The 57,671-nt window shown below is 36.3% G+C and carries 56 protein-coding genes and 3 tRNA genes (2 of these 59 only partly in view); 26 read left to right on the forward strand and 33 right to left on the reverse strand.

Translation table 11 applies throughout. The features are described 5' to 3' along the window. The 12 genes in view from ftsA to mraZ are tightly spaced (at most 46 nt apart) and all read right to left on the reverse strand, a layout consistent with a single transcriptional unit that may run on beyond the window. On the reverse strand, nt 1-1,299 hold the 5' portion of the coding sequence (gene ftsA, locus LC814_RS09170; protein WP_226063634.1) for a cell division protein FtsA. It extends 75 nt beyond the left edge of the window; only the first 1,299 of its 1,374 coding nucleotides appear in the window; its start codon is at nt 1,297-1,299; its stop codon lies off the left edge, out of view. Between the two features lie 46 nt (nt 1,300-1,345). Continuing rightward, entirely contained in the window at nt 1,346-2,368 is a 1,023-nt protein-coding gene (locus tag LC814_RS09175; protein ID WP_226063635.1) for a cell division protein FtsQ/DivIB, read from the reverse strand. Further along, the gene (murC, locus tag LC814_RS09180; RefSeq protein WP_226063636.1) at nt 2,368-3,726 is read right to left on the reverse strand and encodes a UDP-N-acetylmuramate--L-alanine ligase; all 1,359 of its coding nucleotides are present in this window, start codon (nt 3,724-3,726) and stop codon (nt 2,368-2,370) included. The genes LC814_RS09175 and murC overlap by 1 nt, the downstream gene beginning before the upstream one ends. Nucleotide 3,727: 1 nt before the next feature. Beyond that, nucleotides 3,728-4,843 (reverse strand): undecaprenyldiphospho-muramoylpentapeptide beta-N-acetylglucosaminyltransferase, encoded by a 1,116-nt coding sequence (murG, locus tag LC814_RS09185; protein WP_226063637.1) that lies wholly within the window; start codon nt 4,841-4,843, stop codon nt 3,728-3,730. 3 nt (nt 4,844-4,846) lie between these two features. After that, nucleotides 4,847-6,070: an FtsW/RodA/SpoVE family cell cycle protein gene (locus tag LC814_RS09190; protein WP_226063638.1), complete on the reverse strand. Its 1,224-nt coding sequence runs from the start codon at nt 6,068-6,070 to the stop codon at nt 4,847-4,849. A gap of 2 nt (nt 6,071-6,072) precedes the next feature. Continuing rightward, nucleotides 6,073-7,419 carry a UDP-N-acetylmuramoyl-L-alanine--D-glutamate ligase gene (gene murD, locus LC814_RS09195; RefSeq protein ID WP_226063639.1) on the reverse strand — a complete coding sequence of 449 codons (1,347 nt, stop codon included), beginning with the start codon at nt 7,417-7,419 and terminating at the stop codon, nt 6,073-6,075. Nucleotides 7,420-7,424: 5 nt separating this feature from the next. Further along, nucleotides 7,425-8,666: a phospho-N-acetylmuramoyl-pentapeptide-transferase gene (gene mraY, locus LC814_RS09200; protein ID WP_226063640.1), complete on the reverse strand. Its 1,242-nt coding sequence runs from the start codon at nt 8,664-8,666 to the stop codon at nt 7,425-7,427. A 25-nt stretch (nt 8,667-8,691) separates the two neighbouring features. Next, nucleotides 8,692-10,152, reverse strand: coding sequence for a UDP-N-acetylmuramoyl-L-alanyl-D-glutamate--2,6-diaminopimelate ligase (locus tag LC814_RS09205; RefSeq protein ID WP_226063641.1), 1,461 nt, complete (start codon nt 10,150-10,152; stop codon nt 8,692-8,694). 12 nt (nt 10,153-10,164) lie between these two features. Further along, the gene (locus tag LC814_RS09210; RefSeq protein WP_226063642.1) at nt 10,165-12,156 is read right to left on the reverse strand and encodes a penicillin-binding transpeptidase domain-containing protein; all 1,992 of its coding nucleotides are present in this window, start codon (nt 12,154-12,156) and stop codon (nt 10,165-10,167) included. Beyond that, on the reverse strand, nt 12,140-12,505 hold the full coding sequence (locus LC814_RS09215; RefSeq protein WP_226063643.1) for an FtsL-like putative cell division protein: 366 nt from the start codon (nt 12,503-12,505) through the stop codon (nt 12,140-12,142). The genes LC814_RS09210 and LC814_RS09215 overlap by 17 nt, the downstream gene beginning before the upstream one ends. A 24-nt stretch (nt 12,506-12,529) precedes the next feature. Next, nucleotides 12,530-13,423, reverse strand: coding sequence for a 16S rRNA (cytosine(1402)-N(4))-methyltransferase RsmH (rsmH, locus tag LC814_RS09220; protein WP_226063644.1), 894 nt, complete (start codon nt 13,421-13,423; stop codon nt 12,530-12,532). A gap of 38 nt (nt 13,424-13,461) precedes the next feature. Continuing rightward, on the reverse strand, nt 13,462-13,932 hold the full coding sequence (gene mraZ, locus LC814_RS09225; RefSeq protein ID WP_226063645.1) for a division/cell wall cluster transcriptional repressor MraZ: 471 nt from the start codon (nt 13,930-13,932) through the stop codon (nt 13,462-13,464). Between the two features lie 246 nt (nt 13,933-14,178). Here mraZ and LC814_RS09230 point away from each other — a divergent pair, with 246 nt between their 5' ends. From LC814_RS09230 to LC814_RS09245, 4 genes are all read left to right on the forward strand, one after another. Next, entirely contained in the window at nt 14,179-14,943 is a 765-nt protein-coding gene (locus LC814_RS09230) for an alpha/beta fold hydrolase (RefSeq protein WP_226063646.1), read from the forward strand. A gap of 54 nt (nt 14,944-14,997) precedes the next feature. After that, a complete protein-coding gene (yihA, locus tag LC814_RS09235; protein ID WP_226063647.1) occupies nt 14,998-15,621 on the forward strand; it encodes a ribosome biogenesis GTP-binding protein YihA/YsxC in 624 nt (207 codons plus the stop codon). 13 nt (nt 15,622-15,634) lie between these two features. Further along, entirely contained in the window at nt 15,635-16,090 is a 456-nt protein-coding gene (locus tag LC814_RS09240; RefSeq protein WP_226063648.1) for a GNAT family N-acetyltransferase, read from the forward strand. 138 nt (nt 16,091-16,228) lie between these two features. Beyond that, the gene (locus LC814_RS09245) at nt 16,229-18,367 is read left to right on the forward strand and encodes a S46 family peptidase (RefSeq protein ID WP_226063649.1); all 2,139 of its coding nucleotides are present in this window, start codon (nt 16,229-16,231) and stop codon (nt 18,365-18,367) included. Nucleotides 18,368-18,532: 165 nt separating this feature from the next. Here the strand turns inward: LC814_RS09245 and msrA are convergent, their stop codons facing one another. Both msrA and LC814_RS09255 read right to left on the reverse strand, forming a co-directional pair. Further along, the gene (gene msrA, locus LC814_RS09250; RefSeq protein WP_226063650.1) at nt 18,533-19,087 is read right to left on the reverse strand and encodes a peptide-methionine (S)-S-oxide reductase MsrA; all 555 of its coding nucleotides are present in this window, start codon (nt 19,085-19,087) and stop codon (nt 18,533-18,535) included. A 155-nt stretch (nt 19,088-19,242) separates the two neighbouring features. Further along, the gene (locus LC814_RS09255; RefSeq protein WP_226063651.1) at nt 19,243-20,211 is read right to left on the reverse strand and encodes an ROK family protein; all 969 of its coding nucleotides are present in this window, start codon (nt 20,209-20,211) and stop codon (nt 19,243-19,245) included. Between the two features lie 207 nt (nt 20,212-20,418). Between LC814_RS09255 and LC814_RS09260 the strand changes: the two genes are divergently transcribed. Continuing rightward, nucleotides 20,419-21,282, forward strand: coding sequence for an alpha/beta hydrolase (locus LC814_RS09260; protein ID WP_226063652.1), 864 nt, complete (start codon nt 20,419-20,421; stop codon nt 21,280-21,282). A gap of 105 nt (nt 21,283-21,387) precedes the next feature. Here the strand turns inward: LC814_RS09260 and secA are convergent, their stop codons facing one another. From secA to LC814_RS09275, 3 genes are all read right to left on the reverse strand, one after another. Further along, nucleotides 21,388-24,459 carry a preprotein translocase subunit SecA gene (secA, locus tag LC814_RS09265; protein WP_226063653.1) on the reverse strand — a complete coding sequence of 1,024 codons (3,072 nt, stop codon included), beginning with the start codon at nt 24,457-24,459 and terminating at the stop codon, nt 21,388-21,390. A gap of 114 nt (nt 24,460-24,573) precedes the next feature. Further along, complete coding sequence (locus tag LC814_RS09270) at nt 24,574-24,795, reverse strand: DUF2795 domain-containing protein (RefSeq protein WP_015807225.1); 222 nt, start codon at nt 24,793-24,795, stop codon at nt 24,574-24,576. A 97-nt stretch (nt 24,796-24,892) separates the two neighbouring features. After that, nucleotides 24,893-25,921 (reverse strand): GDP-mannose 4,6-dehydratase, encoded by a 1,029-nt coding sequence (locus LC814_RS09275; RefSeq protein WP_226063654.1) that lies wholly within the window; start codon nt 25,919-25,921, stop codon nt 24,893-24,895. Nucleotides 25,922-25,989: 68 nt separating this feature from the next. Between LC814_RS09275 and LC814_RS09280 the strand changes: the two genes are divergently transcribed. From LC814_RS09280 to LC814_RS09290, 3 genes are all read left to right on the forward strand, one after another. Then, nucleotides 25,990-26,253: a hypothetical protein gene (locus tag LC814_RS09280; protein WP_226063655.1), complete on the forward strand. Its 264-nt coding sequence runs from the start codon at nt 25,990-25,992 to the stop codon at nt 26,251-26,253. A gap of 72 nt (nt 26,254-26,325) precedes the next feature. After that, nucleotides 26,326-27,117, forward strand: coding sequence for a DUF2797 domain-containing protein (locus tag LC814_RS09285; RefSeq protein ID WP_226063656.1), 792 nt, complete (start codon nt 26,326-26,328; stop codon nt 27,115-27,117). Nucleotides 27,118-27,177: 60 nt separating this feature from the next. Further along, nucleotides 27,178-29,847 (forward strand): AsmA family protein, encoded by a 2,670-nt coding sequence (locus LC814_RS09290; protein ID WP_226063657.1) that lies wholly within the window; start codon nt 27,178-27,180, stop codon nt 29,845-29,847. A gap of 15 nt (nt 29,848-29,862) precedes the next feature. Here LC814_RS09290 and LC814_RS09295 read toward each other — a convergent pair whose 3' ends face one another. The 4 genes from LC814_RS09295 to LC814_RS09310 form a co-directional block, all read right to left on the reverse strand. Continuing rightward, nucleotides 29,863-30,204, reverse strand: a complete 342-nt coding sequence (locus tag LC814_RS09295; protein WP_226063658.1) for a hypothetical protein — start codon at nt 30,202-30,204, stop codon at nt 29,863-29,865. Between the two features lie 603 nt (nt 30,205-30,807). Continuing rightward, nucleotides 30,808-30,891, reverse strand: a tRNA-Leu gene (locus tag LC814_RS09300). A gap of 6 nt (nt 30,892-30,897) precedes the next feature. Then, nucleotides 30,898-30,973: transfer RNA gene (locus LC814_RS09305), tRNA-Gly, on the reverse strand. Nucleotides 30,974-31,011: 38 nt separating this feature from the next. Then, nucleotides 31,012-31,093: transfer RNA gene (locus LC814_RS09310), tRNA-Leu, on the reverse strand. Between the two features lie 160 nt (nt 31,094-31,253). Between LC814_RS09310 and LC814_RS09315 the strand changes: the two genes are divergently transcribed. The 8 genes from LC814_RS09315 to LC814_RS09350 all read left to right on the forward strand — a co-directional run bounded on the left by LC814_RS09315 (nt 31,254) and on the right by LC814_RS09350 (nt 37,541). Next, entirely contained in the window at nt 31,254-31,625 is a 372-nt protein-coding gene (locus LC814_RS09315) for a DUF3127 domain-containing protein (RefSeq protein WP_226063659.1), read from the forward strand. 54 nt (nt 31,626-31,679) lie between these two features. Beyond that, nucleotides 31,680-32,333 carry a leucyl/phenylalanyl-tRNA--protein transferase gene (gene aat / locus LC814_RS09320; RefSeq protein ID WP_226065808.1) on the forward strand — a complete coding sequence of 218 codons (654 nt, stop codon included), beginning with the start codon at nt 31,680-31,682 and terminating at the stop codon, nt 32,331-32,333. Further along, on the forward strand, nt 32,323-33,237 hold the full coding sequence (locus tag LC814_RS09325; RefSeq protein WP_226063660.1) for a DMT family transporter: 915 nt from the start codon (nt 32,323-32,325) through the stop codon (nt 33,235-33,237). Before aat ends, LC814_RS09325 begins: the two co-directional genes overlap by 11 nt. Before the next feature lie 136 nt (nt 33,238-33,373). Further along, nucleotides 33,374-34,027: a CBS domain-containing protein gene (locus LC814_RS09330; RefSeq protein ID WP_226063661.1), complete on the forward strand. Its 654-nt coding sequence runs from the start codon at nt 33,374-33,376 to the stop codon at nt 34,025-34,027. Nucleotides 34,028-34,032: 5 nt separating this feature from the next. Next, nucleotides 34,033-34,899: an NAD kinase gene (locus LC814_RS09335; protein WP_226063662.1), complete on the forward strand. Its 867-nt coding sequence runs from the start codon at nt 34,033-34,035 to the stop codon at nt 34,897-34,899. Nucleotides 34,900-34,970: 71 nt separating this feature from the next. Further along, complete coding sequence (gene fbaA / locus LC814_RS09340; protein ID WP_226063663.1) at nt 34,971-36,038, forward strand: class II fructose-bisphosphate aldolase; 1,068 nt, start codon at nt 34,971-34,973, stop codon at nt 36,036-36,038. 87 nt (nt 36,039-36,125) lie between these two features. Beyond that, complete coding sequence (gene accD, locus LC814_RS09345; protein WP_226063664.1) at nt 36,126-36,977, forward strand: acetyl-CoA carboxylase, carboxyltransferase subunit beta; 852 nt, start codon at nt 36,126-36,128, stop codon at nt 36,975-36,977. A gap of 54 nt (nt 36,978-37,031) precedes the next feature. Continuing rightward, the gene (locus LC814_RS09350; protein WP_226063665.1) at nt 37,032-37,541 is read left to right on the forward strand and encodes a DUF6973 domain-containing protein; all 510 of its coding nucleotides are present in this window, start codon (nt 37,032-37,034) and stop codon (nt 37,539-37,541) included. A 53-nt stretch (nt 37,542-37,594) separates the two neighbouring features. On the opposite strand, the gene LC814_RS09355 is transcribed toward LC814_RS09350, so the two are convergent. The 3 genes from LC814_RS09355 to LC814_RS09365 form a co-directional block, all read right to left on the reverse strand. Beyond that, the gene (locus LC814_RS09355) at nt 37,595-38,107 is read right to left on the reverse strand and encodes a DUF6646 family protein (RefSeq protein ID WP_226063666.1); all 513 of its coding nucleotides are present in this window, start codon (nt 38,105-38,107) and stop codon (nt 37,595-37,597) included. A 52-nt stretch (nt 38,108-38,159) separates the two neighbouring features. After that, a complete protein-coding gene (locus LC814_RS09360; protein ID WP_226063667.1) occupies nt 38,160-39,401 on the reverse strand; it encodes a PQQ-dependent sugar dehydrogenase in 1,242 nt (413 codons plus the stop codon). A 67-nt stretch (nt 39,402-39,468) separates the two neighbouring features. Next, nucleotides 39,469-39,861, reverse strand: a complete 393-nt coding sequence (locus LC814_RS09365; protein WP_226063668.1) for a hypothetical protein — start codon at nt 39,859-39,861, stop codon at nt 39,469-39,471. A gap of 34 nt (nt 39,862-39,895) precedes the next feature. Between LC814_RS09365 and LC814_RS09370 the strand changes: the two genes are divergently transcribed. The 7 genes from LC814_RS09370 to LC814_RS09400 all read left to right on the forward strand — a co-directional run bounded on the left by LC814_RS09370 (nt 39,896) and on the right by LC814_RS09400 (nt 47,760). After that, on the forward strand, nt 39,896-41,407 hold the full coding sequence (locus tag LC814_RS09370) for a GFO_1087 family putative carboxy terminal peptidase (RefSeq protein ID WP_226063669.1): 1,512 nt from the start codon (nt 39,896-39,898) through the stop codon (nt 41,405-41,407). Nucleotides 41,408-41,637: 230 nt separating this feature from the next. Beyond that, entirely contained in the window at nt 41,638-42,006 is a 369-nt protein-coding gene (locus LC814_RS09375) for a BlaI/MecI/CopY family transcriptional regulator (protein WP_226063670.1), read from the forward strand. Nucleotides 42,007-42,008: 2 nt separating this feature from the next. Beyond that, nucleotides 42,009-43,403: a M56 family metallopeptidase gene (locus tag LC814_RS09380; protein ID WP_226063671.1), complete on the forward strand. Its 1,395-nt coding sequence runs from the start codon at nt 42,009-42,011 to the stop codon at nt 43,401-43,403. 18 nt (nt 43,404-43,421) lie between these two features. Beyond that, nucleotides 43,422-44,240, forward strand: coding sequence for a GLPGLI family protein (locus LC814_RS09385; protein ID WP_226063672.1), 819 nt, complete (start codon nt 43,422-43,424; stop codon nt 44,238-44,240). Further along, nucleotides 44,237-44,665 (forward strand): hypothetical protein, encoded by a 429-nt coding sequence (locus tag LC814_RS09390; protein WP_226063673.1) that lies wholly within the window; start codon nt 44,237-44,239, stop codon nt 44,663-44,665. The genes LC814_RS09385 and LC814_RS09390 overlap by 4 nt, the downstream gene beginning before the upstream one ends. Before the next feature lie 18 nt (nt 44,666-44,683). Further along, complete coding sequence (gene uvrB, locus LC814_RS09395; protein ID WP_226063674.1) at nt 44,684-46,678, forward strand: excinuclease ABC subunit UvrB; 1,995 nt, start codon at nt 44,684-44,686, stop codon at nt 46,676-46,678. Between the two features lie 290 nt (nt 46,679-46,968). After that, complete coding sequence (locus tag LC814_RS09400) at nt 46,969-47,760, forward strand: GLPGLI family protein (protein ID WP_226063675.1); 792 nt, start codon at nt 46,969-46,971, stop codon at nt 47,758-47,760. 95 nt (nt 47,761-47,855) lie between these two features. On the opposite strand, the gene LC814_RS09405 is transcribed toward LC814_RS09400, so the two are convergent. From LC814_RS09405 to LC814_RS09440, 8 genes are all read right to left on the reverse strand, one after another. Beyond that, complete coding sequence (locus tag LC814_RS09405; protein ID WP_226063676.1) at nt 47,856-48,569, reverse strand: hypothetical protein; 714 nt, start codon at nt 48,567-48,569, stop codon at nt 47,856-47,858. 268 nt (nt 48,570-48,837) lie between these two features. Beyond that, a complete protein-coding gene (locus LC814_RS09410) occupies nt 48,838-49,263 on the reverse strand; it encodes a hypothetical protein (protein ID WP_226063677.1) in 426 nt (141 codons plus the stop codon). Next, complete coding sequence (locus tag LC814_RS09415) at nt 49,260-49,979, reverse strand: hypothetical protein (protein ID WP_226063678.1); 720 nt, start codon at nt 49,977-49,979, stop codon at nt 49,260-49,262. Before LC814_RS09415 ends, LC814_RS09410 begins: the two co-directional genes overlap by 4 nt. Beyond that, on the reverse strand, nt 49,976-50,302 hold the full coding sequence (locus tag LC814_RS09420) for a PadR family transcriptional regulator (protein WP_226063679.1): 327 nt from the start codon (nt 50,300-50,302) through the stop codon (nt 49,976-49,978). The genes LC814_RS09415 and LC814_RS09420 overlap by 4 nt, the downstream gene beginning before the upstream one ends. Nucleotides 50,303-50,402: 100 nt before the next feature. Beyond that, nucleotides 50,403-50,666 carry a DUF3820 family protein gene (locus LC814_RS09425; RefSeq protein WP_226063680.1) on the reverse strand — a complete coding sequence of 88 codons (264 nt, stop codon included), beginning with the start codon at nt 50,664-50,666 and terminating at the stop codon, nt 50,403-50,405. An 11-nt stretch (nt 50,667-50,677) separates the two neighbouring features. After that, nucleotides 50,678-51,760, reverse strand: coding sequence for an AI-2E family transporter (locus LC814_RS09430; protein WP_226063681.1), 1,083 nt, complete (start codon nt 51,758-51,760; stop codon nt 50,678-50,680). Nucleotides 51,761-51,839: 79 nt separating this feature from the next. Further along, entirely contained in the window at nt 51,840-52,571 is a 732-nt protein-coding gene (locus tag LC814_RS09435) for a beta-carotene 15,15'-monooxygenase (RefSeq protein ID WP_226063682.1), read from the reverse strand. Nucleotides 52,572-52,619: 48 nt separating this feature from the next. Further along, nucleotides 52,620-53,363, reverse strand: coding sequence for a hypothetical protein (locus LC814_RS09440; RefSeq protein ID WP_226063683.1), 744 nt, complete (start codon nt 53,361-53,363; stop codon nt 52,620-52,622). A gap of 88 nt (nt 53,364-53,451) precedes the next feature. Here LC814_RS09440 and LC814_RS09445 point away from each other — a divergent pair, with 88 nt between their 5' ends. Then, nucleotides 53,452-54,396, forward strand: coding sequence for an aminodeoxychorismate synthase component I (locus LC814_RS09445; RefSeq protein ID WP_226063684.1), 945 nt, complete (start codon nt 53,452-53,454; stop codon nt 54,394-54,396). Then, a complete protein-coding gene (locus LC814_RS09450; protein WP_226063685.1) occupies nt 54,380-55,006 on the forward strand; it encodes an aminotransferase class IV in 627 nt (208 codons plus the stop codon). The genes LC814_RS09445 and LC814_RS09450 overlap by 17 nt, the downstream gene beginning before the upstream one ends. Nucleotides 55,007-55,009: 3 nt before the next feature. Here the strand turns inward: LC814_RS09450 and menD are convergent, their stop codons facing one another. Then, nucleotides 55,010-56,674 (reverse strand): 2-succinyl-5-enolpyruvyl-6-hydroxy-3-cyclohexene-1-carboxylic-acid synthase, encoded by a 1,665-nt coding sequence (gene menD, locus LC814_RS09455; protein WP_226063686.1) that lies wholly within the window; start codon nt 56,672-56,674, stop codon nt 55,010-55,012. A gap of 224 nt (nt 56,675-56,898) precedes the next feature. On the opposite strand from menD, the gene LC814_RS09460 reads away from it, so the two are divergent. Further along, on the forward strand, nt 56,899-57,671 hold the start of the coding sequence (locus LC814_RS09460) for an elongation factor G (protein ID WP_226063687.1). It continues 1,351 nt past the right edge of the window; 773 of the gene's 2,124 nt are visible here — the first part of the coding sequence; it begins with the start codon at nt 56,899-56,901; its stop codon lies off the right edge, out of view.

The raw sequence follows: 57,671 nt of genomic DNA on the forward strand, positions 1-57,671 counted from the left end.
TTCTGCACTCTTGGCGATGTGTTCTTCACGCGTCATTATGGCAGGCTGTTCGATATGTTCGGAGGACGGAATTTCTTCATTTCGTGGGGCAGCTTCCATAATATCTTCTTCGATTCTTTCTGGCGCACTTTTTTTGTCACGAATTTTCAGACTTTCCATCAATAAACCAATGGATGTCGCGAACTCAGGACCTTTTAAATGTTGGCTTTTGTCATTGGTTACGTATTCATTAGCAAAACCAATTCTGCTGTCGAAACCTGTGGTATAATTTGCCAACTGACGAAGATGACGAAGATTTGAGCCGCCACCCGTCAAAACAATTCCAGCTATTAATTTTTTCTTCTGCTCAAAAGCGCCATAGGCTTTCAATTCTGTATTTACCATTTCCAGAATTTCTTCTACTCTCGCATTTACAATTTGAGCTAAAGTTTTTAAAGAAATTTCTTTGTCCGGACGACCATGCAATCCTGGGATAGTAACGAAAGTACTGTCTTTCTCCAGCTCTGGAACCGCGGATCCGAAATTGACTTTCAGCTTTTCTGCATGTTTTTCGATAATGGAACAGCCTTCTTTAATATCATCGGTAATAATTCCGCCACCGTAAGGAATTACGCAGGTGTGACGAATGATGTTGTCTTTGAATATGGCGATGTCCGTTGTTCCGCCGCCAATATCAACGATCGCAACTCCGGCTTCTTTTTCTTCTTTTGTTAGAACTGCTTCGGAAGATGCTAATGGCTCAAGAGTTAAAGCTTCCATTTCTAAACCAGCTTCACGAACGCATCTTGCAATGTTTCTAATGCTTCCCATTTGCCCTACAACAACGTGAAAATTAGCTTCCAAACGGGTTCCGTGCATTCCAACAGGTTCTTGAATTTCGCCTTGAGAATCAACCTTATATTCTTGCGGCAGTACGTGAATGATTTCTTCACCCGGCAGCATAACCAGTTGCTTTACCTGATCTTTTAATTTTTCGATATCATCATCCGTAATATATTGATCCGGATTTTCGCGCATGATATAATCTGAATGCTGGAGCGATCTGATATGTTTGCCTGCGATTCCCACCGTTACTTTGTGAATGGCAACTCCGGCGCTTGACTGTGCCTGTGCGACCGCCGATTTAATAGATTGAATGGTTTGTGAAATATTATTCACAATACCTTTGTGTACGCCTAAACTTTTTGCGGTGCCCACGCCGAGGACTTCAATTTTTCCGTGGGCGTTTCGTCGGCCGACAATGGCCACAATTTTGGTGGTACCGATGTCGAGGCCTACTGAATACTCGTGATTTTCCATTTTATGTCGATTTGATTTTTTAATTTTTTCTAAGGTTTTCCTTACTTTATTCTACTTTAACTCTTGCTTTTGGTTTCACTTCGGCTTTTTTCGTCGTTGTGGTTTCCTTTTTCGCAGTTGGTTTTGGTTTCGGTACTTCTTTCTTAACAGCGGGTTTTGAAGGTTCTTTTTTCGTCACAGCTTTCTTGGGTTGTACGGTAGATGGTGGTTTTTTCACTACTTTTTTTGCGGCCGTAGCAGAAGAAGGTTTCCCTGCCTTTTTTTCTGCTTTTTCTTTTTTCTCTGCGATTATCGGCAATTTTGCAAGCTCTTTTTTCCCGACCGAAATAATACTATCGTTTTCCTCAAAATTGGGATTCAGCGTCGTAACAATTTGGTTATCATACTTTACCGATACTTTGGTGTATTTCTCTGGCGATTGATAAATGAGGTATTTTTCTACAAAAGCTTTGAAACCCTTTACCTTCAGATCAATATTATCTAAATCACCGATTTCTACTTTAAAATTGCCGGCGCTTGTCAACAGATTGTAATCATCTTTCGATTTAGAAATTCCGATAAAATACTTTTTGCTAAAATCATCATTGTTTATTTTTTCAATAAGCTCTGCCAACTTTAAATATTCAGCTTTTTTCACATTTCCCGTTACGAGCATGCAAGGAAAAGAGTAATTGTTTGAAATAGGAAATTCAGTTCCTTTATCATCTACATAGAAATCACGGTCATTTTTATTCAAGCGAAAAGCAGGAACACGCTGTTTAATATCTAAATTCAGATTTCCGTTTAAATTTAAATAAACGTTCGCGCTGTCTACCGCCGGCAGCTGATTTAATTTTTTCTCTAATTCAGGAATATTAATATCGCCGACTTTCTTTGTAGTATTTGATTTCTTGACGAGTTCTTTTACCACTTTTTCATCGATGAAATAAACTGGTTGTTTCGTTTTGGTCATTTTCACCGAAACTTTTTCCATCGGTTTACCATTAAATCTTTTCAATGAAAAACTCAGCAGAAAACCAAAGATGATTACTGTAACTAAAATTTTTAATATTCTGAATTTGTTTTTCATTACTTATTTGAAAGCCATTCTACAATTCCGTCATATAAAGTATCAATATTTCCCGCACCCACAGTGAGCAAAACGTCGAAGTCTTTTTCTTTTATCTTGTCAAAAGATTCTTCCAAAGTGGAAACTTCCTTTTGATCTAATCTCACTTTTTCTAATAACCATTCTGAAGTAATTCCCTCGAAATTTTCCTGTAATTCGCGCGCTGGATAAATATCAAGAAGAATTAATTCATCTGCTTTATCTAAACTTTCTGCAAATCCATCTGCAAAATCTTTAGTTCTGCTGAAAAGATGTGGCTGAAAAACCACGAGCAATTTCTTGTTTGGGTAAAAAGTTTCTATAGACCCAATTACCGCGTTCAGTTCTGTGGGATGATGCGCATAATCATCGATATAAATTTTGCCAGTTTCGAAATTATGTTTCGTGTAACGTCTTTTAATTCCTTTAAAATTGGCAAGTCCTTTTTTTAATGTTTCGAAATCGACACCAAAGTTATTTAGCAAAGCAATCGCGGCTGTTGCATTTTCAACATTGTGAATTCCCGGAATTTCCCAGACAAAATCATCAATTTCTGTTTCCGCTGAATGAAAATTAAAATATATTTGATCACCAATTTCTCTGATGTTATCTGAGTAATAATCGGCTTCTTCGTTCACAGCGTAGGTTTTCGTTTCGCGTCCAATGTCTATTCCTTTTCTCACAAATAGTTGTTGACCTTCTGGAACCAAATCCGCAAAATCCTGAAATCCTTTTTGAATTGTGGCATTGTCACCGTAAATGTCTAAATGGTCGGCATCCGTTGATGTAATCACGGCCCAATCGGGAGAAAGTGTGAGGAAACTTCTGTCGTATTCATCAGCTTCGACTACGGAAATGTCATTTCCATTAAAGTGGAAATTTGATTTAAAGTTTTCTGCAATACCGCCTAAAAAACAAGAGAACGGGAGATTTGCTTCTTTGCATAAATGCGCCACCAATGAAGACGTAGTTGTTTTGCCGTGTGTTCCTGCAATGGCGATACTTTCTGTATTTTCGGTAATCATGCCGAGAACCTTTGCTCGCTTTAAAACATCAAAGTGATGTTCATTAAAATAATTAAGAATTTCCAGTTTTTTAATCGCTGGTGTATAAATCACCAAAGTATTTTCCGGTGTTAAAATTTTAATTTTATCAGTAATGGTATCTTCAAATTCAATATCAATTCCTTCGTCAGCCAAGGCTTTTGTAAGCTTTGTGTGCATTTTGTCATAACCTAAAACCGTTTTTCCCGACGCATTGAAATATCTCGCCAAGGCACTCATGCCAATGCCGCCGATGCCTACGAAGTAAAAGTTTTGATATGTTGTTAAAGCTTTCATCTTATGCTTTGAGGTTTAATGATGATATGATTTCATCGACAATTTCTTCTGTTGCCGACGGTTTTGCGAAGAATTTTAAATTTTCGCTCATTTCAATTCGTAGATTTTCATTTTCGCAGATTTCCATTAAAGTTTTCCAGAATTTTTCAGGCATTTCCGAATCTTTTACCATTTTAGCCGCGTTTTTATCGACCAGAGTCATCGCATTTTTAGTTTGATGATCTTCTGCGGCAAAAGGAAATGGAACCAAAAGCACGGGTTTCTGCGCCATCGCCAGTTCTGAAATTGCAATTGCGCCCGCACGGGACACAATTACATCTGCCGCCGAATAAGCCAAAGCCATATCTGCGATAAATTCTTTCACCTGAATTTGAGTAGAATTTTTTGTGATATTTGAATCTTCGCTCAAACTCTTATAATCCAACTTTCCGGTTTGCCAAATCAACTGGAAGTCTTTTGCTACTAATTTTTCTATATTTTCTTTCCAGCCATTATTTAAAGTTCTGGAACCTAAAGAACCACCAACGGAGAGAATGGTTAATTTACTTTGATCTAAACCCAATTTTTCTTTTGCCAAATCCTTTTCCATCAAATCAGTAATGATATTTTTTCGAATTGGATTTCCTAAGAAAAATGTTTTAGTTTTCGGAAAGAAATGACTCATATTCGGATAGGCAGTGAATACAGCTTTCGCTTTTCGAGACAAAAAAGTGTTGGTTTTCCCGGGCAGGGAATTTTGTTCTTGAACGAAAATAGGCACACCTAAAGTTGCCGCCATATAAAGCGCCGGACCACTTGCAAAACCTCCAGTTCCTATGGCGAAATCAGGTTTAAATTCCTTAATGGTTGTTCGGGCTTTGGCTAGACTTGAAATTAATTTTAAAGGCAACGTGAGATTTTTCAATAGGTTTCCACGGTCAAACCCTGCGATATTTAAACCGATAATTTTGAAGCCGGCTTGTGGAACTTTTTCCATTTCCATTTTGCCTTCTGCACCGATGAACAAAAATTCTGAAGCTGGAAATCTTTTCTGGATTTCCTGCGCAATGGCAATCGCCGGGAAGATGTGTCCTCCGGTTCCGCCGCCGCTCATTAGAATTTTTAATGTTTTACTCATCTTCTATGCGATATCATTTATTTCTTCAATACTTTGTTTTTTGCCCATTCCTTCTTCATCATAAACCTGAATTCTGGAACTTACATTTAAGATAATTCCTAACTGGATATAAGTCACCAACATTGAGGTTCCTCCGTAACTTATTAAGGGTAATGGTTGTCCGGTAACTGGAATCAGATTGATGGCGACGGCAATATTCACGGCGAGCTGCACAAAAATCATGGTCCCGAGACTCAGCACGAGAAGACTGCCAAAGAAGGCCGGCATTTTACTCGCAATCATGACGATTCTAATGATCATAATTAAATACAATGCAATTAAAATTGTTGCACCGATAAATCCGTATTCTTCGACGATAATGGCAAAAATAAAATCTGAAGCAGATTGCGGAAGCATTTGTTTCAAGGCGCTTTTTCCCGGACCCATTCCAGCAATTCCACCATGAACAATTGCTGCTTTTGCCTGCATAATCTGATAGTTTTTCGCTTTATCAGCTTCGTCGTCAATTTGACTTTCTTTTTTGGTGAATGTTTCTACACGGCTCATCCAAGTATGAACACGGTTGCTTCCTATTAAATCGGTTTTTAAAGCAAGAAACATAAAGATTCCGATCATCACAGAAGACAGACCTACAAATCCGAATATGTACTTTTTATCAAGTTGGCCCACAACCATTACGATTAAGGAAACCATTAAAATCATTAAAGCGGTAGATCCATTGTCTTTCGCCACCAAACCGAAAACCAGGAGTACAGGTCCGAAAATGTAAAATATATTTTCAATGGGAAGCCGTTGCCTTTTTATTCTCTTGGTTAAGTACCGACAGAGATAAATAATCAGCATTAAGTAAGCAAAAGAAGACGGTTGGAATGAAATAGGCGTGCCCGGAATCTTTAGCCACCGCGATGCAGATGCGCCGTCAATTGTTTGTCCGGAAACCATTGTTAACAGAAGCAAAACAACCATAAATGCCAGAAGAATGCTGCTGAGTTTTCCAATATGTTCGTATTTGAAAAACCCGACAGCACGCATGATCGCCAAGCCAAGCACTACGAAAAAGGTGTGCTTGATAAGATGGGAAGTGGTGGTTCCGCTGTTTACAATATATTCCAAATTTGAACTCGCCGAATAGACTGGGAATACCGAAAAGAACGAAATCAGTAAGATGACGCTCCACAGCACTTTGTCGCCTTTCAGCAGTTCGAATTTGTTATCGTTGTCCTGCATTTTTAATTGAGGATTTTTTCATTATTTTTTAACACTTCAGTTTTAAACTGGTTTCCGCGATCTTCATAATTTTCGAAAAGATCGAAGCTTGCGCAACATGGTGAAAGTAAAACTGTGTTTCCGCTTTCTGCTATTGATTTCGAAATCGTAATCGCTTCCTGCATACTCGAAGTACTGTAAATCAAATCTTTTTTGTCTTTAAAAAAGTCGATAATTTTCTGATTATCAAGGCCCAAGCAGACAATTGCTTTTACCTTTCTTTTAACCAAATCTTCTATTTCTGTATAATCATTTCCTTTGTCAACACCACCCACAATCCATACTGTTGGTTGATTCATGCTTTCTAGTGCGAAATAAGAAGCGTTCACATTGGTCGCTTTACTGTCATTAATAAAAGTAACACCGTTGATTTGCGCTACTTGCTCTAAACGGTGTTCTACCGCCTGAAAAGTCATCAGTGAATTCCGGATGCTTTCATTACTGATATGCAATATTTTACTGGCGATGGACGCTGCTAAACTATTGGCGATATTATGATTTCCAACTAAAGAGAGTTCCGCGATTTTCATGGAAAATTCTTCTTCGACTTTTACGATAATTTTATCGTTGTTTATAAATCCACCTTCCTGTAATTTTTCTGACGTTGAAAAAGGAATTTTTTTAGCATTAATTGCTAATTTCTCCAAAAGATTCATACTCATTTCATCATCTTTATTGTAGATGAAAAAATTGTCGTTTTCTTGATTTTCTACAATTCTGAACTTCGCCATAGCGTACTCTTCATAATTATAATTGTACTGATCGAGGTGATCTTTACTTAAATTCAACAAGAGAGAAATAAACGGTCGAAAATTCTGAATATCATCGAGTTGGAAAGAACTGACCTCTAAAACGTAATAATCGAAATTTTCATCCGCAACCTGGCGCGCGAAACTTTTTCCAATGTTTCCTGCCAAACCAACTTTCAAATCGTCATTTTTCAGAATATGATAAATAAGTGAAGTCGTGGTTGTTTTTCCATTGCTTCCTGTAATTGCTATAATTTTAGCAGAAGTAAATTCTGCAGCAAATTCAATCTCGGAGGATAAACGAATACCTTTTTGATTGATTTTGAAGATAATATCAGCTTTTTTCGGAATTCCCGGAGATTTTATAACCCAATCTGCGCTTAAAATTCTTTCCTCGTCATGTTTTCCCTCTTCGAACTCAATATCAGCATCGATCAACTGTTTTCTATAGTCGTCTTTAATCACAGATTTGTCTGAAAGAAAAACATTCAAGCCTTTCTTCTTCGCCAAATATGCTGCACCTACGCCGCTTTCGCCGCCACCTAAAACAACTATTTTCATATTTTTTATCTGACTTTTAGCGTAATTAAACAAATAATGGCAAACATCACCCCGATGATGACCATGCGGTTTACGATTTTACTTTCGTGATAGCCTTCTTTCTGATAATGGTGATGAAGAGGCGACATTTTAAACAACCTGTTGTTCTGCGCGTATTCTAAACCGTACTTTCTTTTTCTGTATTTAAAGGTTCCTACCTGAAGCATTACGGAAAGGTTTTCTATGAGGAAGATTCCACATAATACCGGGATCAAGAGTTCTTTTCTTAAAATGATAGCGAGTACTGCAATCACACCACCCAACATTAAACTTCCCGTATCACCCATGAAAACCTGTGCTGGATAAGTATTGTACCAAAAAAAACCAATCACTGCACCGACCAGTGCAAGCGTAAAGATTGTAGTTTCCCCCATGTCGGGCAGGAACATAATATTCAGATAATCCGCAAAAATAATGTTACCCGATAAATAGGCAAAAAACGCCAGTGTAAGTAAAATGACGACGCTCGTTCCTGCGGCGAGACCATCAATTCCATCGGTGATGTTGGCGCCATTAGAAACTGCAGTCACAATAAAAATTACGATCGGGATAAAAACGATCCACGCCCATTCATGAGCGTCTTCCGGAGACATCCAGAATAAAATACCACTGTAATCGAATTCATTATTTTTAACAAAAGGAACCGTAGAAACTGTGGATTTTTCCGTTTTCATAAAATTCGCTTCTACGTTATTTCTGTTGATCTCCTTTGCATCGGCGTATTTTCTTTTAACTGTAATATCGGGATGAAAATACATGGTCACGCCTACGATTAATCCCAATCCAACTTGGCCGATAACTTTAAATTTACCGCTTAAACCGTCTTTATTTTTCTTGATCTTTTTTAAATAATCATCAATAAAACCGATGGCTCCCATCCATAATACGGAAACAATAAGAAGGATGATGTAAATATTTAAAATTTTTGTGAAAAGTAAAACAGGAATCAGCGTGGCAAAAATAATGATCAAACCGCCCATTGTTGGCGTTCCTTCTTTTTGCTTTTGACCATCTAAACCTAAATCACGTACCAGTTCACCCATCTGTTTATTTCGCAGATAGTTGATGATTTTTTTACCAAAGACCAAGGCGATAATCAGCGATAATAAAACTGACATACCGGCGCGGAAAGAGATAAATTTAAACATACCCATTCCCGGAACGTGAATCCCGTGACTGGTAAAATATTCGAATAGGTAATATAGCATGCTTGGTTATTTAATCTTCATTTAGTTATTTCGACATCAGTCTGGCCAACTCTAAAATTGTTTCCTGATCATCAAAGTGATGTTTTACCCCATTTATTTCTTGGTAGGTTTCGTGTCCTTTGCCCGCGACAACGATAATATCGTTCGGTTCGGCAAATTTTATGGCCATTTTTATGGCTTCTCTCCGGTCGGGGATTGCGGTGTATTTGCTGAAATATTGCGGTTCTACACCGTTCTCGATCTCCTTAATAATTTCACCCTGGTTTTCTGTTCTGGGATTATCTGAAGTAATGATGGCTAATGTAGATTTACGCGTTGCAATTTTCCCCATTTCAGGTCTTTTTGCGGAATCCCGATCGCCTCCGCAGCCAAATACGGTGATTAATCTTTCATTTTTTGTACGGATCTCATTGATTGAATCCAAAATATTTTCTAAAGCATCAGGAGTATGCGCATAATCTACCACGAAGAAAATTCCGCCCTCGGACCTGAACGTTTCGAAACGTCCTTTTACTCTTTTGAGCTGTGAAATAGCCGGTAAAATATCATCTTCATGAAAACCACATTCAATTGCTACCGCGTATGCGAGGAGTAAATTATAAGCGTTAAATTTTCCTGTTAAAGTGGTCCAGAATTCTTTCCCATTAAAATTGAGAAGCATTCCATTAAAATCAACTTCCGTAATTCTACCGTGGAAATCTGCCATGGTTTTCAAGGCATACGTTTTCTTCGCTGCTTTGGTATTCTGCAACATCACATTACCATTTTTATCATCAGCATTAGTAATGGCGACAGCATCTGAACTCAGTTCATCAAAAAACCTTTTTTTAGTTTTTAGGTATTCCTCAAATGTTTTATGATAATCTAAATGGTCATGTGAAATATTTGTAAAACCGGCAATTTTAAATTCTAAACCTTCAGTTCTGTGCTGGTGAATTCCGTGGGAAGAAACTTCCATAAAAGCATATTCACATCCGGTATTTACAGCTTTTGCCAACATTTGGTTCAAACGAATAACATCTGGAGTGGTATGTGTGGAAGGAATTATTTCATCATCAATTCTATATTCAACGGTAGAAATAAGGGCAGATTTAAAACCTAAAATTTTAAAAATATCAAACAAAAGGGTAGTTGTTGATGTTTTCCCATTTGTTCCCGTAATACCGATGAGGTTTAGTTTGGCGGAAGGATTGCCGTAAAAATTAGATGCTAAATGACCCAGCGTTTTTGCAGAATCTTTAACTTTAATAAAAGTAATTCCCTCGTTTTGCTCTTCTGGAATTTGCTCGCAAACGATTATTTTCGCTCCTTTTTCGATAGAAGAATTAATAAAATCATGTCCGTTCGAAACAGTTCCTTTTACTGCGACATAGAGTACGCCGTCGACTGCTTTGCGGCTGTCGAAGATGATTTCCGAAACTTCTTGGTTTTTATTTCCAATGATTTCGCGAACGGGAATTCTGTTTAAAAGTTCTTCTAATTTCATATACAGTAAGAATTAATTCTGCAACTGCAGGTAAATTCTTTGGTTTTTATTAATAATGGTTCCTTCCAGTGGAAATTGCTCTTCTATTTTTCCAACGCCTTTATAATCAACACGATATCCTTGGTTTTCCAGTTGTGGAATAATGTTCTTACCAATTAAGCCCGTTACATTTGGCATTGTGTTGCTTTTGCCTGCCAATTTGACTGCTGGTTTAAACATTTTATTGAGATTTACTTTTTTATCGACCAACATTTCCTGCTCAATATTTTGTGGAGTTTTAAGGAAAGTTTTCCCCGCAATTTCTTTAAATACCGGTGCAGAAACGGTAGAACCATAAAACCCTTTCGAAGTATCAGGCTCACTTATCATAACATAGCACGTATATTTTGGGTTGTCTGAAGGATAAAATCCAGCGAACGATGCTCTGTATTTCATTTTGCCAGGTAACCAATATTCAAACCTTGCGGTTCCGGTTTTTCCCGCCATTTTTAAATTGGGGGTGAAAATACTTTTTGCAGTTCCTTTTTCTACCGCTTTAGTCAAGGCGCTTGTCATCATATCAATGGCGTTTTTTGAAGCCATTTTATTAACCATTACTTTGGGCTTTGCTTCGTAAAGTGTGCGCCCGTCTTTTAAAATTTTCTCAATAAAAAGGGGTTCCACCATTTTTCCTTTATTTGCAATTCCATTATAAAAAGTGGTGAGTTGCAACAGGTTAATATTGGTTGCGTAACCGAAAGAAATAGAAGCCAAAGCGCCGGGACTCCATGTTTTACTTTTTGGTGTTATAATTCTTGGCTTCGTAATACCAGGAAGTTCAATATCCATTTTATCGAATAATTTCCATTTTCTAAGGTGGTCTAAAAACACCTCGGGTTTACTACCATAATACTGAGTAATAAGTTTTGCGGTGCCGACGTTGCTGGATTTTGCCAGTACATCTGAAATCTCATAAGTTCCGCCTCCGTGACCATCAGATATTCTTTGTTTCGCATAAGTCCAAACTCCATTTCCTACATTTACGGTCGTATTTTCATTAATGAAACCATCGTCCATAGCCGCTAATAGTGATATTGTTTTAAAAGTCGATCCTGGTTCAATATTGTCTTTTATAGCATAGTTATACGCATCAACATAAATTTCGGGTTCAGTTCGGCGTAGGTTAACCATTGCTTTTACTTTTCCGGTAGAAACTTCCATCACGATTACAGAACCGTGTTCAGCATCAAATTTTATAAGTTGTTTTTCTAAAGCAGAATGGGCAATATCCTGAATTCGGATATCAATCGTGGTGTAAACATCCTGACCGTCAATAGGTTCTTTAACTTTCCAATAGTCAATAGGTTTCCACTGGCTGGAATTTACGCGCTGTTCCAAACGTGTTCCATCTGTACCGGTGAGGTATTTAGAGAATGCTCCTTCTAATCCCGATTTTGCGATGCCATTATCCATACCGATTGTGCCGGCACCAATTTGCGTGGTCGCCAACTCTCTTTTGTATTTCCGGTCGACGATAAAACCTCCTCTATTCTTTCCTTTTTTAAAGATTGGAAACTTTCGGATCCGGTCATAATCATCGAAATCTAAACCTTTTACCAATGCATAATATTGATTTTGTGCTTTCTTTTGCTGATCAAATCGGTCCCGGAAGTAACTTCGCGGCTTGCCGAACATGGTGGAAAGTGAATCTGTTAAAGCGCCAATATTGTTGGAGTAAACGGTGTCTTTCAATATTTTAAAATCGAGATATACATCGTAACGCATCACTGTGGTTGCTAGAATCGACCCGTCGGAAGCAAATAAATTACCACGCGCTGCCTGAAGCGTAGCTTCTCGGTAATTTTTGTTGATGTAATCATCCTTGATTTCCTGAACATTAGTATTCTGTAAAACTAGAATCCTGGCGAGAAAAACCATAAACAAAACGAAGGCAAACCCTGTAAAAAGGTAGCCCCACCGTAACGTTTTTGAACGTTTTTTTTCAAATTCATTTTGCACCGCCATCTATGCTGTCTAGTTTTATCAATATTTTGTGTGGGTGATTTTCTAAGGACAAAAGCGAGTCCTGCACCATTTCTTTGCCTAATTCTGATTCCAGTTTTACTTTGATAAGTCTGCTTTGCGCATACGCATTTCTGGATTTATATTCTTCTGTTTGTTCCTTTAAAATATTTACATGTTCAATTTTCTGACTCACAAGGTGATTGCTGTAAATCATAATCATCAGTAAAAAAAATACGAGCAGAAAGTAGCGGTAATGAATCTTAACCTCGTCACGGTTCAGAAAATTCCCCTTCACGATATCGATGAAAGTGAGTCTTTTCTGGGGACGATATGTCGGTTTTTTTGCCATTTTAAATTCTGCCGCTCTTTCTTTTTAAAGTTTAATACCTGTTCGTAATTTTGCACTTCTTGCCCGCGAGTTCTCGCTTATTTCTTCCTCGCTGGGAATGGTGGCTTTCGTTTGCAAAAGATCAAATGTTTTGCTGAAGTTTCCATAAATATCTCGGGCTGGTTCGCCTTCGAACATGCCGTTTTTTAAAAATCTCTTAACCAATCGGTCTTCAAGTGAATGGTAGGAAAGCGCTACAAGTCTTCCCCCTGGCTTCAACATTCTGTGTGCTTGCACCAGCAGTTCTTTTATGACTTCTAATTCTTGATTAACTTCAATTCTTATCGCCTGAAAAATCTGAGCATACACTTTATTCTGCTTGAATTGCGGGATATAACTGAAGAGTTTTTTTAGATCTTCTGTGGTTTCAATCGGTTTTAGTTTCCGGTGGTTAACAATTTCTTTTGCTAACTTTCTTGACTCCCGAATTTCTCCGTATTGGTAGAAAATATCTGCAAGATGATCTTCTTCATATTCATTAACTACTTTTTTAGCATCCAGAAGTTGCATCACGTTCATTCTCATATCCAGTGGCGCATTACTTCTCGTGGAAAAACCTCTTTCCGCTGCATCGAACTGATGAGAAGAAACACCAAAATCGGCCAAAACTCCATCAACTTTTGAAACGCCGTACATCATCAAGGCATTTTCTAAAAACCGAAAATTTTGATTAATAAGTGTAAATCGTGGATCTTCAATATTATTTTTAAGCGCATCTAAATCCTGGTCAAACCCATATAGTTTTCCTTTTTCGGAAAGTCTACTCAGGATTTCGCGTGAATGACCGCCGCCGCCGAAAGTGCAGTCCACGTAAATGCCGTCAGGATTTGTGATCAAATCATCGACACTTTTTTTCAGCAAAACAGGATTGTGATACATTGTATTCAGGTTAAATTTTCTTGATTACTTCGGAATTTCTACAGTTCTTTTTCTTCAAAACTGATGTTTCCCATCACTTCTTCAGCGAGTTTCGCAAAATTTTCTTCAGATGTTGCGATTACATTTTCGTAGGCTTCTTTGTCCCAGATTTCAAACAGTTCTCCGGCGCTCGTTATCACGATTTCTTTTTTCAAATTCGCGAACTGCGTCAAATCTTTAGAAATTTGAAGACGACCTGCGTTGTCCAGCTCAACGACTTTCACACCTGCCGTAAACATGCGGATGAAATCTGCATTTTTCTTGATAAAGCGGTTCAGGCTGTTGAGTTTTTGCATCAGCTGCTCCCATCCTGTCATCGGGTATACCTCGAGACATGGCTGAAACACAGCGCGTTTAATTACAAAAGAACCATCGTCGAAGTCTCCCATTTGCTTTACCAGCGCGGATGGGAGTTTTAGGCGACCTTTGTCGTCTATTCTACATTCATATGTCCCGATGAAATTCTTCATTTGGGACAAATTTATATAAAAATTTCCAAAGGCTCCCACTTTTACCCACTTTTTGACTTAATGTTAATAAGTTTTGAATTATTAATTAACTTCCTGATTAAAAAGCAGTTAATTAAACCATGAAATTTATCAATGCTGGCGCTATTAATTTGATTAAAAAAATGTTACTTTTATTATTAATTAAAAAGGGAAATAATAATTTGGTGTTTAATTTGTATTTTTGCACACGCTTAATGCGTAAACTCTATGATATTTAAAACAAAAAAAGAAAAGAAATTCGCTTTTATTGAAGCTGGAGAAGGGGAGCCTATTATTCTGTTGCACGGATTAATGGGTGGATTAAGCAATTTTGAGAATACAGTTCTGTACTTTTCTGAGAAAGGATATAAGGTGTTTGTGCCCGTACTTCCCATCTATGATTTGCCCGTCCTTAATACAAATCTTACCACTATTGCGAAATTCGTTGCAAAGTTTATTGAAGAAAAAGTAGGCAGTGCTGCAACAATTGTTGGAAATTCTATGGGTGGACACGTTGGGCTTATCCTCACTTTAGCGCGACCGGATTTGGTTACGCATTTGGTTTTGACAGGAAGTTCTGGTTTATACGAAAGAGCCTTTGGAGATAGTTTCCCCCGCAAAAGCGATAAAAATTATATCAAAAAGAAAACACAGGAAGTTTTTTATAATCCAGACGTAGCAACAGATCAATTGGTTGACGAAGTTTTTTCAGTGGTAAATGATCGAATGAAAGGTATAAAAACGGTGATGTTGGCCCGTAGCGCCATCAAACACAATATGCTGAACGATCTACCCAAAATTAACACACCGGTTTGCCTTATTTGGGGACGACAGGATAATGTTACGCCTCCCGAAGTAGCTGTGGACATGAACAAATTTCTACCCAATTCTGAACTCCATTGGATTGAAGAATGTGGTCACGCAGCCATGATGGAAAAACCTGATGAATTCAATGATATTTTGTATTCCTGGTTACAGAGAGAAAAAAAATAGTTTGATGGAAGTACAGCTTCCATTTTTTATTTCAGTTAAAATAAATTCGAGAATATGGTAATCAAAACAGCAGAATTCGTAAAAAGTAGTGGCAGATGGCAAGATTGCCCCGAGGCAACTTTACCCGAATATGCATTTATAGGACGATCAAATGTGGGAAAATCCTCCTTGATCAATGCAATGATGAACCATAAAGATTTAGCAAAAACTTCTGGTACGCCAGGAAAAACGCAGCTTATCAATCATTTTATCATTAATGAAAAGTGGTATTTAACCGATTTACCCGGATATGGTTATGCCAGAGTTTCTAAAAGTTTGAGAAAAGATTTTGAAAATTTAATTATCAATTATATCCTGAACCGAAAAAATTTGGTGAATCTTTTCGTCCTCATCGATTCCCGACATACACCACAAAAAATTGATATTGAGTTTATTGAATGGTGTGGAGAAAGCGGAATTCCTTTTTCAATTGTATTCACAAAAGTAGATAAACTGAAACCCAATGTGGTAATCGGAAATGTGGAGAAATACAAAGAGGAATTGCTAAAAACCTGGGAAGATTTGCCGGAAATTTATGTAACATCGGCGGAAAAGAAAGTTGGAGGTGATGAAATTCTTAAATTTATTTCGACAACAAACCAATTCTTGTTTGAAAATCAGGTAAAATTTGACAATTAGAAGGATTAATGTTATGAAATCTGAAACAATTGTCTGGAAGGTAAAATCCTTTGAGCAACTTTCGACAGAGGAATTGTACCGAATTATACAGGCACGAATCGATGTTTTCGTAGTTGAGCAAAACTGTCCTTATCCAGAAACCGATGGTTCTGATACGAAAGCTCTTCATATCTGGGCGGAAGGTGATGAGGAAATTTTGGCGTATTGCAGAGTTTTCGGGCCACACATTAAATACGATGTTCCTTCCATTGGTCGTGTGTTAACCAATAAAGATTTCCGAAGTAAAAAATTAGGTAAAGCTTTAATGAAAATTGCCCTCGATGTTGTCGAAACGCGATTTAATACTACAAAAGTGCAAATTTCTGCGCAGGATTATTTATTAAGATTTTATGAAATGTTCGGTTTTAAATCGACAGGAAAAAATTATCTTGAAGATGATATTCCACATACTGAAATGGTAAGAGATTGATTCATAGGTTTCTATTTGAAATAATAAAATTCTAACAACATAATAAATGTTTAAACCAGATGCGATTTTTGCCTCTGGTTTTTTTGGTGCCAACAAGTAAAAGGAATTTCTTAAATTAGCGAGATAAATAAATATTAAATGAAAAGAATTTTTTTACTGCTCACCTTTATGCTGAGCTTTATGCAACTGAAAGCAGATGAAGGAATGTGGCTTTTGACCATGATCAAAAGACTTAATGGTGTAGACCTTAAAAAAGAAGGACTTAAACTTACGGCCGAAGAAATTTATTCTGTCAACAATTCAAGTTTGAAAGATGCAATCGTGCAGTTTGGCGGAGGATGTACCGCTGAAATGGTTTCTAAAGAAGGACTATTATTTACAAATCACCACTGTGGATACGGAAATATCGCAGCACTTTCAACGCCAGAAAAAGATCATTTAACCAATGGTTTCTGGGCAATGAAAAAAAGCGAAGAACTTCCTGCTCAAGGCTTATCTGTAAGATTTCTTGTTAGAATGGATGACGTTTCTAAACGCATCAATGCTAAATTAAATAATAATATGTCTGCTGATGATAGAAAAAACATCATCGATGCAGAATATAAAGCCATACAAACAGAGAATTCTGAAAACGGGAAATACACTGTTGTAGTAAGAGATTTCTATAATGGAAATGAATTTTACTATTTCGTATATCAGGATTTTAAAGATGTAAGATTGGTAGGAACTCCTCCAAATTCATTAGGAAAATTTGGTGGCGATACTGATAACTGGGAATGGCCGAGACATACCGTAGATTTTTCTGTATTCAGAGTTTATGCGGATGCCAATGGAAATCCTGCAGAATACGCAGCAACCAATGTTCCGATGAAACCGAAACATGCACTTCCTATTTCACTGAGAGGATACAAACCGGGTGATTTTACCATGATTATTGGTTTCCCTGGAAGAACAAACAGGTTTTTACCATCGTTCGGTATCGAGCAAATGGTGAACAAAGATTATCCAGCTTGGGTAGAAGCATCTAAAGTTGCTATGGATGTCATGAAAAAATACATGGATAAAGATCAGGCAACGAAATTAGATTATGCTTCCCAATATGCAGGCGTTGCTAATTACTGGAAAAACAGACAGGGAACGATCGATGCAGTAGAAAAAAATCAAACGATCGCTGAAAAACGAGCTTTGGAAGCTAAATTCCAAACTTGGGCATTATTGCCTGAAAATGAATCTGCTTATGGTTCTGTACTCCAAGATTTGAAAACAAATTATTCTCAGTTCTCTGACCGTAATGTTGAAAGAAATTATTCTTCACAATTACAGAGAAATGCGAAATATATCAACATCGCTTATCAGTTAGGTTCTCTTTTGAAAACGTATGCTGACCAGGATGACGCAGCTAAAGTGGTAATGAAACCAAAAGTTGTTGCGGCTATTGATAGAATATATGAAAAACTAAACGTAAAATTAGAAGGTGAAATGCTGAACTCGATGGTGAATCTTTACCAACAGAGAGTAAATAAGAGCGTAGGTTCACCAACACTTTTAGCAGTTGATGCCAAAAACCTTTCCAATGTTGCATTTTCTTCCATATTTGCAACCAAAGAATCAGCGATGAACTTTGTGAATAATCCAAACCGTTTGGCAATTGATGCAGATCCGTTGTTAAAATTGGCTAATGGATTTGTAGAAGATCAAAAATTAACGACTGAAAAGTATGCTAAAATTGATGAAGCTTTTGCAAAAAACAACAGAGTATTCTTAGATGGTTTAAGAAAATCTCAGCCAGAAACTTCTTTTTATCCGGATGCAAACTCAACAATGAGAATAACTACGGGGTCAATTACAACATTGCCAGAAAGATCAGATAGAAATTACGCTGGAATTAAAGAAAAAGATAATTACTATACGGACATTACTGGAATGGTTGCGAAGTATAAAAAAGGTGACGAAGAATTCGATTTGCCACAAAGATTTTTAGATTTGGTAAAAAAGAAAGATTTCGGACAGTATAAAGACAAAAAAGGTTTCATGCCTGTAAACTTCTTATCGAATAACGATATTACTGGAGGAAACTCTGGATCACCTGTTCTTGATGGTGAAGGAAGATTGCTTGGTTTGGCTTTCGACGGTAATAGTGAGGCGCTAAGTGGCGACATTATTTTCGATCCGAAATTACAGAGAACCATTAGTGTTGATGTAAGAATGGTACTTTGGACCATCGAAAAATACGGAAATGCAGGACACCTAATCAGTGAAATGACTTTGGTTAAATAATAAACCAACATCCTTAATTTTAAAGACTGCTGAATTTTTTGGCAGTCTTTTTTTGCGGTAATTGGTGAAGGTTTTCCTTAAATCTCTGCTGCCAAGGAAGAATTATTTTTAAAATTCCTTTTTCATCCAAAAAATAAAGCGGAGAAAATATCTCCGCTTTTATCTTTATTCTTCATTCAGCATTCCTAATGCGCCAAAATGTTTTTTAAACTTTGCAATTTTTGGTCCTACGACTGCACTGCAGTAAGGTTGCGTGGGATTCGCCTCATAATATCCTTGATGGTATTGTTCGGCAGGATAGAAATTTTCAAGCTTCGTAATTTCTGTTACATATTTGCCTTCGTATCTAGCAGAAGCTTCAGATTTTTTTAGGGCTTCTTCGGCTTTTTGCTTTTCAGCTTCATCTTTATAAAAGATGGCAGAGCGATACTGCGTTCCAATATCATTTCCTTGTCGGTTCAATTGCGTTGGATCATGAAGGAAGAAGAAAACGTCCATTAATTCGTCAAAAGATATTATTTCTGGATTGTAAGCCAGTTGTACGACTTCCGCATGTCCGGTTTCTCCCGTGCAAACTTCTTTATATGTTGGATTTTCCGTATGTCCGCCTGCATACCCTGATGTGGTAGATTCTACGCCTTTAAGTAAATCCAAGACGCTGTCTACGCACCAAAAGCATCCGCCTCCAAATGTGAGGTATTCTAAATTTTGTGTATCCATTTATTTTATTTTTAAAACTTTTTTTAATTCCTGATTACAAGAGGATATTTAAAGAATATAAGTGATTTTAATTAATATTTAGAAAATTTTAAAACCAATCTTCACTTAAAATCCTCTCGAAAAATCACGTTTTTAATTGTATGTTATAAAGCAATTTATTTCTCCCAAACAAGTGCGCTTGCGCCTAAAATGGCAGCATCTGCTTCATCCAATTCACTGAAAACAAGTTGTACCTTATTTCGGAAAATAGGCAAGAGATTTCGCTCCATATGCAATTTTGTAGGTTTCAATATATAATCTCCGGCTTTGATGACACCGCCAAATAGTAAAATCGCTTCGGGAGAGGAAAACATAACGAAATTAGCCAAAGCTTCACCCAATTTTTGTCCCGTATACCGAAAAACTTCAACTGCCGTTTCATCTCCTGCGACCGCACATTCATAAACTATTTTTGAATTGACTGCCTCTTCCGGGTAGTTGTTAAGCATAGAACCTGGAAATTCCACACGCATTTTTTTAGCTGTAATTGCAATTCCTGTTGCCGAAGCGTAGGCTTCCAGTGAACCTTCTGATCCTGTGCTCCAATGTTTTCTCCCGCCTGGTTTTACAATGGTGTGTCCGAGTTCACCGGCAAAACCATCGTGCCCATAAAGAAGTTGGCCATTTGTAATGATTCCACTTCCTACACCAGTTCCTAGGGTCATCATGATAAAATCTTTCATTCCACGTGCGGCACCAAACATCATTTCACCAAGAGCTGCAGCATTAGCATCATTGGTCATTTTACAACGAACACCAAACTTTTTTGTCATCAGTTCTGCAAAAGGAACAATGCCTTTCCAGTTGAGATTAGGTGCCTGTTCAATGGTACCTGTATAATAATTTGCATTGGGTGCGCCAACACCTATCCCGTCGAACTTTCGCTCATCACAATGTCTGTCGATAAGTGGAGTTAATTTTTCATACAATGCATCAATAAAATCTTCAACCAGTGGGAAATCATCGGTTTTTAAACTTCCTTTTTCCAGGATTACTCCGCGGTGATTAACAAGTCCGAATTTGGTATTTGTACCGCCGATATCAATACCGAGTGCCACTTGCTTCGAAAGATCTACTAATGCCATTTTTGTAAAATTTAAGCTTTAAAAGTACAAAAATTATTAGAATTGCTGTTAAAAAAGGTTTCTTTGACGGGATGATTTTAATTCCTTTTATATTGATGGAGGAATAAATTTATTAGATGAAAACACCAATATATATCTGTTTTTATTGTTGATAAAATATTCCGAGACAAATTATTATTTTGGTACAAAACTTTCTATAAGTACTTTATGAAAAAAAACATTCTTATATATAATTTTTTAGCAATAGGACTATGTAGTATAGTTCTTTCTTCTTGTAGTTCTAGATACCGCGTCAAAGTAGGGGAGCAGAGTGAAAAGAAAATATTTAATTTAAAATATGGTGATTCCCGTCAACAGACGATGGATGTTTTTATTCCTGCATCATTTAATAAAGAAACTCCTGCAGTAATTATTGTACATGGTGGCGCCTGGAAGATAGGGCGAAAAGAACACATGAAGATGATTCAGAAATTTCTGCATAAAAACAATATTCCGACAGCCAATATTAATTATCGTCTCGTCAATAAAAATACAACCTACAAGCAACAAGTGGAAGATATCGGTTTGGCTGTCGAAAAGATTAATGCTTTGGCGAAGGAAGAGGGTTTCCGGGAGGATAACTATGTGTTACTGGGTGAAAGTTCTGGTGGACACATTGCGATGATTTACGGATATAAGAATCCGCAGCAAATCAAGAAAATTATCTCACTGAGCGGTCCCACTGATTTTTATACTGAAAACTACACGAACTCTTTTTACTCCAAATATTCTTCGCGAACCCTACAGGATGTTGTGGGAGAAAAGTTTGACCGTAAAAATCTGTCGGAAGAATTTAAAAAAGCGAGTCCGATTGCGAATGTTTCTAATATACCAACCTTAATGTTTCAAGGAGATCGGGACATTTTAGTTAATAAAAAACAGGGTTTGGCTTTAGATTCAGTTTTAACAGAGAAGGAAATTCCGCACCAATTAATTTTTATGGAAAACACGGGTCACATTCCGCGGTTTTTCAGCAAAAAGAAAAGAGAGAATGTCATATTCCCCAATATTCTTAAATGGGTTAAAGGGTAAATTTTTTTACTTTATTTAGTGAAAAAGAGTTAAATTCTCTGAGTAAAAAAGAAAACCCAGCATGAAATTATCACGCTGGGTTTTTTATTATATGCTATAATGTACTTAAGCCGGGATTTCTCCTTTGTAGAGGAAAGAAACAATCTCTTTGTTGATTTTTTCTACCATTTCCGTAAAGAGATAAAAAGATTCCTGCTTGTAAATTACCAGTGGATCTTTCTGCTCATAAACCGCACCTTGTGACGAACGTCTTAAATCATCCATTTCTCTAAGGTGTAATTTCCAGTTTTCATCGATGATTGCAAGCGAAATATTTTTTTCGAAGTCATTGATCAGGGAATCACATTTAGATTCATACGCTTCTTTTAAATCAGTTACAATCGTCATGGTTTTAGTGCCATCTGTAAAAGGAACCTGAATCATTTTAAACATTGACCCTTGATTTTTATATACATTTTCAATAATCGGGTAGGACTTCTCTTTTAAAAGATTTAATTTCATCCGGTAATCTTCAGTTGCAGCTTTAAAAAGTAGGTCTGTAAGTTCTGGAATTTGTTTTGTCTTAAATTCATTTTCACTGAATGGAGCTTCCATCGTGAAGTTTTTGATGATTTCGTATTCGAATTCTTTGAAGTCACCATCCATTTTACCTCGTGTAACGAGTGATTGGGAAACATCAAAAATCATGTTTGAAATATCGTATTTCAAGTGATCTCCGAAAAGTGCATTCTTTCTTCTTTTATAGATTACGTCACGCTGTTTATTCATGACATCATCATATTCCAAGAGTCTTTTACGAATACCGAAGTTATTTTCCTCTACTTTTTTCTGTGCTCTTTCGATGGATTTAGAAATCATACCGTGCTGAATTACTTCACCTTCTTTATGACCCATTTTATCCATCATTTTTGCAATTCTTTCTGAACCGAAAAGACGCATCAAGTTGTCTTCCAACGAAACGTAGAACTGAGAACTCCCTGGATCTCCCTGTCTTCCGGCACGACCACGCAACTGTCTGTCTACACGTCGGGAATCATGTCTTTCTGTACCGACGATTGCCAAACCACCATTTTTCTTCACGTCGCCTTGCAATTTAATATCGGTACCACGACCTGCCATGTTGGTGGCAATGGTTACAACACCAGGTCCACCAGCCATCGCTACGATTTCTGCTTCACGTGCGTGAAGTTTCGCGTTCAATACGTTGTGCTGAATTTTTCTTAACTGAAGTGCTCTTGAAAGCAACTGAGAAATCTCCACTGAAGTTGTACCAACCAAAACGGGTCTTCCGTCTGCGGTTAATCTTTCAATTTCTTCGATTACTGCATTATATTTTTCACGGTTGGTTTTGTAGACCAAATCCTGTCGGTCATCTCTTACAATTGGTCTGTTGGTAGGAATAACTACAACATCTAATTTATAAATTTCCCAAAGTTCACCAGCTTCCGTTTCTGCAGTACCTGTCATTCCCGCAAGTTTGTTGTACATCCGGAAATAATTCTGAAGGGTAATGGTTGCAAAAGTTTGAGTTGCCGCTTCGATTTTTACATTTTCTTTAGCTTCAATCGCCTGGTGAAGACCGTCTGAATAACGTCTTCCTTCCATGATACGACCGGTTTGCTCATCTACAATTTTTACTTCGCCATCAATAACTACGTATTCATCATCTTTTTCAAATAATGTATATGCTTTTAGTAACTGATTCAGGGTATGAACTCTTTCAGATTTTACGGCAAAATCACTGAATAATTTGTCTTTGGCTTCAAACTCTTCCTCTTTGGTTAAATTTTTAGCTTCAACTTCGGCAATCTCAGTTCCGATGTCCTGTAAAACGAAGAAATCTTTATCCTCATTTCCCGCAGACATATATTCTACGCCTTTATCTGTAAGATCGATTTGGTTATTTTTTTCGTCAATAACAAAATATAAATCTTTGTCGACAATTGGCATATCACGGTTGTTATCTGCCATATATTGTCCTTCAGTTTTTTGAAGAAGTGTTTTGTGACCGCTTTCCGAAAGATATTTAATCAACTGACGGTTTTTTGGTAAACCTCTGTATGCTTGTAAAAGTTTAAATCCGCCCTCTTTTGTATTGCCGTTGTTAATAAGTTTTTTGGCTTCATTAAAAATAGCACTCACTGTTTTTTTCTGAATCTCTACAATTCTATCAACAGATGGTTTTAAAGTATCAAATTCTTGACGATCCCCTTGTGGAACTGGACCGGAAATAATCAACGGCGTTCTCGCATCATCCACTAAAACTGAATCGACCTCATCTACAATCGCAAAATTTAATTCACCCTGAACCAATTCAGATGGGGAAGTCACCATGTTATCTCTTAAATAATCAAAACCAAATTCATTATTGGTTCCGTAGGTAATGCTTGATTGGTATGCTTTTCTTCGTGAATCAGAGTTCGGCTGATGGTTATCAATACAATCGATAGAAAGGCCATGAAATTGATAAAGTGGTCCCATCCAAAGGGAGTCACGTTTCGCCAAATAATCATTTACCGTTACAACATGAACACCTCTTCCAGGAAGGGCATTTAAATAGATCGGTAAGGTTCCTACCAAGGTTTTACCTTCACCAGTCGCCATCTCCGCAATTTTACCATTGTGAAGAACAACTCCACCAATAAATTGCACATCGTAATGCACCATATCCCAATTGATAGGAGTTCCGGCAGCATCCCAATGGTTTTTCCAAACTGCAGTATCGCCATCTAATTCAACGAAATCTCTGGTTGCAGCAAGTTCACGGTCCATTTCGGTAGCTTGCACCCGAATTTCTCCGTTTTCTGCCAAACGGCGCGAAGTTTCTTTAATTAGGGCAAAAGCTTCAGGTAAAATATCAGAAAGAACTTTCTCTTCGATCTGATAGGAATCCTTTTTCAGGGCTTCTATCTGAGTAAAAAGCGCTTCTTTCTCATCGATATTCAGGGAATTCTTGATCTGTTCTTTCAGCTGATCAATCTGCGCTGAGATTTCTGCAGTGGCAACTTTAAGTTTTTCTTTAAATTCAGCAGTTTTTGATCGTAAGCCATCATCCGATAATTCGCGAATATCTGGTTCTACTGCTTTAATTTTGCTTACAACTTTTCTTACGTCTTTAAGATCGGTTATATTTTTATCACCAAGGAAACCTTTAAGAACTTTGTCTATAAAACCCATACTATTTACTTTAAGCCGATGTAGGAAACACGCAGCTATTTTATAATTTTAAATTTTTAGAATTTTTCTAAAATATAAAAGCCGATTGCCAAAGATGACCATCGACTGTGTTTTTTAATATTCATCTTCATTCCAGAGGAAATCATCGTCGGTTGGATAATCGCTCCAAACTTCTTCGATTGATTCATAAATTTCCCCTTCGTCTTCGATTGCCTGAAGGTTTTCTACCACCTCCATCGGGGCACCTGTTCTTATTGCATAATCAATAAGTTCTGCCTTTGTCATCGGCCAAGGTGCGTCGCTCAGATAAGAAGCCAATTCTAATGTCCAATACATATCATTTTATTTTTTGCAAAAGTATAAAAATAGGTGACATAAAAAATGTTTTTATCACTGATTTTCAACAAACTTTGGTTATTATTTTTATTTTTTTTCAGGAACCATTTCTCAAAAACCATTCCACAAACTTTTTTATGCCATTTTGGAAATGGGTGGCAGGCTGATAACCCATTAAAGTCTTGGCTTTGTGGATGTCGGCGTTGGTTTTCAGAACGTCGCCAGGTTGCATCGGGAAGGTTTCTCTTTCTGCTTTTTTTTGCAGCTCATTTTCTATAGTTTCTACCATTTCATTTAAAGATATGACTTGGTTTTCGCCGAGGTTTACAATTTCATAAACATCCGTTCGGGTTTCTAAATGAGTAACCGCTTTCTGAACACCTTCAATAATATCATCGATATAGGTGTAATCGCGCGCAGATGAGCCGTCACCGTAAATTGGTATTTGATTGTTTTCAGAAATATGTTTGGTGAATTTATGAATTGCCAAATCAGGTCTTTGTCTTGGGCCATAAACCGTGAAAAACCGGAGGTGGATCATATCAATTTTATAGAGATGATGATACACATGTCCTAAAATCTCTGTACATTTTTTAGTCGCAGCATAAGGGGAAATAGGCTGGTCAACCGCATCTTCTTCGTTGAAAGGGGTTTTCTCATTGTTGCCGTAAACGCTAGAACTGGAGGCTGAAATAAATTTAGTGATCTTAAACTCTTTCGCGAGCTCCCAAAGATGCATCGTTCCTTTAATATTTACTTCCTGATAATCCAATGGTCTTTCAATAGATGGGCGAACACCCGCCAAGGCCGCAAAATGGATAATTAAATCAATTTTATGTTTTTGAAAAATTTTTTCCAATCCTTCTTGGTCTCGAATGTCCTGATAGTAAAGTTGATATTGTTTGGAAGAGGTTTCAAAGATAAGCTTCTGAATATCAAGCTCTTTCTCATGAAAACTAAATTCCAACGTCTTGGTTACCGATTCAAGTGTATTTTTGATTTTAATTCGGTAATCATAAAAATCATCAAAATTGTCAATGTTAATGACAGAATGTCCATTTTTAAGTAAATGTTCAACCAAGTGCGACCCGATAAAACCGCTTCCGCCAGTGACTAAGTAGTTCATTTTCTATGATTTAAAGCATAATAATCTGCCGAATTATTTCGTAGTATTGCAAAGATAAATCAAAAGTAATGAAAACTAATATTATTAAGTATTCGTTAGTCTTAACCGCAACAATACTTATGCTTGCTTCGTGCAGCAAAAAAGAAACAGACGTTTCTGCCGTTGTTGAACCTACAACAGATCCTTTGATCCAGCAAGATTCTATTAACCTGAGTTATGATTCTGCTACAGTGAAAACAGCAGTCGGCTTACAAGATGAAGAAATGAACGCGCTGGAAAATGAAAGAAAAGACGCCGAAAAATTAAAAGAAGACAAACAAGATCAGAAATAACTTCTATCTCTTTATCAACTTAAAAACATCCGCTAAGGATGTTTTTTTTATATTTGATGTAAATAGTTACTCATGAAGTTCAGCGGACAAATTCTAAAAATGACCACTCAAAATGGCAAACCTATTCAATATTTTCTGAATTTAAATCATGATTTAATAAACATGAATCAGTTGATTGGGAAGACGTTGAAAATTAAACATATTGGCTATGAATGTGTAAACTGCGGTAATGATGAGAAATTATTCCGCATGGGATTCTGCAAAAACTGTTTTTTTGAAAGTCCTTTTGCAAGTGAAACGATTATCCGCCCAGAACTATCAACTGCGCATCTGGGAATTGGCGAACGGAATTTAGAAGTGGAAGAAGCGATTCAGTTAAAACCGCATGTCGTTTATTTGGCCTACACTGGCGATGTAAAAGTTGGCGTTACGCGGGAAAGTCAAATCCCCACGCGATGGATTGATCAGGGAGCCACTTTTGCGCTCTGTATCGCTAAAACCGACAATCGATATGAAGCTGGAATGATCGAGGTTGCCATGAAAGAACATCTTGCTGATAAGACCAACTGGCGAAAAATGCTGGAAGATGATTACGAAGATGATTTGGATCTGGCTGATTTCAGAGAAAAAATCAAGGAATATTTTCCAGAAGATTTTAAAAGTTTCTACGCTGGCGAAGAAGATATTGTAAAACTGGATTTCCCGTATGAATCGCCGGAAAAAATAAACTCATTTACATTAGATAAAAAACCAGAATTTGAAGGTGTTTTAAGAGGAATAAAGGGACAGTATCTTTCTTTCGAAGGGGGGAATTTTATTAATGTAAGAGGGCATGAAGGTTATGTGGTTGAAATGGAAGTCTGAAAAGATCCTTTCTGCGTTTATGTAATGAATTAGTGGCATAAAATTATCTATTGGACTCTCATGAAAAATAAATACTTTAAAATTTTTTCAATTGTCTTCGGGATTTTCCTCCTTATTTTTCTGGTGGGTAATTTTGGGCTGAATTTTTGGCTGAAGAAAAACTTACCAGGTTACATCAAAAATAATTCAGATTATATTGTCACTTACCAAACTTTAGATGTTGATTTAGGAAGCGGTGACATTCATTCTACTAGCATTTCTGTAAACAACCAAAATCCAGACAATAAAAATATACTCGGTCTTCAGGGAACCATAGATACGCTTTCTATTTCGCGTTTAGGGATTTACGATTTACTGTTTAATAAGAATATTTCTACAAATGATTTAACTCTCGTTCACCCTAAACTCAATATTATTCTTGCAAAAGAAGATCCTCAGAAAAAAGATAAAAAGCAGGAGATCCTTTTTGAAGATATCAAAATATCGCAGGGCGACATTCAAATTTTCCGGCATACAGGTCAGAAATATCTTTCTGTAAAAGAGCTTGATCTCAGCGTACAGGATTTAAAAATGACAAAAAATTCAGAGGATCAAAAATTACCCTTTGTGTTTGATAGCTACGACCTGAGCGGAAAAAATTTTTATTTTCGTCCTGACAATGTATATGCATTTACCGCAAAACAGATTACGACCGCAGATGGTCAGATGCGCGTAAAAAACTTTGCCATGAATCCACTCCTTTCGTATGGTAATTTCCGTAGATTTTATCCAAAAAAGCGAAACCTTTTCGATGTGAAGTCGAGGGAAATGAATTTTAAAGATATCTTGTTTAAAGGTGATAATTTGACGCTGAGCGACGTGAATTTTGAAGAGCCTGAAATCATCATGTACACCACCAACTCTCAGCCAAATGAGAAAAAGAAAAGTTTTACGTATGATGTTCAGCTGGAAAATGTCCTGATGAATGATGCGAAAATAGATATTCGAAAACCGACTGGAAATCCATTATTTGTTGCGCAAAATTTAACGTTGAAAATCAGCCGTCTTTTGATGAACGGGGAAACCGCGAAGGGAAATATTCCTTTTCAATATGAAGATTTCGACATCAAAGGCAGGAATATAAATTATGTTTCTACCAATGAAAATATTAATGTTGGTCTTTTAAATTTAAATCCTAAATCCGCCGATTTCACAAATTTTTCAGTCAAACCTACAAATAGTCGCGCAGATAAGACGAGTTTAGATTTGGTTGTGCAAAATATTAAACTAAATATCAAAGACTGGAAATTCATTAACAATAAATTAAAACTTGCTGTAAATGATGTTCTAATTAATCAACTGAATGGAACGGTAAAAACCGCTACTAATACCTCGAAAAAGAAACCGTCTTTTGATGGGATTCAATTACCTTTAACTGTTGGAAATGTGGTAGTTAAAAACTCGAATCTGGTGCTCGACAGCAAAGATCAACCTTTGGTTTTTAAAAATTTAAATGCCGGAATTCAGCAGGTTGAAATGAATGAAAAAACCATTAAAGACAAGTTCCCTTTCACCACTGGAAATTACAGCTTAACAACAAAAAACTTTAATTATAAAACAAAATTCTACAATCTTTCTGCAACGCTTTTCAAGTTGAATAAAAATGAAGTGCAGGTTTCGAACTTTATGATGAAACCAACGGTTTCGCGAGCGCAATATATTCGTATGATTCCAACTGAAAAAGATCTGTATGATATTAAGGTCAGTCAGCTTTCAGCAAAGGGAAAATGGGATTTGGTGTCTGAGAATAAATTCATGGATCTCAGCAATATGACTTTAAATAATGTAGATGCAAATATTTTCCGAAGTAAAATTCCGAAAGATGATTTAAGCGAAAAACCAATGTATTCTCAACTCTTAAGATCGATAAAATTTCCGGTTTTTGTGCAGAATTTAGATGTTAAAAACGCGCTGTTGGTTTACGAAGAAGATACCAAGAAAAGCGACGGCCCAGGAAAATTAACTTTCACCAATTTAAATATGAATGTGAAGAATTTGAATTCAGGAAAAATGAAAGGAAAACCAACGCTTATTCCGATTTCTATTCAGTGCAGGTTTATGGATACTTCGCCAATGAATGTGAAATGGAGTTTTGATACAGCAAATCTAAACGATGCATTTGCGATTTCCGGGAATATTGCCGATTTGCCAGCTTCCAGAATCAACCCGTTTATCGAACCTTATCTAAAAATACAGGCGACGGGATTAATTTCTGATCTTATATTTAATTTTAAAGGAACACAGCGAGGAATTGGCGGTACTTTGAAAATGGTTCACCAGAACTTGAAGATAGCAGTTTTGAAACAAACGGGTGAAAAAGATAAACTACTCTCTGCTGTGGCTAATATTTTTGTGAAAACAGATTCCGGAAACTATCCTGAATCCGTGGAGGTGGAAGGCGTGGAAAGAGATAAAACAAAATCGTTCTTCAATTTATTCTGGCGTGGAATTGAGCAAGGTTTAAAGAAAACGCTGATTGGTAAAAATGCGCCAAAAACAGAAGAATCGATTAAAAATACGGTTGGAAATACGAAAGTTGCATTAGAACAGAATAAAAAAGACCTGCAGGAGACAAAAGCGGAGATGAAAGAAAAAGTAGAAAACGTAAAAAGTAAAGTCCAGGAAAAAAAGGAGGCGGCGAAAGAAAAAGGGATTTTCAAAAAGATCTTTAAGAAAAAATCCGAAAATTAATTTCGGATTTTATAATTATTGTATATCGTATTCAGCCTTCTCGTGTACGGGCACTTTTCTCAGGAAATTATCGAATTCTTCCCCACTGTAATTACTTGTCGCGCCGTAAGAATCTAATATCGTTGCCAGTTCACCATCTTGATCTTCAATTAAATACAGTACTGCGTTATCATCAGGGTTGCTTTCCCCTTCGAAACGGTATGATTTAACGATGCATAAATCTTCTGGTTTATAGATTTTCTCTTTCTTGCCTAAAATCATCTGATGTTCTTCATTCATGCAGATTTCTTTCGTAATACCTTTTTTATTGAGGGTATTGTAGACTTCGGATAATGTTTTGAGATTGTGGATTGACATGATTTTTTATTTCAAAGGGTAATAACAAAAAAAGTACCACTAGTAAAATATCAACTATTTACTCCCAACTCGGTTTATGATTTCTTATTGATATTGTTTTTTCATTTTATAGGTTTTTCCATCAAGACTGAGGTCTAACTGATCTCTCCGAGTAGATCTTTATTTTAATCTTTATCGAAGTATGCTCCTTTTACCCAGGCTTCTTTCTGAAGTCCGTTCTGAAGCTTTATAAGTATGGCTTTCACTAATAATACTTTTATTAGGGTTGATTCTGTAGAAAGTTTAGTGGATGCGAGCGTATTATTCACAGATACTGGATAGAGTACTGTTTCTTTTTCTTCAGAATTTTCGGATCTATTTTCTTTTGTACAACTTAAAGCTATTAATGAAAAAAGCTGCGAGAAGCATTCGTTTTTTCTGGAAAATTTGAAGAAGAATATAATTAATGTATGCCGAAAAGATTCAATTTTAATTCATAATGGAGTAGGAAATAAAAAGGCACTATTTAAGTCCAGCAGTTTTAAAAAAGGAATTGCTAAACAGGTTTTCGCATTCAACAAACAAAAAAAACGCTGCTAATCAAATGATTAACAGCGTTTAAAGTACCTCGGACGGGACTTGAACCCGTACATCCTTACGGACACAGGATTTTAAGTCCTGCGTGTCTACCAATTCCACCACCAAGGCAAGAAGTGGAGCGAAAAACGGGATTCGAACCCGCGACCCCGACCTTGGCAAGGTCGTGCTCTACCAGCTGAGCTATTTTCGCAAATATATTTTTTAAAACTAAAAAATACTCAAAAAATGTGCGGATGGAGGGACTCGAACCCACACGCCTCACAGCACCAGATCCTAAGTCTGGCATGGCTACCAATTACATCACATCCGCTAAATGAACTCTTTCTCTTTTTTTTGTGAGTGCAAATATAAAAACTTTTCCCTACCAAACCAATAAATTTATTCTAAATTTTAATTTTTCCAAAATTAAGCTCAGAACTTTCTTTTTAGTTCCATTTTTATTACTTTTACCCCATTAACGAATTTATATCATGGAATTACAAGGCACAGTAAAGAAAATAACTGAAGTTCAGACGTTTGCAAGCGGTTTTCAGAAAAGAGAAATGGTCCTGATGACCGAAGAACAGTATCCGCAACCAATAAATATTGAATTTTTGCAGGAAAAAGGTGATTTGCTTAATCAAATCAAAGAAGGTGATAAAGTGAAAGTTGCCATCAATATCAGAGGAAGAGAGTGGACTTCTCCACAGGGAGATGTGAAATACTTCAATTCTATCGTGGGTTGGAGGCTCGAAAATGTAGCTTCTGATTCAAATGAACCTACGCAAGCAACACCTTCACAAACGCAACCAGCGCAAGGCGGTAATGTTTTTGAAGAGGAAGATGATGATCTACCTTTCTAAAATTTTAGCAAAATAGTTTAAAATCCTGCTTTCTTGGCAGGATTTCATTTTCCTATGATTCTCTTAAATCCCGACGAAATTTCTTTTCCTGATCCCGTTTATATGGAATCAGAATCTGGTATTATAGCGATTGGCGGTGATCTTTCCCCTGAGCGTTTGCATTTTGCATATCAGATCGGAATTTTTCCATGGTTCAATCCCGGCGAGGAGATTTTATGGTGGTGTCCAGATCCCAGATTTGTTCTTTTTCCTAATGATTTGAAAGTTTCGAAATCGATGAGGAAAATATTACGCGACGAAGTTTTTACTTTTACTGAAAACACCTGTTTCCGCAAAGTCCTGGAAGAATGCGCACATACTCTCCGAAAAGATCAAGACGGGACCTGGCTCTCCGAGGTTCTTATTGAATCTGTCGTGAATCTGTATGAAAAAGGGATTGCAAAAAGCATCGAAGTTTGGCAGAATGAAGAACTTGTTGGCGGCTTTTATGGCATTCAGATTGGCAACGTGTTTTGCGGCGAAAGTATGTTTGCAAAAGTAAGTAACGCTTCCAAAGCCGGTTTCATTCATTTTGTTCAAAGTCAGGGTGAGCATTTCGAATTAATAGACTGTCAGATTCACTCCGAGCATTTGGAAAGTTTGGGCGCCACAATGATACCGAAAAGTGAATATTTAAAAATTCTAAAAAATAACAACCATGAATCCTGAAAAAGAAAAATGGATATTGCTGATAGTTCTTTCCATCATTTGGGGTTCTTCATTTATATTGATCAAAAAATCGCTGGAGCATTTTAATCCCTACGAAGTTGGAGCCCTACGCGTTCTCATTGCAGGAATTTTATTGCTTCCGTTAGCCATTAATAATATTAAAAAATTTCCCCGCAAAAATTTAAAGTGGCTTATTCTGGCGGCAGTGACCGGAAATTTTATTCCTATGTTTCTCTTTCCGATCGCGGAAACCGCGGTTAGCAGTAGTATTGCCGGAATTGTAAATTCAATGATGCCTATTTTTGTCATTATTGTTGGTTTATTATTCTGGAAATTTTCTACAACAAAAAGACAGTTATTTGGTGTTGCCATTAGTTTTACCGGAGCTTGCATTTTAGCAGTTTCAGGAGGTGAAAGTGGCGAATTAAAACTTATTCCGATTTTACTTTTGCTCCTTGCAACCTTGGGTTATGCGATTTCAATGACGACCGTAAAGTCCAAACTTCATGATATTCCAGCGAAAATTCTTTCCGCATTTGTATTTTCCTTTGTTTTGATAGTGCCTTCACTCATTGCTCTGATCATCGCTGGATTCTTCAATGACCTTCATCCAGATAAAGGACTGTTTATTGGATTGGGTTTCGTGAGTTTGCTTTCCATCTTTGGAACTGGTCTCGCAATGATGTTGAATTACAGATTGCTGAATATTTCTTCGCCATTATTTGCTTCCACTGTAACATTGTTAATGCCCGTTGTGGCCGTATTATGGGGAATTCTAGATGGTGAGAAGTTAACGCCTCTCCAGTTTGTAGGCGGCTTAATAATTTTAGCAGGCTTAATTTTCCTTCGAGCAAAAACGCCGACAAAAGAAAAACCGCAAGACCCAAAAGCCGTGCGGTTTTAAATAAATCTAATAAAAAGTAAAAATGAAAGGCGACAAAGATAAATAAATTTTGTATTTGCGATCAAATTTTTACGCCGAATTTTTATATTATTTTAAAAGCGGTGCTTCTTTTTTTTTATTTTCCTAAATTTGACTCATGTTTATCAAAGATTATATTTCCAAGGATTATCCTGCCTTCAATACAAATGATTCTATTGAAGAAGCTAATGAAATGGCGAAAGAATTTGGGTACTCACATGTTTTCATTAAGAAAAGAGGTGTTTACCTGGGCGCGCTTAGCCAGTCTTTTTTGGAAGAAAGTCCCGAAGGTAATTTATCGACCTTAGAAATTCATTACGAAAGATTTGCCGTATTTGAAGATGGCAATATGCTGGATTCCGTGAAGCTTTTTCATACTTTCGGTAGTAATATACTGCCAATTCTCAGTAAAACAGAGAAGTATTTAGGATATCTTTCTTGTGATGATTTGTTTGGCGAATTCGCAAAATATCCACTTTTTTCCGAAACTGGAGCGATGCTGATTGTTCAGATCAACGAAAAAAGCTACTCCATGACAGAAATCGCAAAGATTGTAGAGTCGAACAATGCAAAAATTTACGGATGTTACATCAGTGCGTTTATCGGTGACGATGTGCAAATTACTTTAAAGATTAGCAGTGGGAACTTAAGTTCAATTGATGAAACTTTTGAACGGTACGGTTATAATGTCGTTCATAAATATTATGAAGACGAGAAAGAAGATCTGATGAAAGATCGGTTCGGATTTTTTCAAAAATTTATGGAATTTTAAACGAAATGAAAGCAGCTATTTACAGCCAGAAAAATGATCTGGATACTTTTTTATATCTGAGTAAATTTGTTTCAGAACTTGAGAAGAGAGGAGTTCAGGCGATTTTATATGGACAAATGGCTGAGGCAATGCAGTTTTCTAAAGTCTTCGAAACCTTTGCCGGAAAAGAAGATTTAAAAGAAAAGAAAGTCGATTTGTTTTTTACTTTCGGTGGAGATGGAACCATCGTTAACTCCCTTCTTTTTGTTCAGGATTTAGAAATTCCTGTGGTTGGAGTGAATACGGGGCGCCTTGGTTTTCTTGCGAGTTTTACAAAGGAAGAAGCTTTTCTGGAGCTCGATAATATTCTGAAAGGTGAAGTAAAAATCAGCAAAAGATCGGTTATCGAAATTGTTTCCCCCAATAATTCGATGTTTTTCCCTTTTGCGTTGAACGATTTAACCATCTCCCGTAAAGAGACAACTGCCATGATTACGGTTGAATCCTACATCAACAGTGAATTTTTGAATACGTTTTGGGGCGACGGAATTATAATTTCTACACCCACAGGTTCTACCGCATATTCTTTAAGTTGTGGAGGCCCAATCATCACGCCCAATAACGACACCTTTGTTGTAACACCTATTGCGCCGCACAATTTAAATGTTAGGCCGCTGATCGTAAATGATAATGTAGAAATTCGCTTAAATGTAAAAAGTCGGGTCCCACAATATTCCTTATCACTGGATTCCAGACTTTTTCACATGGAAACCGATGTAGAAATTATTTTACGCAAAGCACATTTTCAGATTCTTTTGGTGCATCCACCGAACTTAAGTTTTTATGAAACAATTCGCCAGAAACTGCTCTGGGGGAATGATAAAAGAAACTAAATATTCGACTTTAAATTCTTAACTTTACTGTTCCAAAAACAGCAATAAATAATTCATTAAAATATTCGATTATGAGCAAGAAGTTTCCGGCAGGCGTTGCCACAGGACAAATGGTTACAGACATTTTCCAATTCGCCAAAGAAAATAAATTTGCGCTGCCTGCAGTAAATGTGATTGGTTCCAGCAATGTGAACGCGACCATGGAAACTGCTGCAAAACTAAATTCACCGGTAATTATTCAGTTTTCTAATGGTGGTGCTGCATTTAACGCAGGTAAAGGTTTAAGTAATGAAGGTCAGCAAGCTGCTATTTTAGGCGGTATTGCAGGCGCAAAACATATTCACACCTTGGCAGAAGCTTACGGTGCTACTGTAATTTTACATACCGATCACTGCGCGAAGAAATTGCTTCCGTGGATTGATGGATTGATGGATGCGAACGAAGAATTCTTTAAACAAACCGGAAAGTCTCTTTATTCATCACATATGTTGGATCTATCTGAAGAGTCTATCGAGGAAAATATGGATATTTCCTGTAAGTATTTTGAGAGAATGGCCAAAATGGGAATGACTTTGGAAATCGAGCTTGGAATTACGGGTGGTGAGGAAGATGGCGTAGATAATTCGGGAGTTGATTCTTCAAAATTATACACGCAGCCTGATGAAGTTGCTTACGCTTACGAAAGATTAAATGCAATTTCGCCAAACTTTACTATCGCAGCAGCATTCGGAAATGTGCACGGTGTTTACAAACCAGGAAATGTGAAATTAACGCCGAAAATTCTTGACAATTCTCAAAAATATGTTTCAGAGAAATTCGGTCTTGGAGCGGAACCTATTAACTTCGTTTTCCACGGTGGATCTGGATCTTCTTTAGAAGAAATTAGAGAAGCGATTGATTATGGGGTAATCAAAATGAATATTGATACTGATTTGCAGTTCGCTTACACCGAAGGCATCAGAGATTATATGGTTCAGAATATTGAATTTTTGAAAACTCAGGTTGGCAATCCAGATGGAGATGATAAACCAAACAAGAAATATTACGATCCAAGAGGTTGGGTGAGAAAAGGAGAAGAAACTTTCAATAAAAGATTGGTTCAGGCATTTGAAGATCTGAATAATATCAACACGCTTTAATTATAAATTGCAGAGAATAAATTTTAATAGGAATTTCCATTTTTAAATTTAACATCTGAAAATTTAATATCTAAAATTTAGAACAATATGGCATTCGACTGGTTTAAAAGGAAAACACAGAATATTACAACGTCGACGGAGGACAAGAAAGATGTCCCTAAAGGACTTTGGCATCAGACTCTGACCGGAAAAGTAATTGAACATGACGAGCTGAAAGCTAATAATTATGTGTCGCCGGAAGATGGTTTTCATGTAAGAATTGGGAGTAGAGAATTTTTTTCCATCCTTTTTGATGACAATAAATTCACCGAACTTGACGCTAATGTAGAAAGTGTAGATATGTTGAATTTCAAAGATACCAAGTCTTATACAGACCGGTTGAAGGAAGTAAAATCAAAAACCAAACTTACAGATTCTATTAGAAATGCGGTCGGAACGGTAAATGGCGAAGAAATGGTTATTTCCTGTATGGATTTCAGTTTTATCGGTGGTTCATTAGGATCGGTGATGGGAGAAAAAATTCGCCGCGCGGTTGACTATTGCTTAGAACATAAACTTCCGTACATGATCATCTGCCAGTCTGGTGGAGCAAGAATGCAGGAAGCGACCTATTCATTGATGCAATTGGCAAAAGTACAGTCGAAACTGGCTCAACTTTCAGAAGCCGGAATTTTATATATCGCTTATCTTTGTGACCCAACTTTTGGTGGAATTACTGCCTCGTTTGCAATGACTGCAGATATCATCATGGCTGAACCAGGTGCTTTGATTGGATTTGCGGGACCACGTGTGATTCGGGAAACCATCGGTAAAGATTTGCCGGAAGGATTCCAAACGTCAGAATTCTTGCAAGAGAAAGGTTTTGTAGATTTTATTGTTAAGAGAACCGAGATTAAAGATAAGGTTTCAAAAACAGTACGATTGCTAAGTCATGCTTAAAATAATATAGTATTGATAAAATCTCACCTCAATTGAGGTGGGATTTCTTTTTATATGAGAAACCTCAAAATAATTGTTACAACGTTAACATCTTTAAGTTTCGAAAAAATCTTGAAGCTTTTACGCTTAACACTTCCACATCCCTTGTTTTCGTTGCTTGGGCTTTATGCTACTTTGAAAAGTTTTGCTTTGGCTCAGAAACATTTTCCTAAAACTCATTCCAATAATGGAGTAGGAAATGCTTTTCGTCATTCGCTCTGGACGTGCCTGATTATGATGTATTGCTGCAAAATTTCATCTCCCAAAAAGGCGATAGAATATTGTAAAAGAATGACTGATTTACATGAGGAACTTTTTCCTAATAAACCGCTGGAAAAGAAAATGGATTTACACAATAATCAGGTAGGAATGGATTATTTTATGGAATTACTTCCGGGAGTCCATCGCCAGTTTTTTGAAACGAGTTTTTTCGTCGAAGAACTTAAGAATAAAGCCAAAACAGCCAAAGTATTAAAAAATATGGATGATGATTTTAAGGGCAGCTTGGTTTATTTAGAAAGATAAAAGCAGAAAACCCCAACGAAGTTGAGGTTTTTCTTTAAATCAAAATGGTTGATTTAGTTTTTTGAAAGATCGAATGAAACACCCAAATTCATTTGGAATTGGTTGTTTAGGTTTTGATAAGCTTTGTCTTTATCATTATATTTTGCAAAAGGAAATTGCGCTTCTGCGAACAATCCGAAGCCTTTATCGAAAAACATACGTGCGCCCAAGTGACCACCGAAATTTTTCAAACCTAAGTTAAGACCTGGATAAACATCAATGTTTTCAGGTAACCCAAGAACATTTCCAAGGTTAGCATTAAATCTGGCTTTTACGTCGAAACGATCTCCAAAAGATGGCTTTCCAAGTAAGTCAATTTCTTTAGCGCCTAGCAAATACCCAGCCTGTGCACCAATTGAAAAACTTTCTCCTAGACCATAATCCAGAGAAGTCATAACTCCTGTTCCGCCGTCTTGTAAATTAAGTCCGATCTGGTAACGCGTATCGCCAACACCTCTGAAAGCATCAGTTTGCGCATTTGCGATTCCGAAAACTGCAATCATTGCAGATAACATTATTTTTTTCATATTTTTTCTGTTAAATTTTACGGCTGCAAAGGTAAGCAATATAATTTTTCTATTATTTTTTGGAGATTTTATATAGTTTACCGCTGTCGGTGATGCCATACAAATTTCCGTCTTTTCCGTTCAGAACATCGCGAAATCTTTCTTTTTTATCTTCCAGCAGCCATTCTTCACCCACTACTTTATTGTCTTTTATAACCAATCGAATAATTTTTTCACCGCTGAGACAGCCCACCATTAAATTATTTTTCCATTCCTCCATATTTCCGGAGTAGAAGGTAATTCCACTCATTGAAATAGAAGGATCCCAGTAATAAACAGGTTGTTCCGTTCCAGATTTTTGGGTTGTTCCGTTATTTATTTTTTTACCACTGTATTCTATCCCGTAAGTGACGTCGCCCCAGCCATAATTTTTTCCGGCTTGAATAAGATTAATCTCGTCACCTCCTTTTGGACCCATTTCAGATTCCCAAAGTTGTCCTTTTTCGTCCATGGCTAAGCCTTGTGGATTTCTATGACCGTAGGTATAGATTTCTGGTTTGTATTTTACATTTCCGATATATGGATTTCCCGCTGCAGGTTTTCCCTCTTTTGTAATTTTCAAAACTTTACCGAGGTAAGCCATTGTGTTTTGCGCTAATGGTCTGGTTTCTAAGTCGGACCGTTCACCAGTGCTCACAAAGAGATTTCCATCTTTATCAAAAACCAAGCGGCTGCCGTAATGAAGTTTTCCGTCATAGGTTGGTGTAGCTCTGAAAATAACCTGTGGATTTTCGATCTTCTTTTCGTCTGCAGATAATTTCCCTTTTCCTACCGCAGTATGATTTCCGCCGGAAACGGGTTCAGAAAAACTCCAGTAAATTATTTTATTATTTTGAAAATCGGGATCAAGTGCTACATCAAGTAAGCCACCTTGTGCCTTTGCATCAACAGTTGGGAAACCATCAACTTTATTTAATGTTTTTCCTGTCGAAGACAGAATCTGCATGTAACCGGATTTTTCTGTCACCAGAAAGCGGCCGTCAGGTAAATTTGTAATTCCCCACGGTCTGCCTAAATCTGTATTAACCACTTCAACATTATAGGCTGATTTGGTTTTTATTCCTTCAACTCTGGTTTGCCCTGCGAATGCAGGCTCATACTCTGGTGAATTTTTACTTGCAGTTTCGGGATTTGGAAGCTGTTGATTTTGTCCGACAGGTGTAGTGTCCTCCGAAGACACGGAAGAATTTCCTGTACAAGACGCTAAAAAAAGTACGCTCAGAACTGCGGGAATTTTAAAAATTGAAGATTTCATAGAAATGTAATTTTATTCCCTTAAAAGTAATAAAAAAAAAGGAAGAATAAATTTCTTCCTTTTTTTATTATTTTAAATTGAAATCAACAGGCTTAAAATTATCGTCTGCTTCGGTTGAAAAAAAGATTCCATTTTCCTTGTCAGATCCTTCAATACGGTAATTTACAATCTTGCGGGTTTGTGCAATAACATTGATCCTATATTTCAAACCGTCTTTATCTGCAGGAGTAATTGTTTTTTTTATTCTATTAATAACAACTGCTTTCGGTTTAATTTGATCATTTGAAAGTTCAAATTCAACAATGTAGCCTCGTTCACCATTAATGTCATAAGGTTTATACGTTGCATCCTTAACTTCGGGGTATTCTTTGTTTTTTTGACATACACAAGAAGTTAATAACGTTAATAACAACATAATTGTGAAATTGTTAATAATATTTTTTATATTTTTGAGTTTCATAATTGATTTCTTAATTACAAATCTATAAAAAAAAATGAATTTAAAAAAATACATACTCGTTTTTGCAGCGGCTGCAGTGGTCAGCTCGTGTTCACGCGACGACGCTCCTGCTCCAGGACCCAAACCAGAACCTGTAGTAACACCAGTTCGCGCGAATGATTTTGTCTGGAAAGGACTTAACTCCTGGTATTACTGGCAGAAAAACGTGCCTACTTTGGGAGATAACTACTTCAAAACTCCTTCCGAGTATGCGAGTTTTGTTAATGCCAAAAAGCCAGACGATTTATTTTACAGCTTGCTGTACGATTATCCCAACAAAGACCGTTTTTCTTGGATCGTACCGGATTACAAAGAATTAATTGCGCAGTTTAACGGTGTTTCTAAAAGTTCCGGGATGGATATTAGTTTATATCTGAAAAACTCCGGAAATGTAGATGTTGTCGCAATCATCAACTATATCGTTCCCAACTCGCCTGCAGCTGCTGCCGGATTAAAAAGAGGTGACGTGATCAGCGCCGTTAATGGCGCACCGATGACGGTAAACAATTATACCGCTTTGTTTTCTGACCAGTTTTCTGTAACCGTAGCACAAAGTGTATCTGCAACTTCGGCCGGAATTGTAACTTCGGGTGTAGCGAAAACCGCTACCGTTAACGCGGTTGTTTTAGAAGAAAATCCCGTGGCATATTATGAAACTAAAAAAATCGGTGGAAAAAACATTGGTTATTTGGTATACAATGGATTTCAGTCCAATTACAATGATGAATTGAATGCAGCCTTTGGAAAAATGAAACAGGATAATGTTACCGATCTTATCTTAGATTTACGATACAATGGTGGTGGTTCTGTAGAAACCGCAGTTGCACTGGGTCAAATGGTTACAGGACAATTTACCGGAAGCCCTTATGTGATTTTAGATTTCAATGAAAAACATAAACAATATAGTGAAACTGATAATTTAGCAACGACCGTCAATACCTACAGCTATACAAGCACAGGAACACAAAATACGGGGCCTGTGAATATCAACAGCTTAAATTTGAACAGAGTTTATGTGCTTACTTCCAGTGGTTCAGCCTCGGCCAGTGAGTTGACAATTCAGGGATTGAAAGCTTATATTAATGTTACAACAATCGGAGCAGAAACTTACGGTAAATTTGTTGGATCGATAACTTTATACGACTCTCCTACATCTGATTTCTTGGATGTGAATTCTAGAAATATGACTCATACCTGGGCAATGCAGCCAATTACGTTCTCTTATTACAACGGCAAAAGGCAAGAAAATCCAATATCTGGAGGGATTGCACCAAATTACGCATTTGCACCGGCTGATTATTTCGGAAAGCTGAAGGAATTCGGTGACGCGTCTGGTGATGTCGCTTTAGCAAAAGCACTGGAATTGATTACCGGGCAAAGTGCGGGAACAAACAAAATGATCAATTTAAACGGTCCTAAACTTAAGTTTTTAGGAACTAATTCTACATTAACACCTTTTGGATCAGAGCTTTATCTGGAACATCCAGGGAAGAATTTGAAGAAATAGGTTCCTATGTAATTTTTAAAAGCTGTCTTTGAAAGGCAGCTTTTTTTATGCCTAATAATTTTTAGATTAAAAATTCAAAGAAAAATTAATACGCCTATAAAATGAACTTATGTGTGGTTATTCATCAGTATTAGTGAATTAATTTTAAATACTTTAATTTATTTTATTCAAAAGATTGTGTAATTAGAAAATTCTTCTACATTTGTAGAGTAAAATTGATGCTTGTAGAAATGAAAATTAAATTGACAGAATCAGAAAAGGAAATCATGGAAATACTGTGGGAATATAAAAAAGCTTTTATGAAAGATATCTTAGAAGTTTTTGAAGAGCCGAAACCGGCGCCCACGACCATTGCAACGCTGCTCAAGCGGATGCAAAATAAAAATCTTGTGGGCTATAAAACTTTTGGAAATTCGCGCCAGTATTTTCCAAAAATTGAAAAAGAAGTCTACTTCAATCACGAAATGACTTCTATGATTGACCGGTTTTTCAACAGCTCTGTTTCTCAGTTTGCATCGTTTTTTACGTCGAATTCAAAACTGACACAGCAGGAGCTGAAAGAACTTCGAAATATTATTGATCATCAAATAGAAAAATAGTCATGATACCAATTATTTTAAAAATTATTCTCTGTTCTTCTTTTTTAATTGGACTTTATTTTCTCTTTTTAGAACGAGAACGAACCTTCAAATTTAACCGGTTTTTTCTGCTCACCTCTTTGATTTTTTCGTACTGCATTCCGGTGATAAGCATACCCGCGTTATTTCCTGAAAAAACTAAGGGTTCTTTAATTTTTGGAGAAACCTCGGCGGTTTTAAATCCAGTTACCAGCACGTTTTCTGAACCGCGTTTTTTTGAAAATTATTGGCTGATTATTTACTTTGCAATTTCTGGATTACTGCTTCTGAAGTTTATTTATTCGGTATTTAAAATTAGACAGCTAAGAGGTGAAAAGATTATTTATAAAAATCAGAAAGTGATTGTTGCTGATCATATCACCGTTCCATTCAGCTTTCTGAATACGGTATTTCTCCCTTCAAAATATTTAAAAAATTCACAGGTCCAATTGCAAATATTTTTACACGAGAAGTGTCACGTCGACCAGAAACACAGTGTTGATTTGCTTCTGTTGGAATTTTTGAAAGTTTTTTCCTGGTTCAATCCCGCGCTTTTTTTCTATAAAAAAGCAATGATTGGTAATCATGAGTTTTTAGCTGATGATTATGTTTTGCAAAACAATTTCGATCTCAAAAATTATCAAAAAATAATTCTATATGAAATAGAAGGATCTCAAAAATTTAACCTTACCCATCAGTTCAACTTTAACAATACTAAAAAAAGATTTATTATGATGACTACTAAAAACTCCAGATTAACTGGCATTAAAAAATTTGCTTTGTTACTTGTCCTTGCTCTATTATTTCTTCTATTCACGAAGAAAATTGATGCTCAAATTGCCACTGAAAAACTTCCAGATGAGAAAGCAACTCCTAAAATTAAAAAAGTTATTAGTCCTGAAGTTGACAAAAACTTAATTTGGAAAAGTGAACAGGTGTTACCTATTCCGCCGGATGTACCTGCTACCTTCGACTTAAAAACAGATACGATTAAAAAGAGAGCTGCCAAAGTAGAAGATGCTCCAGTTCCGCCACCACCACCGCCGCCAAGTGAATTTGAACAAATTCCAGCCGAATTTCCGGGAGGAATAACGTTGCTGCGACAAAGTGTTGGGAATCAATTTGACACAACCATATTTGTAGGTGATGAAGGTTTACTAAAAACAACGGCTTACTTAAGCATTGATGAAAACGGAAAAGTGACTAACGTGATCGCAGAAGGTAAAAACAAAAAATTTAACAGAGAAACTGAACGTGCCATTAATTCAGTAACAAAAGACAAAATTTGGAAGCCTGCACTGGAAAATGGGCAACCCGTAAAATCAGTTATGAAAATGCCCATAACCATGGAATTCTCTGGATCATCTTTCAAAAAATAGTTGAATTAAAATAGAAAGATGATAAAATCAATATTTTCTCTGCTGGTTTTTTCCGTGTGCAGTTTAACATTTGCGCAGAATAAAAGTTTCATTTACGACTTAAAGTTTAAGCCAAATCCTACAAAAGACAGTATTGCAACCGAAAAATTTGTGTTAGATATCAACAATGGCGAGTCAATGTTTCGAACGGTCGAAGACAGAAAATCAGATTCTGTTTATCATGTGTCGAAAGGATTTAACTTTATGACGACTTCTTTCAAAGATTTTAAAAGTGTTTATAAAAATCTTAAAGTAAAGGAAACTAAGAAATACGTCAATAATTTTCAAAAGCTTTTCAGCATCAAAATAACTGAAGATTTGACATGGAAAATTGAGAACGAAACCAAGTTTATTTTGGGAATGAAATCCCAAAAAGCTACGACATCCTACGGCGGAAGAGAATGGATTGCCTGGTTTACGAATGAAATTCCCTTACAAGAAGGACCTTATGTTTTTCAAGGATTGCCTGGATTGATCACTGAAATTTATGACGTAAAAAATGACTTTCATTTCTCCTTAATTCAAATTAAAAATTCTGAGGGTCATCTATACATGAAAGAAAAAGCACTGCCTATTTCTTGGAAGCAACATGAAAAATTAGCCCTTGATTATTTTTCTGACCCGACGCGGGAAATTAACGGTAAAAATTCGGGAAGTACCTTCAGCGTTACGAAATGGGTGGACGAAAAAGGCAATGAAATGATCCCAAATTTCAAAGAAATGAATGAAAGAGAGCAAAAAATTATCCGCCTGAATAATAACCCCCTTGAGCTGAATCATAAAATCATGTACAAATGAAAGCGCTGATCATTGTGATTGCGCTGTGCTGTACTTCTTGTACAACTTTCAGTAAATTTTCTAAGTTTAATACTACAGGAAGTTGCTATCAAGCGTATGTGTGTATTTCCAATAAAAACCTTGATTTAAAATATCAATCTTTTGGCGGTTTTAAATTTGCAAATGATCTACAGACCTACAAATCTTTAAAAAAAGGAAAAAAACCTCATTTTAAAAATATTATTATCTATGGCTGGTCGAATAATTTAAACGGCGATTATTATCTGCTTTTAGATAATAAAAAACGATCTAGAAATTACCAATTTAAAGATACAATCATCAACAACCGCAAGATTACAGTGGCTTTAAGTAAGACCATAGATTATAAAGTCAATACCGATTTTCTCTTAAATTTTACGCTAAACAAATCAAATTCAGACTTTTAAATTACGTATTTTTGCACCATGCAATTTAAACTCGAATCAGAATATAAACCTACAGGCGATCAGCCAACAGCAATAAAAAAATTAACGGAAGGCCTCGAAATCGGGGAAAAATATCAAACGTTGCTGGGTGTTACGGGATCGGGAAAAACGTTTACAGTTGCCAATGTGATCCAGAATGTGCAGAAACCGACCTTGGTTCTGGCGCATAATAAAACTTTGGCTGCCCAGCTTTTCATGGAATTTAAAGAATTTTTCCCGGAAAATGCCGTAGAATATTTTGTTTCCTATTACGATTATTACCAGCCCGAAGCATTTATCGCTTCTACCAATACCTATATCGAAAAAGATTTGTCCATTAACGAAGAAGTTGAAAAATTACGACTTTCTGCTACGGCAAGTTTACTTTCGGGAAGGCGCGATGTTTTAATCGTCGCTTCGGTTTCCTGTATTTACGGGATCGGAAACCCGAAAGAGTTTCATAAATCCCTTATTTCCATTGAAAAAAATCAAAAAGTAACACGAACCAATCTTCTTCATTCTTTAGTTAATGCACTGTATTCGAGAACGTTGAATGAGTTTACGCGTGGGACATTTCGGGTGAAAGGCGATGTTGTTGATGTTTTTCCAGCCTATGCAGATAACGCAATTCGAATTCAATTTTTTGGAGATGAAATTGAAACCATTCAAAGTTTCGATCCAGTTTCTGGAAATGTAATGGCGAATTTTGACCAGATTCAGATTTATCCAGCCAATCTTTTTGTAACCTCCAAAGAAACTCAGGTTAGCGCAATTCGGGAGATTCAAGATGATATGGTGAAACAGGTTGATTTCTTTAATGATATTGAAAAACCGTACGAAGCCAAACGCTTGCAGGAAAGAACAGAACTCGATTTAGAAATGATGAAAGAGTTGGGTTATTGTAGCGGAATTGAGAATTATTCCCGCTATTTTGACGGCAGATTGCCAGGTTCCCGACCATTTTGTTTGCTTGATTATTTCCCGAAAGATTACTTAATGATCATCGATGAAAGTCACGTTACCGTTCCGCAAGTTCACGCTATGTATGGTGGTGACCGAAGCCGAAAGGAAGTTTTGGTAGAACACGGTTTTCGTCTTCCTGCTGCAATGGATAATAGACCGTTGAAGTTTGAAGAATTTGAAGGAATTCAAAATCAGGTGATTTATGTTTCGGCAACGCCTGCAGATTACGAACTTGAAAAATCTGGTGGGGAATTCATTGAGCAATTAATTCGCCCAACTGGTTTGTTGGATCCTGTAATCGATATTCGTCCGTCTTTAAATCAGATTGATGATTTGATGGAAGAAATTCAGAAACGTGCTGAGATTGACGAACGTACGTTGGTCACCACGTTAACAAAGAAAATGGCGGAAGAGCTGACGAAATATTTCACCAAGTTCGGAATCCGCACCCGATATATTCACTCCGATGTAGAAACGCTGGATCGAATTCAGATCATGCAGGACTTGCGCGTTGGCTTGTTTGATGTTCTGGTCGGCGTTAATCTTTTGCGTGAAGGTTTAGATTTACCAGAAGTTTCCCTGGTGGCTATTTTGGATGCCGACAAAGAAGGAATGTTACGTTCCCGACGTTCGATGATTCAAACGGTTGGTCGGGCCGCAAGAAATCTAAATGGAAAAGCAATTTTATATGCTGATAAAATGACGAAATCGATGCAGGCTACCATTGATGAAACCGATTACCGCCGCAAAACGCAGATGGAATATAACGAGAAACACGGTATGGTCCCTACCGCTTTAAATAAAAAAATATCTGAAGTTTTGGTGGGTCGCAGCAAAGATTTCCCCGATCCTAAATATACTCAAAAGGAAATTCTGCTGAAAGTTGCTGAACAAAAAGCAAACTTCGGCAGCGCAGATATCGAAAAATTGGTTGGCGAAAAACAAAAAGCGATGGAAGCTGCGGCGCGAAATCTGGATTTCATTAAAGCCGCGAAGCTGCGGGATGAGATTAATGCTTTGAAAACTGAATGATATCTCTAAAACCAAAAAAATATCCTCTTTTAAGGGGATATTTTTGTTTTAAAATCTAAATATATCTCACCGGCTTTGTTGGTGTGGCAAGTTGAAAACTGAAAGAAAAAAACTGCGCTGACGGCTGAGAAATACACGCACTACTTAAGAATTAGATATCAAATCCAAAAAATAAGCAACTTAGCATTGAAAATATTTTTAAGTAAATTGTAAGTAAAATAAACATTGACATATAATAATTTCTTATTATAAGATATAATAATATATTTATAGGAATAATTCATTCAATTATGATTTTGCGTCTTCTTTTCGTAATAATTTCGTTTTTATCGGTACCAACTTTCGCTCAGGATGTGGCTAAAATTGAAGTTAGATATCAGTTGAAATTTATATCTGATAGCACAAATCGGAATAAAGTTGTGTATGCGGATCTCACATTGCTTTGTAATGAAAACAAATCAATTTATTTCAGTCGTGACACCAAAGTTTATTATGATTATCTGAATCGGAAAGCTGGTGAAATGGTGGGTGGTAAAATAAATTTAGGAATTCTTCCTTCTTATCCCAAGGTGCGAGGAAATGTATATAAAGAGGGTAGTAAAGTTATTGCAACACTTCCTGTGGGAAAATACAATTATGCGTTTGAAGAACCTGAACTGAAATGGGAACTACTTACCGAAACTAGAAATATAGATGGACTGATATGTAATTCAGCTAAAACAACAACAGATACCGGTGATGTATTTGTTGCGTGGTACACTACAGAATATCAGTTTCAGGAAGGACCTTTTAGGTTTAAAAACCTGCCAGGGCTTATTGTTAAAGTTGAGAATAGGAACAAAACCATCGTTATTAGTGCCATTGAAATCAGCAAAAGTAATGAACTGATAGCGCCAATATCTTTAGGAGAGATTATTAAATTGAACTCAAAAGAAAGATTTTTGCAAGCCCGAGCTGCATATCACGAAAACCCAAAAGCTGGTGAGTTCGGTGATCATATTATTATAATTGATGACAAGGGCACAGATTACTCAAAAATGCTGAAGAATTCCCTTAATACTCAAAATGTATTTTTAGATTAATTGATTAAAACTAACCTTTAAAATAAACTTACGAAAAAATATTCTTTTTAGGAGCGATGATAATTACTATATTTTCCTTTGAAAACTGAAAAGAATCAGCTCGGTTTCAGATATTTTAAATACGGCTGTACTTTGTTCATCTGTTCTAAATAATCTCTTTGTGCGAAAAAGCAATAAGCGTTTACCATAATTAAGAAAAATATTAAAATCAGGACAATTAATCCGAAGTCCAGTTGCCAATATTTAATGGTTTCATAGATATCGTTCGTATGTATGAAAATATTATATAAAAAACTGGAGGTACCGCCTAAGGTAATTAAAGAAATTGTAGTCGCATCCTGCGATAATGTTAATTTGTAATTATCGTAGTTTTTGGCAAGTTTAAACAGCTTGTTGTTCTTGAAATATTGGAAAAGAGGTGTTGCAATTACCAAGATTATCACATTTAAAAATAGATACCTGAAGTAATTGGTTGACAAAATTTGTGCAGAAATAATTACGAATATTGCCAACATTAAAGTTACGGTAAAGCTCTTTTTTAAAATCCCAATCCGGAGTTCTTCTTTAATTTTTTTCTCAAAATAGGTGCGGTCATTGAGGTCAAATTGAATTTTGTATTTTGAAAAACGTAATTCATTAAACCAGCTGTTTTTTACTTTTTTAAATGCCTCTTCAAAACTCATATTCCCTTTTTGCAGTTCATCAATCTGTGATAAGAAATGATCTTGAACTTCTACTAATAAATCGATCGGAAGATTTTTACTCAGTAAATATGCCCGTATTCTTTCGTTATTTTTATTTTCTTCCATCAAACAAATTTTAAGTATGGTTTTATTTTTCGTAAAATTTTTGCGAACTTAAACTGCGCAATTCCGGTATAAATTAAACATAAAAAGAGGATGAAAAGAGTTGTGATTTTGTAATAAAACTCTATGTTAATGGTTGTAATCCAAGAAGCTATCGGTGCTACAAATTGTAATGCTAAACCAGAAAATCCAAATGCAAAATAAATTCTCCAGTGATAAATTGAAAATTTTAGTGTAGCAAATTTTTTTTTGTAAGCAAAATTGTTGATAATCAAATTGTACAAGAGAAATCCATAACAAATAGGCTGCATAATAAAATTGAATATTTAATGTACGGTACAATAAAATTCTTATTTAGTACTAAAACAAAAGCACCTGTCAACATTATGATAGCTGTTGCGATAAAAGATTGACGGATACCGCGGATAAATTCTCTTTTTCTTATTCTTTGTTCGAATTTTGTCGTCAATACATTTTCTGTTTTCCTTAAAATATAGAAAGGATAAAATGTGGAAAGTTCTTGTGCCCAAATTTCTTTCACGTGACTAAAAGCATCTTCGAATATTAAATTATGCTCTCGTGATATATCGGTAATTTGTGATATAAAATGATCCTGCACTTCCATCAAAATATCGATAGGAAGATTTTTTGCAAGTAAATAATCACGAATTTTATTTTGTTGTTGAACCGTAATCATAACTTCAGATTCATTTTTTGCTGTAAATATTCTATCGATTTTTTGTATTGGAGATAATAACAGAATCCGTAAACCCAGCCAAAAGCGTAGATATTAAAAATGATAAATGCCCCAATTCCTACCTGAGTAAAGTCGAAGTTATTTTTTAAACCAATAATGAAATTATAATACTTGTCAAATCTGTTATCGAAATTAATTAAAATCATCGAAATGATAAAAATGCTGGACAAATAGAATGCCTGTGTCCCGCCTTGCATATAACTGATATTCTTCTTATCTCTGTTTCCGGCGATGGTTCTTATTATCTTAAAATTAAATATTAAGTAAACAAAAAATACGATAATAGCGAGGCAATAAATGGCAAATAGAAAATTAGACGCCAGTGTTTTATTGTACAACATCAACGTTACAGATACGATGAAGTACAGTATAAAATAGGAGAATGACTTTTTGAAAATCTCAATACTGCTTTTCCAGATGGTATCGTGGTGAATTTTTGTTTTTGGTAACCACATGAAACGCCGACTCATTTTTAAATCACGCTGCCAAGACTTCTCGATTTCTAAAAATGCGGTTGCGAAATCTTTAATTTCAAATTCAATTTTGTAATCAACCTGTTCCAAAATATGATCAAATATTTCCACTTTTAGATCAAGCGGTAAGTTTTTGCCACTCAGAAACTGATTCACTTCATTCATTTGTTCACGGGTAATCATCTGCTGAAAATGGTGTTTAGATTAAACAAATAACTTCTCATTTCAGTTTCCTGATCGGCTTGCTGGCGTTTTCCTTTTTCTGTGAGAAAATAATATTTCCGATCTCTTCCGTTAATGTTTTGCAACTCTGAGTAGATAATTCCTTCGCCTTCAAGTTTGTGAAGTAAGGGATAAAGTGCACCTTCCGTCATTTCAAGTTCGCCTTGTGTGAGTTCTTTTGCCCGCTTCGTTAACTGATATCCATACATTTTTACTTCAGATGAAAGTAATTTCAAAATGATATTCTGAAGTGTTCCTTTGTATAATGCGTTCTTTTTTGCCATGGTAAAATTTGTACCTAACAAATGTATGCATATTTTTCTTAGGCATATAAATTTTAGAAAAAATATCTAAAATATTTTCTAAAAAAAAATGGATTGTTCCTTAGAACTTGTAAATTTTCTTTACGGTTTTTTGGGCAGGCGCTTTTTTTCGGAGTGGTGCGAGCAAATCCATCAAACCATTCATTTTAATTTCATAAATGGTAGAAAGTTGCATTCCTAACTTCCCTTTTGGCATTCCCTGTCGCTGAAACCATTCCAGATAATTTATGGGAAGATCGACTAAAAGTGTTCCTTTATACTTGCCGAAAGGCATTTCGGTTTCACAAATTTCTTTTAAAATTTCGGGTCGAAGTTCAGGAATCATGGTGTATTCGCTTAAATGCTAAGATCAATTTTCTCTTCTATTTCCTTTGGTTCGGGCATGATTAATTCATTGTCTTCATCTCCAAATTCATCGCGATAAACCTGAATTAGGAGAATGGTAATAGAAACTAGAATCGGTCCGAAAATCAGACCCATAAATCCAAAAACATTAAGTCCTAAAATAATTCCAAAAACGGTATTCAATGGGTGAATATTTTCCAGTTTCTTCAATAACGTAAAACGCAATAAATTATCCGTCAACCCTACGACGATCATACAGTAAACTGCCAAACCAATTCCTGGACCTACCTGTCCTTCCGCGATCATAAAAATACAAACAGGAATATAGACAATTGCAGCTCCAACAATAGGCAACATAGCGGCCACGCAGGTGAGTGCAAAAAGTAAAAAAGGACTTGGCGCCGCAAAAATAAAGTAGCCAATAATCGCGATAATTCCCTGGCCGATTGCCACTACAGGAATACCAATAGCATTCGCCATCACCATTTTTCGGATTTTCTCACCGAGTAAATTTACGTTTGCTTTTTTTAGTGGCGCCGAACTTCGCAAAAGTCGCTCAAAAAGACGGGGTTTTTCCAGCAAAAAATACAGAATAAAATACATCGCTGTAACGGTGGTGAGGGTATTGAATGTTCCGCTGAGGGCAGATGTTGAGTATTTGCCCACATTATCTTTTAGCTTGGTAAGATTGTCTTTGCTTAAAATATCAATATTCGTTTTGCTGTAAATATAATCGTGAATTTTGTCAATGAATATATTAAACTTCTCCATGTAAGCCGAGGCATTTCCCAACTTTGCGATCAGTAAATCGATGATAAAGTAAATGGGTAAAATCAAAATAACGAGCGTTCCTAAAATAATAAGTAAGGAAGCTAACCAAGGTTTCCATCCTTTATCTTCTTGCAAATAGAGATTGTATTTTCTGGTGATTACATATAAAGTAATTGCTCCTAATAATGCAGGAATAAAGAGCGCAAGGTTGTAAGCGACAAGGATTATTAACAGGACAATAACAAGCAGTAGAAAAAACTGCTTAATTCTAATTTCACTGATTTGATGTTTTTTGTTCGGCATTTTCTTGAATTAAAAAAGCAACGGAAAAATCCATTGCTTTCAAATGTACATTTATTATTGAAATAATTGTAAAATATTTTTATTCAGTTGGCAAAATCTGGCGAGGTCTTCCACAGAATGCAACATACATCGAATACATAACAACCAGAAAAATAGGAAGCGTGAAGATAATACCAATTCCACATAAGAAAACGCCGGCAATACTTACCAATAAACCGAGTAGGGAAGTTCCTAAAAAGACACCATAATTTTCTTTTGCAATATTAAAAGATTTTTTAAGCGCGTCGGAGAACGAGGCATTTTCAAACAAAAGAATAGGATAACCCAACATGAAAAAAGGAATTACAAAAAATCCGGGAATCACACACATCGCAAATGCAAGTGAGATGATGATACCTGAAATCAAGGCATAAACAATAATATTTACAAAGTTTTGTTTGAAACCGATAAATAAATCAGAGAAATCTAATTTTTCATTGAGATTGTATTTATTAGCAATGTAAATAATCCCTACATAGAGCGGCGTTAGTAATAAACTCACCAATCCTTGTAAACCATAATAGGTTCTCATGCCAGGTATTGACCACATGTTTTCTGAAATTGTTTCTGGGGAGTTTTGCACTTCTTCCAACAATTCTTGCGAATTAAATCCTGAAATAGGTTGTATCAGAAGGGATATTAAAAAGCCGATAAATAATGCTCCGATTGCGTAGAGGAAAATTCCTTTATAAATATCGAAAGCGTGAGAAATAATGCTGCCTGCCGATCGCTCCGGTCCGCTCGACTGTTTAAAATCCTGATAAGTTTCCATAGTAATTATTTTTAATGTTTCTCAAATTTATCATTAAAAATCATAATGTCACAACTTTATGGCAGATTTTGGTTCGTTTTCTTTAAAAATATGTTGATATAATGTATAAATGATTGCATGCCAGAAAGGGAAGGTGAGTAGGAATCCAAAGCCAAATAATAAAAGCCCCGATAAACTGAATAAAAAACCAACGATTACCGCAATGAGTACGGTACTGAAATCTTTTTTTAATCCTTTAAAAGTCAAACTTATTCCCTCAAACGTATTGATATTCATAAAAAACATAAGCGGTACAGAAAATAAAGTGATAATTACCCAAACTGCGCCCAGCATCAGTAATGAATTGGCGTAAGAAAAAATGATGAGCCAAAATAGGTAGAAACCGAAGAATTTAAAAAAATCAAAACCAAGATATCCCGCGAAAAGATCGTTCATCACAACAGGTTCTTTAAGATCAATCTTGCGATAAATTTTATAAAATCCCACATTTAAAGGATTGATGAGCGCGAGTAAAATAAATATTCCCAAAACAAAGCCTTGAGTTTGTGGTAGTTTGGCGACATCCTGCATTTTTTCATTAAAAGCCGGCATATCAGTTTTGATCAGTTCACTATACGGACTTAAAGCGTCCCAAAGACCAAAATATCTAAAGAGAAAAAAATAGCCCAGAAAGAATAAAGAAAAATATAAAAGACTGAATGCTATTTGATAGAACAATGTTTTGTTCCAGTAGGTAAAAGCAGTTTTCAGAATATCGCTAAGGTTGGCTTTAGAAGGATAAGTTTTTTCCATGGCGCAAAAATAAGCAAAACCTGAAGATAATTTTTAAAAAGACTAATTTTGCCTGATGCTGGATAAAAACCATCCAAATTTTTTGTTCATGGACGAACTTTCTCTTAAGAAAGTTCCTTTCTTTTTTATAATTGATTTTCTGGTAGAAAATGTAGATGTTTATACAAAAGAAGAAATTGTAGAAAGTGGCTTATCAATTGATTTTAAGTCGGTTAAAACTGAAAATGAAAGTCGTGCTTCTCAAAATAAAATTAATTTAAAAAGCTTTCCCGAATCTCTAGAAACTTACCAAAAAGGATTCGATATTGTGCAGCAAAATTTACGTCTCGGTAATTCTTACCTCACCAATTATACCTGTAAAACCGAGATTAAAATTGATTTGACTTTGAAAGATATTTTCGATTTATCGTCTGCAAAATATAAAGTCCTATACAAGGATGATTTCGTGTGCTTTTCCCCCGAAACCTTTATTGAAATTAAAGATCACATAATTTCAACCCATCCTATGAAAGGAACGATCGACGCTTCGACGGAAAATGCAGCGGAGGTTTTAAAAAACAATCCGAAAGAAAAAGCAGAACATTATACCGTAGTTGATCTTTTGCGCAATGATTTAAGTCTCGTTGCTAACAATGTTAAAGTTGATGATTTTCAAAGAATTGATTTAATAAAAACCGCGCAAAAAGATTTATATGCCATGAGTTCGGAGATTTCAGGAACTTTGAAAAGTGAATTTCAGGATAAAATAGGCAGCATTTTACGCGAACTTTTGCCGGCAGGTTCTATTTTAGGAGCTCCGAAGAGAAAAACATTAGACATTATTTTGGAAGCTGAAAATTACCAACGCGGCTTTTACACGGGCGTTTGCGGGTGGTTTGATGGTGAAAATCTAGATTCCTGTGTCATGATTCGCTTCATTGAAAAAGATGGTGGAAAACTTTATTTTAAAAGCGGTGGTGGAATCACGCATTTGAGTAATTTTGCGGACGAATACCAAGAAATGAAAAATAAAATTTATGTCCCAATTCATTGAGAGCATTAAAGTAGAAGATCGCAAAATATTTATGCTTGATCTGCATCAAAAACGTGTGAACGAAACATTTTCACATTTTGGGCACGAAAATCCAGTTGACTTAGCATTAATTTTTAAAAATCTTGATCATCAGGAAGAAGGCCTTTATAAATTTAAGGTAACTTATGGTTTAGATGGCAAATTCAGAACGCAGATGATACCGTATGCAATATCTGAGAAAGCTGATTTTGAACTGGTTGAAAATAATTCTTACGATTACTCCTTTAAATTTGAAGACCGAAAAGAGATTGAGCGAATGAAACAATTGTCCCGCGCGGGTGAAATAATTATTGTAAAAAATAATCATATCACAGACAGTTCTTATTCGAACATCGTTTTTAAAAAAGGGAAAGATTGGTTTACGCCGAAAAGTTATCTTTTAAATGGCGTACAAAGACAGCATTTGCTTCAAACCAAAAAAATAAAAGAAGCCGAAATCACGCTACAAACACTTCAGGATTACAGCCATTTTCAGCTGATTAATGCTATGAATAATCTGGATGATCTGTTGATTTATCCGCTTTCTAAAATTAGAAACTTGCCAAAGAAAGCCGCCTCGGAAGAGTTTTAAATTTTATTTTAAAAAGGTAAAATACTGCTTTAGAATTTCAGCATTTTCAATTTCAGTCGTATCTACTTCCAGGATTTTGGGCCTTTCGTCGTGTTTAAAGAAATTATCCAAAACTCTAATCAGCGTTTCTTCATCGTCAACCTTTGTATAACCAAATCCAAAATGCTTGGCTAAATGCTCCGTATTTTTATGATGTTTAGTCATAATAAATTCGTCTAAAGCTTTGGTCGTACTTGGTCCCGGAATAATTTTGAAAATGTCACCGCCGCCATTATTGAAAACGATAATTCGGGTATAAGGCGGAATATAATTATTCCACAATCCATTAATGTCGTAGAAAAAACTAATATCTCCCGTCACTAAAACGGTTTGTTCCGCACTTTTCATAGCATAGCCCATCGCAGTAGAAGTTGAACCATCAATACCACTGGTGCCGCGGTTGCAATAAATACTGTTGTGTGGGAAATCAAAAAGCTGCGCATATCTGATCGCCGAGGAATTACTGATGTGAAGATTTACATTTTTTGGCAGTTTTCCCGGCAGTATTTCGAAGAGTTTGAAATCTGAAAATCCTGTTGCTAAACAATATTCTGCGTGTTTTAAATCCTTTTTATCGCGCAATACATCCCATAAATTAAAATAGGGACTTGGCTCTAGCTTAATGAAGTTGAGCAATTTTGCAAAGAACTTTTCGGGAGAAGTTTTAATCTTTTCCGTCAAGGCAAAATAGGTATCAGGATGCCAAACTTCGTCAATATGCCAATGATTGGCAGGTTTTGCTTTCCGTAGAAATTGCTTCACTTTTTTCGAAACCACGTTTTGACCGACTGTGATCAGCAAATCTGGAGCATACAGTTTAAAATCTTCTTCTGTAAAATTAAATATATAACGATCGATATGTCCGAAAAATTTCTCGTGTCGTAAATTTGAGTTTGCTTCTTTTAAGATGACAACACTATGATTTTTAACAAGTTGAGATAATTGCATTTCCAGTTCTTCACTGTAATCACGCGTTCCCACCAAAATCATAATGCGTTTTGAGGTATTCCATTCTGCAGCCAGGTTGGGAGAAAATTCAAATTGCGAATATCGGATCGTTTTTTCCACCGGGGAAAATTTGGGCAATTCTGAAACCAATTGATAAAGTGGTTCTTCTAATGGAATATTAATGTGTACAGGACCTTGTTTTTCGAAGCACACTTCTATTGCTTTTTTAATTATGCTGAAGTTTTCTTCGTCAGCGTTTTCCTGCGAATCTTCCAAGAGTTGAAAATCGCCGTAGGAATGCTGTTGATAAAGATCTTTTTGGCGAATGGTTTGTCCATCGAAAATATCCACATAATCGGTCGGACGGTCTGCAGTAAGAATGAGCAACGGCGTGTTTTGAAAAAAAGCTTCGGTCACGGCCGGATAATAATTGGCTGCAGCAGAACCACTTGTGCACGACACAGCAACTGGTTTTTTCAAACTTTTCGCCATTCCTAAAGCTACAAATGCTGCACTTCTTTCATCAACAATGCTGTAGCAGTTCAGTTCATCCATTTCAGAGAAGTGTATGGCAAGCGGAGCATTCCGGGAACCGGGGGAAATAATGACATCGTAAATTCCGTATTCTTTTAAGAGATATCCTAAAATCTGAATGCTGCGTTTAGCGGAAAATTGCTTCATAGTCTGAATTGATTGACGCAAATTTAATGATAATTAACTTTAATAAAGCAGTCATAGATTCCTGTTTTCGTACAAACTGGATGTTTTTAAGATGTTAAATGTCATCCTGTAAAATTGTTCATTTTTCTTTAATGATTTAAAACTTTTGTAACTTTAACTACCTAAAAATCAAATGCCGGTCATTTCCTTTTTAGCATTTCAATAAAATAAAAAACCAAAATATTATGAGTGCTAATACCAAAGATCTAAGAAATGTAGTGTTGCTCGGTCACTCCGACAGTGGCAAAACTACGCTGATAGAAACCATGATGTACGAGGGCGGGGCGATTAAACGCCGTGGCAGCGTGAATTCACGAAACATGGTGAGCGATAATACCGATTTGGAACGCGAAAAAGGAAAAACTATTTTCTCCCATCAGATGTTTGTTAACTGGCGGAATAATAAAATAAACATGATTGATACGCCGGGATTCGATGATTTTATTGGGGAAGTCGTGTCATCTTTAAAAGTTGCAGATACCGCAATAATTGTTTTAAATGCAGCCAATGGCGTAGAAGTAGGAACAGAACTCGTTTGGGAATATGTGGAGAAATATCAAACACCCGCAATATTTGTAATCAACCAAATGGATCATCCGAAAGCTGATTTCGAGAAAACTTTGGACCAGGCTAAAGAACGATTTGGGTCGAAACTTATTCCTTTGCAATATCCTTACAATTCTGGCGAGAATTTTAATTCCATTATTGATGCATTACGAATGGTGATGTATGAATTTCCTGCTGATGGTGGTAAACCAGAGAAAAAACCCATTCCGAAAAGTGAAATGGAAAGAGCCAATGCCATGCACAACGCCTTGGTGGAAATCGCGGCGGAAAATGAAGATGGTTTGATGGAGAAATATTTCGAAGAGGGAAATTTATCGGAAGAAGAGCTTGCCAAAGGAATTACGATTGCACTTGCAAAACAGCAGTTTTTTCCGGTCTTCATCACCAGCGG

Source organism: Kaistella polysaccharea (assembly GCF_020410745.1).
Lineage (GTDB): Bacteria > Bacteroidota > Bacteroidia > Flavobacteriales > Weeksellaceae > Kaistella > Kaistella polysaccharea.

Excerpts from the sequence above, each read along its gene's own strand:
- LC814_RS09175 (WP_226063635.1), bottom strand. The coding sequence starts at position 2,368 with ATGAAAAACAAATTCAGAATATTAAAAATTTTAGTTACAGTAATCATC.
- LC814_RS09275 (WP_226063654.1), bottom strand. The coding sequence starts at position 25,921 with ATGAACTACTTAGTCACTGGCGGAAGCGGTTTTATCGGGTCGCACTTG.
- LC814_RS09410 (WP_226063677.1), bottom strand. The coding sequence starts at position 49,263 with ATGATTACGGTTCAACAACAAAATAAAATTCGTGATTATTTACTTGCA.
- LC814_RS09315 (WP_226063659.1), top strand. The coding sequence starts at position 31,254 with ATGGAATTACAAGGCACAGTAAAGAAAATAACTGAAGTTCAGACGTTT.
- LC814_RS09270 (WP_015807225.1), bottom strand. The coding sequence starts at position 24,795 with ATGTATTGGACATTAGAATTGGCTTCTTATCTGAGCGACGCACCTTGG.
- LC814_RS09290 (WP_226063657.1), top strand. The coding sequence starts at position 27,178 with ATGAAAAATAAATACTTTAAAATTTTTTCAATTGTCTTCGGGATTTTC.
- LC814_RS09260 (WP_226063652.1), top strand. The coding sequence starts at position 20,419 with ATGAAAAAAAACATTCTTATATATAATTTTTTAGCAATAGGACTATGT.
- mraY (WP_226063640.1), bottom strand. The coding sequence starts at position 8,666 with ATGCTATATTACCTATTCGAATATTTTACCAGTCACGGGATTCACGTT.
- LC814_RS09435 (WP_226063682.1), bottom strand. The coding sequence starts at position 52,571 with ATGGAAACTTATCAGGATTTTAAACAGTCGAGCGGACCGGAGCGATCG.
- rsmH (WP_226063644.1), bottom strand. The coding sequence starts at position 13,423 with ATGTATCACAATCCTGTTTTGCTGAAAAAAAGTGTCGATGATTTGATC.
- msrA (WP_226063650.1), bottom strand. The coding sequence starts at position 19,087 with ATGGATACACAAAATTTAGAATACCTCACATTTGGAGGCGGATGCTTT.
- LC814_RS09385 (WP_226063672.1), top strand. The coding sequence starts at position 43,422 with ATGATAAAATCAATATTTTCTCTGCTGGTTTTTTCCGTGTGCAGTTTA.
- LC814_RS09190 (WP_226063638.1), bottom strand. The coding sequence starts at position 6,070 with ATGCAGGACAACGATAACAAATTCGAACTGCTGAAAGGCGACAAAGTG.
- LC814_RS09210 (WP_226063642.1), bottom strand. The coding sequence starts at position 12,156 with ATGGCGGTGCAAAATGAATTTGAAAAAAAACGTTCAAAAACGTTACGG.
- murG (WP_226063637.1), bottom strand. The coding sequence starts at position 4,843 with ATGAGTAAAACATTAAAAATTCTAATGAGCGGCGGCGGAACCGGAGGA.
- accD (WP_226063664.1), top strand. The coding sequence starts at position 36,126 with ATGGCATTCGACTGGTTTAAAAGGAAAACACAGAATATTACAACGTCG.
- LC814_RS09335 (WP_226063662.1), top strand. The coding sequence starts at position 34,033 with ATGAAAGCAGCTATTTACAGCCAGAAAAATGATCTGGATACTTTTTTA.
- LC814_RS09330 (WP_226063661.1), top strand. The coding sequence starts at position 33,374 with ATGTTTATCAAAGATTATATTTCCAAGGATTATCCTGCCTTCAATACA.
- LC814_RS09295 (WP_226063658.1), bottom strand. The coding sequence starts at position 30,204 with ATGTCAATCCACAATCTCAAAACATTATCCGAAGTCTACAATACCCTC.
- LC814_RS09425 (WP_226063680.1), bottom strand. The coding sequence starts at position 50,666 with ATGATTCCTGAACTTCGACCCGAAATTTTAAAAGAAATTTGTGAAACC.
- LC814_RS09240 (WP_226063648.1), top strand. The coding sequence starts at position 15,635 with ATGAAATCTGAAACAATTGTCTGGAAGGTAAAATCCTTTGAGCAACTT.
- LC814_RS09370 (WP_226063669.1), top strand. The coding sequence starts at position 39,896 with ATGAATTTAAAAAAATACATACTCGTTTTTGCAGCGGCTGCAGTGGTC.
- murC (WP_226063636.1), bottom strand. The coding sequence starts at position 3,726 with ATGAAAGCTTTAACAACATATCAAAACTTTTACTTCGTAGGCATCGGC.
- LC814_RS09400 (WP_226063675.1), top strand. The coding sequence starts at position 46,969 with ATGATTTTGCGTCTTCTTTTCGTAATAATTTCGTTTTTATCGGTACCA.
- LC814_RS09450 (WP_226063685.1), top strand. The coding sequence starts at position 54,380 with ATGTCCCAATTCATTGAGAGCATTAAAGTAGAAGATCGCAAAATATTT.
- LC814_RS09350 (WP_226063665.1), top strand. The coding sequence starts at position 37,032 with ATGAGAAACCTCAAAATAATTGTTACAACGTTAACATCTTTAAGTTTC.
- LC814_RS09390 (WP_226063673.1), top strand. The coding sequence starts at position 44,237 with ATGAAAGCGCTGATCATTGTGATTGCGCTGTGCTGTACTTCTTGTACA.
- LC814_RS09215 (WP_226063643.1), bottom strand. The coding sequence starts at position 12,505 with ATGGCAAAAAAACCGACATATCGTCCCCAGAAAAGACTCACTTTCATC.
- murD (WP_226063639.1), bottom strand. The coding sequence starts at position 7,419 with ATGAAAATAGTTGTTTTAGGTGGCGGCGAAAGCGGCGTAGGTGCAGCA.
- aat (WP_226065808.1), top strand. The coding sequence starts at position 31,680 with ATGATTCTCTTAAATCCCGACGAAATTTCTTTTCCTGATCCCGTTTAT.
- secA (WP_226063653.1), bottom strand. The coding sequence starts at position 24,459 with ATGGGTTTTATAGACAAAGTTCTTAAAGGTTTCCTTGGTGATAAAAAT.
- LC814_RS09255 (WP_226063651.1), bottom strand. The coding sequence starts at position 20,211 with ATGGCATTAGTAGATCTTTCGAAGCAAGTGGCACTCGGTATTGATATC.
- yihA (WP_226063647.1), top strand. The coding sequence starts at position 14,998 with ATGGTAATCAAAACAGCAGAATTCGTAAAAAGTAGTGGCAGATGGCAA.
- LC814_RS09420 (WP_226063679.1), bottom strand. The coding sequence starts at position 50,302 with ATGGCAAAAAAGAACGCATTATACAAAGGAACACTTCAGAATATCATT.
- uvrB (WP_226063674.1), top strand. The coding sequence starts at position 44,684 with ATGCAATTTAAACTCGAATCAGAATATAAACCTACAGGCGATCAGCCA.
- LC814_RS09380 (WP_226063671.1), top strand. The coding sequence starts at position 42,009 with ATGATACCAATTATTTTAAAAATTATTCTCTGTTCTTCTTTTTTAATT.
- LC814_RS09355 (WP_226063666.1), bottom strand. The coding sequence starts at position 38,107 with ATGAAAAAAATAATGTTATCTGCAATGATTGCAGTTTTCGGAATCGCA.
- LC814_RS09230 (WP_226063646.1), top strand. The coding sequence starts at position 14,179 with ATGATATTTAAAACAAAAAAAGAAAAGAAATTCGCTTTTATTGAAGCT.
- LC814_RS09205 (WP_226063641.1), bottom strand. The coding sequence starts at position 10,152 with ATGAAATTAGAAGAACTTTTAAACAGAATTCCCGTTCGCGAAATCATT.
- LC814_RS09245 (WP_226063649.1), top strand. The coding sequence starts at position 16,229 with ATGAAAAGAATTTTTTTACTGCTCACCTTTATGCTGAGCTTTATGCAA.
- LC814_RS09375 (WP_226063670.1), top strand. The coding sequence starts at position 41,638 with ATGAAAATTAAATTGACAGAATCAGAAAAGGAAATCATGGAAATACTG.
- LC814_RS09280 (WP_226063655.1), top strand. The coding sequence starts at position 25,990 with ATGAAAACTAATATTATTAAGTATTCGTTAGTCTTAACCGCAACAATA.
- LC814_RS09360 (WP_226063667.1), bottom strand. The coding sequence starts at position 39,401 with ATGAAATCTTCAATTTTTAAAATTCCCGCAGTTCTGAGCGTACTTTTT.
- LC814_RS09285 (WP_226063656.1), top strand. The coding sequence starts at position 26,326 with ATGAAGTTCAGCGGACAAATTCTAAAAATGACCACTCAAAATGGCAAA.
- mraZ (WP_226063645.1), bottom strand. The coding sequence starts at position 13,932 with ATGAAGAATTTCATCGGGACATATGAATGTAGAATAGACGACAAAGGT.
- menD (WP_226063686.1), bottom strand. The coding sequence starts at position 56,674 with ATGAAGCAATTTTCCGCTAAACGCAGCATTCAGATTTTAGGATATCTC.
- LC814_RS09325 (WP_226063660.1), top strand. The coding sequence starts at position 32,323 with ATGAATCCTGAAAAAGAAAAATGGATATTGCTGATAGTTCTTTCCATC.
- LC814_RS09430 (WP_226063681.1), bottom strand. The coding sequence starts at position 51,760 with ATGCCGAACAAAAAACATCAAATCAGTGAAATTAGAATTAAGCAGTTT.
- LC814_RS09405 (WP_226063676.1), bottom strand. The coding sequence starts at position 48,569 with ATGGAAGAAAATAAAAATAACGAAAGAATACGGGCATATTTACTGAGT.
- LC814_RS09440 (WP_226063683.1), bottom strand. The coding sequence starts at position 53,363 with ATGGAAAAAACTTATCCTTCTAAAGCCAACCTTAGCGATATTCTGAAA.
- fbaA (WP_226063663.1), top strand. The coding sequence starts at position 34,971 with ATGAGCAAGAAGTTTCCGGCAGGCGTTGCCACAGGACAAATGGTTACA.
- LC814_RS09415 (WP_226063678.1), bottom strand. The coding sequence starts at position 49,979 with ATGATTACCCGTGAACAAATGAATGAAGTGAATCAGTTTCTGAGTGGC.
- LC814_RS09445 (WP_226063684.1), top strand. The coding sequence starts at position 53,452 with ATGGACGAACTTTCTCTTAAGAAAGTTCCTTTCTTTTTTATAATTGAT.
- LC814_RS09365 (WP_226063668.1), bottom strand. The coding sequence starts at position 39,861 with ATGAAACTCAAAAATATAAAAAATATTATTAACAATTTCACAATTATG.